At 58.8% G+C, this 56,006-nt stretch carries 59 protein-coding genes and 1 other RNA gene (1 of these 60 cut by a window edge); 22 read left to right on the top strand and 38 right to left on the bottom strand.

Going from position 1 to position 56,006, the window contains the following annotated elements:
• Positions 1–97 precede the first annotated feature (97 nt).
• The 7 genes from fsa (at position 98) to ABJZ52_RS06025 (ending at position 4,933) form a co-directional block, all read left to right on the top strand.
• The gene (gene fsa / locus ABJZ52_RS06055; protein ID WP_153770408.1) at positions 98–751 is read left to right on the top strand and encodes a fructose-6-phosphate aldolase; all 654 of its coding nucleotides are present in this window, start codon (positions 98–100) and stop codon (positions 749–751) included.
• A gap of 248 nt (positions 752–999) precedes the next feature.
• Entirely contained in the window at positions 1,000–2,325 is a 1,326-nt protein-coding gene (locus tag ABJZ52_RS06050) for a DUF1835 domain-containing protein (RefSeq protein WP_348189603.1), read from the top strand.
• 85 nt (positions 2,326–2,410) lie between these two features.
• A complete protein-coding gene (locus ABJZ52_RS06045) occupies positions 2,411–3,331 on the top strand; it encodes a tyrosine recombinase XerC (protein ID WP_348189763.1) in 921 nt (306 codons plus the stop codon).
• Between the two features lie 190 nt (positions 3,332–3,521).
• Positions 3,522–3,749, top strand: coding sequence for a 30S ribosomal protein S21 (gene rpsU / locus ABJZ52_RS06040; RefSeq protein WP_153770406.1), 228 nt, complete (start codon positions 3,522–3,524; stop codon positions 3,747–3,749).
• Between the two features lie 193 nt (positions 3,750–3,942).
• Positions 3,943–4,353: a serine/threonine protein kinase gene (locus ABJZ52_RS06035; protein WP_348189605.1), complete on the top strand. Its 411-nt coding sequence runs from the start codon at positions 3,943–3,945 to the stop codon at positions 4,351–4,353.
• Between the two features lie 19 nt (positions 4,354–4,372).
• Positions 4,373–4,591 (top strand): hypothetical protein, encoded by a 219-nt coding sequence (locus ABJZ52_RS06030; RefSeq protein WP_348189607.1) that lies wholly within the window; start codon positions 4,373–4,375, stop codon positions 4,589–4,591.
• Between the two features lie 117 nt (positions 4,592–4,708).
• Positions 4,709–4,933 (top strand): hypothetical protein, encoded by a 225-nt coding sequence (locus tag ABJZ52_RS06025; RefSeq protein WP_348189609.1) that lies wholly within the window; start codon positions 4,709–4,711, stop codon positions 4,931–4,933.
• 32 nt (positions 4,934–4,965) lie between these two features.
• Here ABJZ52_RS06025 and ABJZ52_RS06020 read toward each other — a convergent pair whose 3' ends face one another.
• A complete protein-coding gene (locus tag ABJZ52_RS06020) occupies positions 4,966–5,643 on the bottom strand; it encodes a cation transporter (RefSeq protein ID WP_348189610.1) in 678 nt (225 codons plus the stop codon).
• Between the two features lie 80 nt (positions 5,644–5,723).
• Here ABJZ52_RS06020 and ABJZ52_RS06015 point away from each other — a divergent pair, with 80 nt between their 5' ends.
• Positions 5,724–6,143, top strand: coding sequence for a helix-turn-helix domain-containing protein (locus ABJZ52_RS06015; protein ID WP_348189612.1), 420 nt, complete (start codon positions 5,724–5,726; stop codon positions 6,141–6,143).
• A 126-nt stretch (positions 6,144–6,269) separates the two neighbouring features.
• Here ABJZ52_RS06015 and lpdA read toward each other — a convergent pair whose 3' ends face one another.
• The 9 genes from lpdA to zapE form a co-directional block, all read right to left on the bottom strand.
• On the bottom strand, positions 6,270–7,673 hold the full coding sequence (gene lpdA, locus ABJZ52_RS06010) for a dihydrolipoyl dehydrogenase (RefSeq protein WP_348189614.1): 1,404 nt from the start codon (positions 7,671–7,673) through the stop codon (positions 6,270–6,272).
• Positions 7,674–7,715: 42 nt separating this feature from the next.
• Positions 7,716–8,471, bottom strand: a complete 756-nt coding sequence (locus ABJZ52_RS06005; RefSeq protein WP_348189616.1) for an SDR family oxidoreductase — start codon at positions 8,469–8,471, stop codon at positions 7,716–7,718.
• Between the two features lie 17 nt (positions 8,472–8,488).
• Positions 8,489–9,106, bottom strand: a complete 618-nt coding sequence (locus ABJZ52_RS06000; protein WP_348189617.1) for a LysE family translocator — start codon at positions 9,104–9,106, stop codon at positions 8,489–8,491.
• Between the two features lie 29 nt (positions 9,107–9,135).
• On the bottom strand, positions 9,136–10,632 hold the full coding sequence (gene odhB / locus ABJZ52_RS05995) for a 2-oxoglutarate dehydrogenase complex dihydrolipoyllysine-residue succinyltransferase (RefSeq protein WP_348189618.1): 1,497 nt from the start codon (positions 10,630–10,632) through the stop codon (positions 9,136–9,138).
• A gap of 70 nt (positions 10,633–10,702) precedes the next feature.
• Positions 10,703–13,684: a 2-oxoglutarate dehydrogenase E1 component gene (locus tag ABJZ52_RS05990; protein WP_348189620.1), complete on the bottom strand. Its 2,982-nt coding sequence runs from the start codon at positions 13,682–13,684 to the stop codon at positions 10,703–10,705.
• A 202-nt stretch (positions 13,685–13,886) separates the two neighbouring features.
• Positions 13,887–14,795, bottom strand: coding sequence for a succinate--CoA ligase subunit alpha (sucD, locus tag ABJZ52_RS05985; RefSeq protein WP_348189622.1), 909 nt, complete (start codon positions 14,793–14,795; stop codon positions 13,887–13,889).
• A complete protein-coding gene (sucC, locus tag ABJZ52_RS05980; protein ID WP_192110965.1) occupies positions 14,796–15,995 on the bottom strand; it encodes an ADP-forming succinate--CoA ligase subunit beta in 1,200 nt (399 codons plus the stop codon).
• Positions 15,996–16,064: 69 nt separating this feature from the next.
• Complete coding sequence (gene mdh / locus ABJZ52_RS05975; protein ID WP_348189624.1) at positions 16,065–17,027, bottom strand: malate dehydrogenase; 963 nt, start codon at positions 17,025–17,027, stop codon at positions 16,065–16,067.
• Between the two features lie 173 nt (positions 17,028–17,200).
• Entirely contained in the window at positions 17,201–18,355 is a 1,155-nt protein-coding gene (gene zapE, locus ABJZ52_RS05970) for a cell division protein ZapE (protein ID WP_348189765.1), read from the bottom strand.
• 104 nt (positions 18,356–18,459) lie between these two features.
• Between zapE and ABJZ52_RS05965 the strand changes: the two genes are divergently transcribed.
• Entirely contained in the window at positions 18,460–19,137 is a 678-nt protein-coding gene (locus ABJZ52_RS05965) for a GrpB family protein (protein ID WP_348200085.1), read from the top strand.
• Between the two features lie 17 nt (positions 19,138–19,154).
• Here ABJZ52_RS05965 and ABJZ52_RS05960 read toward each other — a convergent pair whose 3' ends face one another.
• A complete protein-coding gene (locus ABJZ52_RS05960) occupies positions 19,155–19,940 on the bottom strand; it encodes a hypothetical protein (RefSeq protein WP_348189628.1) in 786 nt (261 codons plus the stop codon).
• Between the two features lie 73 nt (positions 19,941–20,013).
• Entirely contained in the window at positions 20,014–20,535 is a 522-nt protein-coding gene (locus ABJZ52_RS05955) for an AprI/Inh family metalloprotease inhibitor (protein WP_348189630.1), read from the bottom strand.
• Positions 20,536–20,719: 184 nt separating this feature from the next.
• Here ABJZ52_RS05955 and ABJZ52_RS05950 point away from each other — a divergent pair, with 184 nt between their 5' ends.
• On the top strand, positions 20,720–21,352 hold the full coding sequence (locus tag ABJZ52_RS05950; protein ID WP_348189632.1) for a GNAT family N-acetyltransferase: 633 nt from the start codon (positions 20,720–20,722) through the stop codon (positions 21,350–21,352).
• Positions 21,353–21,372: 20 nt separating this feature from the next.
• Here ABJZ52_RS05950 and ABJZ52_RS05945 read toward each other — a convergent pair whose 3' ends face one another.
• On the bottom strand, positions 21,373–21,813 hold the full coding sequence (locus ABJZ52_RS05945) for an ArsR family transcriptional regulator (protein WP_348189634.1): 441 nt from the start codon (positions 21,811–21,813) through the stop codon (positions 21,373–21,375).
• Positions 21,814–22,013: 200 nt separating this feature from the next.
• Between ABJZ52_RS05945 and ABJZ52_RS05940 the strand changes: the two genes are divergently transcribed.
• On the top strand, positions 22,014–22,394 hold the full coding sequence (locus ABJZ52_RS05940; RefSeq protein WP_348189636.1) for a rhodanese-like domain-containing protein: 381 nt from the start codon (positions 22,014–22,016) through the stop codon (positions 22,392–22,394).
• Positions 22,395–22,403: 9 nt separating this feature from the next.
• Here the strand turns inward: ABJZ52_RS05940 and ABJZ52_RS05935 are convergent, their stop codons facing one another.
• Positions 22,404–22,754, bottom strand: coding sequence for a carboxymuconolactone decarboxylase family protein (locus ABJZ52_RS05935; protein ID WP_348189767.1), 351 nt, complete (start codon positions 22,752–22,754; stop codon positions 22,404–22,406).
• Between the two features lie 159 nt (positions 22,755–22,913).
• Between ABJZ52_RS05935 and ABJZ52_RS05930 the strand changes: the two genes are divergently transcribed.
• From ABJZ52_RS05930 to recQ, 3 genes are all read left to right on the top strand, one after another.
• Positions 22,914–23,294 (top strand): MAPEG family protein, encoded by a 381-nt coding sequence (locus tag ABJZ52_RS05930; protein WP_348189638.1) that lies wholly within the window; start codon positions 22,914–22,916, stop codon positions 23,292–23,294.
• Positions 23,295–23,421: 127 nt separating this feature from the next.
• Positions 23,422–24,318, top strand: a complete 897-nt coding sequence (locus ABJZ52_RS05925; protein WP_348189640.1) for a 1-acyl-sn-glycerol-3-phosphate acyltransferase — start codon at positions 23,422–23,424, stop codon at positions 24,316–24,318.
• Between the two features lie 85 nt (positions 24,319–24,403).
• The gene (gene recQ / locus ABJZ52_RS05920; protein WP_348189642.1) at positions 24,404–26,281 is read left to right on the top strand and encodes a DNA helicase RecQ; all 1,878 of its coding nucleotides are present in this window, start codon (positions 24,404–24,406) and stop codon (positions 26,279–26,281) included.
• A gap of 28 nt (positions 26,282–26,309) precedes the next feature.
• Here the strand turns inward: recQ and ABJZ52_RS05915 are convergent, their stop codons facing one another.
• The 5 genes from ABJZ52_RS05915 to ABJZ52_RS05895 all read right to left on the bottom strand — a co-directional run bounded on the left by ABJZ52_RS05915 (position 26,310) and on the right by ABJZ52_RS05895 (position 30,531).
• Entirely contained in the window at positions 26,310–26,855 is a 546-nt protein-coding gene (locus ABJZ52_RS05915) for a hypothetical protein (protein ID WP_348189644.1), read from the bottom strand.
• Positions 26,856–27,054: 199 nt separating this feature from the next.
• Positions 27,055–27,696: a peptide-methionine (S)-S-oxide reductase MsrA gene (gene msrA / locus ABJZ52_RS05910; RefSeq protein WP_348189646.1), complete on the bottom strand. Its 642-nt coding sequence runs from the start codon at positions 27,694–27,696 to the stop codon at positions 27,055–27,057.
• A gap of 1,004 nt (positions 27,697–28,700) precedes the next feature.
• On the bottom strand, positions 28,701–29,078 hold the full coding sequence (locus tag ABJZ52_RS05905) for a VOC family protein (protein ID WP_348189648.1): 378 nt from the start codon (positions 29,076–29,078) through the stop codon (positions 28,701–28,703).
• A 17-nt stretch (positions 29,079–29,095) separates the two neighbouring features.
• The gene (locus tag ABJZ52_RS05900) at positions 29,096–29,479 is read right to left on the bottom strand and encodes a VOC family protein (RefSeq protein WP_348189769.1); all 384 of its coding nucleotides are present in this window, start codon (positions 29,477–29,479) and stop codon (positions 29,096–29,098) included.
• Positions 29,480–29,553: 74 nt separating this feature from the next.
• Positions 29,554–30,531, bottom strand: coding sequence for a DUF808 domain-containing protein (locus ABJZ52_RS05895; protein WP_348189650.1), 978 nt, complete (start codon positions 30,529–30,531; stop codon positions 29,554–29,556).
• Positions 30,532–30,699: 168 nt separating this feature from the next.
• On the opposite strand from ABJZ52_RS05895, the gene ABJZ52_RS05890 reads away from it, so the two are divergent.
• Positions 30,700–31,344, top strand: a complete 645-nt coding sequence (locus tag ABJZ52_RS05890; protein WP_348189652.1) for an NAD(P)H-dependent oxidoreductase — start codon at positions 30,700–30,702, stop codon at positions 31,342–31,344.
• 20 nt (positions 31,345–31,364) lie between these two features.
• On the opposite strand, the gene ABJZ52_RS05885 is transcribed toward ABJZ52_RS05890, so the two are convergent.
• The 8 genes from ABJZ52_RS05885 to ABJZ52_RS05850 all read right to left on the bottom strand — a co-directional run bounded on the left by ABJZ52_RS05885 (position 31,365) and on the right by ABJZ52_RS05850 (position 38,064).
• Positions 31,365–31,652, bottom strand: coding sequence for a GIY-YIG nuclease family protein (locus ABJZ52_RS05885; RefSeq protein WP_348189654.1), 288 nt, complete (start codon positions 31,650–31,652; stop codon positions 31,365–31,367).
• Between the two features lie 347 nt (positions 31,653–31,999).
• Positions 32,000–32,635: a hypothetical protein gene (locus ABJZ52_RS05880; protein ID WP_348189656.1), complete on the bottom strand. Its 636-nt coding sequence runs from the start codon at positions 32,633–32,635 to the stop codon at positions 32,000–32,002.
• A gap of 115 nt (positions 32,636–32,750) precedes the next feature.
• Positions 32,751–33,533: a succinate dehydrogenase iron-sulfur subunit gene (locus tag ABJZ52_RS05875; RefSeq protein ID WP_153770374.1), complete on the bottom strand. Its 783-nt coding sequence runs from the start codon at positions 33,531–33,533 to the stop codon at positions 32,751–32,753.
• Between the two features lie 60 nt (positions 33,534–33,593).
• The gene (locus ABJZ52_RS05870) at positions 33,594–34,439 is read right to left on the bottom strand and encodes an FkbM family methyltransferase (RefSeq protein ID WP_162858375.1); all 846 of its coding nucleotides are present in this window, start codon (positions 34,437–34,439) and stop codon (positions 33,594–33,596) included.
• A gap of 15 nt (positions 34,440–34,454) precedes the next feature.
• On the bottom strand, positions 34,455–36,281 hold the full coding sequence (sdhA, locus tag ABJZ52_RS05865) for a succinate dehydrogenase flavoprotein subunit (RefSeq protein WP_348189659.1): 1,827 nt from the start codon (positions 36,279–36,281) through the stop codon (positions 34,455–34,457).
• 5 nt (positions 36,282–36,286) lie between these two features.
• Positions 36,287–36,670 (bottom strand): succinate dehydrogenase, hydrophobic membrane anchor protein, encoded by a 384-nt coding sequence (gene sdhD / locus ABJZ52_RS05860; RefSeq protein ID WP_348189661.1) that lies wholly within the window; start codon positions 36,668–36,670, stop codon positions 36,287–36,289.
• Between the two features lie 11 nt (positions 36,671–36,681).
• Entirely contained in the window at positions 36,682–37,080 is a 399-nt protein-coding gene (gene sdhC, locus ABJZ52_RS05855; RefSeq protein WP_348189663.1) for a succinate dehydrogenase, cytochrome b556 subunit, read from the bottom strand.
• 315 nt (positions 37,081–37,395) lie between these two features.
• Entirely contained in the window at positions 37,396–38,064 is a 669-nt protein-coding gene (locus tag ABJZ52_RS05850; protein ID WP_348189665.1) for a sulfate transporter family protein, read from the bottom strand.
• A gap of 239 nt (positions 38,065–38,303) precedes the next feature.
• Here ABJZ52_RS05850 and ABJZ52_RS05845 point away from each other — a divergent pair, with 239 nt between their 5' ends.
• Complete coding sequence (locus ABJZ52_RS05845) at positions 38,304–39,041, top strand: hypothetical protein (protein ID WP_348189667.1); 738 nt, start codon at positions 38,304–38,306, stop codon at positions 39,039–39,041.
• A gap of 15 nt (positions 39,042–39,056) precedes the next feature.
• Here the strand turns inward: ABJZ52_RS05845 and recR are convergent, their stop codons facing one another.
• From recR to ffs, 4 genes are all read right to left on the bottom strand, one after another.
• Positions 39,057–39,665, bottom strand: a complete 609-nt coding sequence (gene recR / locus ABJZ52_RS05840) for a recombination mediator RecR (RefSeq protein WP_348189669.1) — start codon at positions 39,663–39,665, stop codon at positions 39,057–39,059.
• Positions 39,666–39,835: 170 nt separating this feature from the next.
• A complete protein-coding gene (locus tag ABJZ52_RS05835; protein WP_153770362.1) occupies positions 39,836–40,156 on the bottom strand; it encodes a YbaB/EbfC family nucleoid-associated protein in 321 nt (106 codons plus the stop codon).
• A gap of 94 nt (positions 40,157–40,250) precedes the next feature.
• Positions 40,251–42,161: a DNA polymerase III subunit gamma/tau gene (locus ABJZ52_RS05830; RefSeq protein WP_348189672.1), complete on the bottom strand. Its 1,911-nt coding sequence runs from the start codon at positions 42,159–42,161 to the stop codon at positions 40,251–40,253.
• Between the two features lie 173 nt (positions 42,162–42,334).
• An RNA gene (ffs, locus tag ABJZ52_RS05825) (signal recognition particle sRNA small type) lies at positions 42,335–42,432 on the bottom strand.
• Positions 42,433–42,582: 150 nt separating this feature from the next.
• On the opposite strand from ffs, the gene ABJZ52_RS05820 reads away from it, so the two are divergent.
• The 5 genes from ABJZ52_RS05820 to ABJZ52_RS05800 all read left to right on the top strand — a co-directional run bounded on the left by ABJZ52_RS05820 (position 42,583) and on the right by ABJZ52_RS05800 (position 46,876).
• Positions 42,583–43,449, top strand: coding sequence for an ornithine carbamoyltransferase (locus tag ABJZ52_RS05820; protein ID WP_348189674.1), 867 nt, complete (start codon positions 42,583–42,585; stop codon positions 43,447–43,449).
• Positions 43,450–43,524: 75 nt separating this feature from the next.
• Positions 43,525–43,956, top strand: a complete 432-nt coding sequence (locus ABJZ52_RS05815) for an HIT family protein (protein WP_348189676.1) — start codon at positions 43,525–43,527, stop codon at positions 43,954–43,956.
• 86 nt (positions 43,957–44,042) lie between these two features.
• A complete protein-coding gene (gene nudC, locus ABJZ52_RS05810) occupies positions 44,043–44,990 on the top strand; it encodes an NAD(+) diphosphatase (RefSeq protein ID WP_348189678.1) in 948 nt (315 codons plus the stop codon).
• 15 nt (positions 44,991–45,005) lie between these two features.
• The gene (locus ABJZ52_RS05805; RefSeq protein WP_348189680.1) at positions 45,006–45,596 is read left to right on the top strand and encodes a histidine phosphatase family protein; all 591 of its coding nucleotides are present in this window, start codon (positions 45,006–45,008) and stop codon (positions 45,594–45,596) included.
• Positions 45,597–45,673: 77 nt separating this feature from the next.
• Positions 45,674–46,876 (top strand): lytic murein transglycosylase, encoded by a 1,203-nt coding sequence (locus tag ABJZ52_RS05800; protein ID WP_348189682.1) that lies wholly within the window; start codon positions 45,674–45,676, stop codon positions 46,874–46,876.
• Here ABJZ52_RS05800 and ABJZ52_RS05795 read toward each other — a convergent pair whose 3' ends face one another.
• Complete coding sequence (locus tag ABJZ52_RS05795) at positions 46,877–46,999, bottom strand: hypothetical protein (protein WP_348189684.1); 123 nt, start codon at positions 46,997–46,999, stop codon at positions 46,877–46,879.
• On the bottom strand, positions 46,996–48,504 hold the full coding sequence (locus ABJZ52_RS05790) for a BCCT family transporter (protein WP_348189686.1): 1,509 nt from the start codon (positions 48,502–48,504) through the stop codon (positions 46,996–46,998). Before ABJZ52_RS05790 ends, ABJZ52_RS05795 begins: the two co-directional genes overlap by 4 nt.
• A gap of 209 nt (positions 48,505–48,713) precedes the next feature.
• Here ABJZ52_RS05790 and ABJZ52_RS05785 point away from each other — a divergent pair, with 209 nt between their 5' ends.
• Positions 48,714–49,448: an FkbM family methyltransferase gene (locus ABJZ52_RS05785; protein WP_348189688.1), complete on the top strand. Its 735-nt coding sequence runs from the start codon at positions 48,714–48,716 to the stop codon at positions 49,446–49,448.
• Positions 49,449–49,732: 284 nt separating this feature from the next.
• On the opposite strand, the gene ABJZ52_RS05780 is transcribed toward ABJZ52_RS05785, so the two are convergent.
• The 5 genes in view from ABJZ52_RS05780 to ABJZ52_RS05760 are tightly spaced (at most 30 nt apart) and all read right to left on the bottom strand, a layout consistent with a single transcriptional unit that may run on beyond the window.
• Positions 49,733–51,373: an ABC transporter ATP-binding protein gene (locus ABJZ52_RS05780; protein ID WP_348189689.1), complete on the bottom strand. Its 1,641-nt coding sequence runs from the start codon at positions 51,371–51,373 to the stop codon at positions 49,733–49,735.
• Between the two features lie 11 nt (positions 51,374–51,384).
• Positions 51,385–52,530: an ABC transporter permease gene (locus ABJZ52_RS05775; protein WP_348189690.1), complete on the bottom strand. Its 1,146-nt coding sequence runs from the start codon at positions 52,528–52,530 to the stop codon at positions 51,385–51,387.
• 3 nt (positions 52,531–52,533) lie between these two features.
• Positions 52,534–53,652, bottom strand: coding sequence for a microcin C ABC transporter permease YejB (locus ABJZ52_RS05770; RefSeq protein WP_348189692.1), 1,119 nt, complete (start codon positions 53,650–53,652; stop codon positions 52,534–52,536).
• Between the two features lie 30 nt (positions 53,653–53,682).
• Positions 53,683–55,557: an extracellular solute-binding protein gene (locus ABJZ52_RS05765; protein WP_348189694.1), complete on the bottom strand. Its 1,875-nt coding sequence runs from the start codon at positions 55,555–55,557 to the stop codon at positions 53,683–53,685.
• Positions 55,554–56,006, bottom strand: partial view of an extracellular solute-binding protein gene (locus ABJZ52_RS05760; protein WP_348189696.1) — the 3' end only. It continues 1,428 nt past the right edge of the window; 453 of the gene's 1,881 nt are visible here — the last part of the coding sequence; its start codon lies off the right edge, out of view; its stop codon occupies positions 55,554–55,556. The genes ABJZ52_RS05765 and ABJZ52_RS05760 overlap by 4 nt, the downstream gene beginning before the upstream one ends.

The raw sequence follows: 56,006 nt of genomic DNA, 5'->3' as shown, positions 1-56,006 counted from the left end.
GACCGGGATCAGAGATTCAATCGTCGCCCGATTCAACAATTGAAATACGGTCGGCGGCCCGTGCCTTTAACGGGCACACACCAGGGAGCACAAGCCCATGAAGTTTTTCGTCGATACTGCAGAGACCGCCGAGATCCAGGAACTGGCCGCCACCGGCCTGCTTGACGGCGTGACCACCAACCCGTCGCTGATCGCCAAATCCGGCCGCGACTTCAAGGAAGTCATCGCCGAGATCTGCAAGATCACAGATGGTGATGTCTCCGCAGAGGTGGCTGCTACCGACTATGATGGCATGATGAGCGAAGCGGCCGAACTGGTGAAGATCGCCGACAATGTCGTCATCAAACTGCCGCTTACCCTTGAAGGCCTCAAGGCCTGTAAAGCGCTGACGGAAAAGGGCCACAAGACAAATGTGACCCTTTGCTTCTCCGCAAACCAGGCGCTTCTGGCCGCCAAAGCCGGCGCAACCTACGTCTCTCCGTTCATCGGCCGTCTGGACGACATCAACGTTGATGGCATGGAACTGATCCGCGAAATCCGCGTGATCTTCGACAACTACGGTTTCGACACCGAGATTCTTGCCGCCTCCATCCGCACGGCGAATCACGTGAAGGAATGTGCCCTGATAGGGGCTGACGTTGCGACGGTTCCGCCGGCAACGCTCAAAGGCCTGGTCAAGCATCCGCTGACAGACAAGGGCCTGGAAGCCTTCCTGGCCGATTGGGCGAAGACCGGTCAAAAGATCGTCTAACAACCCTCTCCCAAACGATTTCAACGGCCCGGCATTTGTCGGGCCGTTTTTTGTTTGAAGCACCCGAACCAGAGCTTGTTTCGCAGCCCAGACAGATCTATCGTCTGCTTCGGGCCTACGGTGAGGCCGCCGGTCCGCGGAAAGGCCTTCCACGCCGTTCTCAACGAGCGCATAAGCGCTTTCATCATTCGATTCCCGCTCGTTCCGGAGAGGCGGACACTGGACGACAACCGAGCCCGGGGGTCACCATGACTGATGAAACGCCGCATTCGGCGGAATTTCCGCTGTTCAGCGAAACCGATCTTTCCCTCAACCTGGATCGTCAAAGACGCTTGGCCAAAGTGCTGCGCGATGACATTCGAAGCGGGGATGATGAGGCTTTGACGCGCCTCGCCACAAATCATCCCAAAGCCAAGTCACTAGAGACCAAAAAACTAAAACTCGCCGATGCGCAATTTGTCATCGCAAGGGAAGCAGGCCTTTCCAGCTGGCCCGCCCTCAAATCCCATGTCGTCAATATGGAAGCTGCAGGCCGTGCGATCGAGCATGAAGCGCCAGCTCCCGACAGCGATTTGCAAACGCTCCACATCAGATGTGGCAACGACATCGAGCAAGCACTGCAGCGCGCTGGTTTTTCGGGCGATTTCCTGATGTATCCTGATCCGGTTTGCCAAGGTCCGATTTCGGATGGGCCAGGTGCCCTGCCCGCGCGCGCTCGGTTTATTGCCGATGAGTACCCAGGCGAGGAGGAAGACAAGGCACTTTCGGACCTCCTGGCGACCGAAGCGCGTCTGACCGCTGCCGGAGACTACGCAAGGATTGTCCTGTGGTTCGAGCATGACCCCTATGACCAGCTATTGCTGGTCAAGATCTTGAATCAATTCCGCAAGACTGGTGCCGACAAACGCAAGGTAGAGCTTGTCAGCCTCGACAGGTTTCCAGGCATTTCAAAATTCATCGGCATCGGCCAACTGTCACCAGCAGCCATCCGACATTTGTACTCTGGACGACAACCCGTCCCAGAAGCTGCCTATGATCTTGCCGCATCGACATCCGCTGCGTTTCTCACCAAAGATCCTTGCACGCTGCACGCACTTTCCCAGCAATCGTTTGACAGCCTGCCGTTTCTGGCGAGTGCACTTTCACGCTATTTGGCGGAGTTGCCAGATCTTCATACCGGCCTTTCATTTACCGAAGGCGTCTGTTTGCAAATCCTGAACAACGGACCAATGGCATGGAGCAAGGTCTTCAGCACGTTCATGCGAAAAATAGATCCCCTGCCCTACCACGGCGATTTGATGTTCCTGGGCACATTGCTTCGATTGCGAGACGCGGAGAAGCCCGCACTGGAAAGCCAGATGCTCGATCTCACGCCAGAAGGCTGGGGAAAGACCGAGTTTGGCCTGACCGAAATCGGTCGCCAACTTCTAAACGGACAGCTTGACTGGAAGAGCTGCGGGGCACGACTTCGCTACCACGGCAGCATCACCTGCTTTGCCGATCCGGACTGGCGTTGGGACAGTGAGCGTCAAAGACCGGTCGCCAAAGACCAGGGAACAACTCCCTCACGTTAACTGAAAACTTCGAGATGCAGGCTAGGCTCTGCTTATGCCTTCATCCACCTTCCCCGCAAGTGACTGCGCTAACGCACTTCTGACGATGGCTCGTCCTGATCTTAAAGACCGGTTCAACCGCTGGCTTGATCACCTGTCGGACGAGCGCCGTCTCGCCGACAAAACGCTGATCGCATATGAGCGAGATGTGCGCCAATTCTTACAGTTTCTAGCCGGCCACCTAGGCGGGCCACCCGGCCTGGCCGATCTGCGAGATCTGAAGCCTTCCGATTTCAGGGGGTTCATGGCCCGGCGTCGGCGCGATGGTGCTCAAAGCCGGTCTCTAGCGCGCGGAATGGCCGGTATCCGGTCTTTTCTCAAGTTTCTGGAAAAGCGCGGCGAAGTAAACGCGGCTGCCTCAGATGCAATTCGTCCACCGCGCCAGGCCCGCTCTCTGCCCAAGCCGGTCGCGGTGCGCGATGCGGTTGACGTCATTAGTGGCGACCTGGCCATGGAAACCGAAGCCTGGGTCGAAGCGCGCAACGCGGCAGTGCTGACACTCCTATACGGCTGCGGCCTGCGCATCAGCGAAGCCCTGTCCCTGACCGGCCGTACAGCGCCGAAGAAAGGCGCCAAGAGCATGCGGATCATTGGCAAGGGCGGCAAGGAAAGGATCGTGCCGATCCTGCCAGTCGTGACCGAGTCGATCGAGGCCTATCTAAAGCTCTGTCCTCACGCCGTCACCGCAAACAGTCCGCTGTTTCGCGGCGTGCGTGGCGGGCCGCTCAATCCGCGCGCCGTCCAACTGGCGATGGAGAAGCTTCGCGGCGTGCTCGGCCTGCCCGACAGCGCCACGCCGCATGCTCTGCGCCATTCCTTCGCAACTCACTTGCTTGCAGGCGGCGGTGATCTTCGTACGATCCAGGAACTTCTGGGCCACGCCAGCCTATCCAGCACCCAGATCTATACAGAAATCGACGCAACGCGCCTGCTTGAAGCCTATGACAAGGCGCACCCTCGCGGATAGATGCAAAGCCGGGCAAAAAAACGCACGGAGGGCACCTTTTCTGCGCTTTGGGGGGTGCATTCTGCGAAAATGTTGATAGGGTCGCGCCTTCCTGGCACGCCCTTCGCGCGCCGTGCCCATATCTGCTGCCTCTGCCTATGGCCTCGTTGTCATTTTCATGGAGCGGCCAAGAACAGACAAAGGAGACAACTTGCAAGTCCTCGTACGAGACAACAATGTCGACCAAGCCCTTCGCGTTCTGAAGAAGAAGCTCCAGCGTGAAGGCGTCTTCCGTGAAATGAAGACACGCCGTGCATACGAAAAGCCGTCCGAAAAGCGCGCCCGCGAAAAGGGTGAAGCTGTACGCCGCGCCCGCAAGGCTGCGCGCAAGCTCGCTCAGCGCGAAGGTTTGGCTCCGGGCGCACGCGCCAAGCGCTAAAGTGCCACGACAGGCCCCGCGCCTGTTGCGAGACATTCGATCGGGTTCCACGCTAGAGGCGACTGCCTTCGTGGAACCGGTCGCACTCTCCCCCAGCAGTATCGCCTTCATGGCACCGCCTTGGTAGCATCACTGCGGCGTTAACGTTTCCCTAACGCTTTGAGAACAGGCTCTCCGCCGAGGAGATGCGATCGTGCGCTTGCTGGCTGTTCTTCTGCCTTTCATTGCCGCCTTTTTCCTGTTTGGCGCCTCCGCTGAAGCCCGGATCTATTGCCCTCTGCCGGAACACGGCATCTGGGTCAATCCTGATGCTGCGCCCAAGGAACTCTCCCGCCTCGAAATCGAGACCAAATGTCAGGACGACCAGGTGTTTGCGCGCATTCGGGCCTTCACCAAATGCACGCCCCGTGATTGCAAGTGGGGCTGGACCAAGGCTGAGCTTCGCGATGGTGGCGGGCTCCGGGTCCTGCTCATCGGCTTTCTCAGCAGCAAGATCATTGACGTAAGGAAGATCGGCGAAAACCTCGATGCTTTCGTGACCAACATCACCAATGACGGTTCACAGCCCGAACGCCTCAAATCTTATTCCCTGAAGCGGCCCTGACGCCGTCGCCGATCCTGACTTGCCGAATTTCTGGAAGGACGACGAGGCCAAAGGCCTACAGTTCCCACGGTTCTCAAATCCGCCAGACGGCGGCGTAACGGCTTGGTACACGATGCGTTTGACCCTGATCGCAAATGATGAAGTCGCGACTGAAGGCGAGGACCTGGACGCGGCTTTGCGGTCCTATGACCAGCGGGACCAGGAGCGCACAGCCACCTGGCTGAAGCATTTTCAGTAGGCCGCCTTCAAGCATGCAAGACCGGGAGGTCGTCTTCCCCTTGCACTTTTCAGCATTTCGCCTACCCTAACGTCAGCCGCGCTATGGTGTGCGGTGCTCACTCGATGGAGGTGACCCATGCGTGGCCTTAAAACAAGTGTTGCAGCTTTCGCCCTTGCCGCATTCGCCGTTTCTCCGGCGCTGGCCTGTGAGTGGTCGAAGTCCGCCAAAACCAAGACCAAAATGACCGTTGCCCAGACGACCGAGGTTCCTGAGGTTGCGATTGCGACCAACGATCTGCCTATGGAGGTCACAAGCAACATAACGGTCATTCCAAAGCTGAAGAGCGACGCCGCCAGATAGCGGCGCGCCTGCGTGACGTCGGCCTGTTCGCCTCAAGTCTGCCCGTTCCTGCAGAGCTTTTGTCGAGGGTCCGGTTCGAGCTTCACGCGATCAGCCTGGCCATCATGTCGATACTCACTTAGTCCCTGATGCAATATCTGCGTGGCTGAGCTGATGAACAATGTTGCCATGAGCGCCGCAACGATCAAGTCAGGCCATGCGGTCGATGTCACCCAGACAGCGACCGCAGCCAGCATCACGGCGACATTCCCGATGGCATCATTTCGCGAGCAGAGCCAGACGGAGCGGACATTGGCGTCGCCGTCCTTGTATTTCATCAACAGCAGCACACTGGCGATGTTGGCTGCCAACGCCAGAAAACCGATCGCGCCCATGACGCTTGCTTCGGGCACACCAAGGACCAGCAGCTGGTAAAGCGTTGATCCGGCGATCCATAGCCCCATAAGCAGTAGGCTGAAGCCCTTGGCGAGAGCTGCGGTCGCCCGGATCCTCAAGGACGCGCCGATGACGGCCAGCGAAATGCCATAGGTGACGGCGTCGCCGAAGAAATCGAGCGCATCGGCCTGAAGGGCCTTCGACCCGGCAGCATGGCCGGCGAACATCTCCACCACAAACATCGCCCCGTTCAGGGCGATCACAATCCAGAGGCGGCGTTTGTAGTCCGTCGACAGCCCGTCGAACGTCGCCTTATGGTCACAACAGGACCCCATCAGGTTCTCCTCAAGATCTCGAAATTGCGGTTTCGATACCTTATGTACTTCCTCTAGTGACTGGAGGTTCAAGAGGCAGCATGACTTTTTCTATCGGAGATTTATCCCGGCAAACCGGCGTGAAGGTCACCACGATTCGCTACTACGAGCAGGAAGGCCTGATTTCCGCCCCCATTCGCACCGATGGGAACCAGCGCCGTTTCGGTGAGAAAGATCTAAAGAGGCTGCGGTTCATCAAGCACGGCCGGGATCTTGGTTTGCCCATGAGCGCCATACGCGAACTTCTCGACCTGAGTGGCCATCCGGATCAGCCTTGCGACCAGGCCGACAGAATTGCGCGAGACCAGCTCCTTTCCGTGCGTGACCGGATTTCCCAGCTGCGCCGGCTGGAGGCGGAACTTGAACGCATCGCCAACAGTTGCAGCGGCGACCACACGATCGCCGACTGCGACGTTCTGAAGGCCTTCGGCGATCACGGTCAGTGCGAAGGCGAGCATTGAAGAGACGCCCTGCCGTCGTTCAGACCTCTTCCAGAATGAACGTCCAATGGTAATCGTCCCCCCAGCACTTCCAACAAAAAAGCCGAGCATTGCCCGGCTTTTTCAATTCAGAATGGAAAGACCCGATCAGGAGTGGATCGGTTTGCCTGCGGTCGCCATGGCGGCTTCCTTGACGGCTTCCGACATGGTCGGGTGCGCGTGGCAGGTGCGGCCAAGATCTTCGGATGAACCGCCGAATTCCATCAGCACAGCAGCCTCGTGGATCATCTCGCCAGCACCAAAGCCGACGATGTGAACGCCCAGAACCCGATCGGTTTCCGCATCAGCCAGAACCTTGGCAAACCCTTCGGTCTGATTCATGGCGCGGGCGCGGCCGTTGGCCATGAAGGGGAACTTGCCGGTGTTGTACTTGACGCCAGCAGCCTTCAGCTCTTCTTCCGTTTTGCCAACGGAAGCAACTTCCGGCTGGGTGTAAACAACGCCCGGAATGATGTCGTAGTTCACATGCGGCTTCTGGCCGACGAGCGTTTCGGCAAGGGCGACGCCCTCATCTTCCGCCTTGTGAGCGAGCATCGGACCGGCGATAACGTCGCCAATGGCATAGATGCCTGGCACATTGGTGGCAAAGTGACCATTGGTGTGAACGCGGCCACGCTCATCGAGCGCAACACCGGCTTCTTCCAGACCAAGGCCTTCCGTGTAGGGCTTGCGGCCGATGGCAACCAGAACGATGTCGGCTGCAATGGTTTCAGCATCCCCGCCCGCAGCTGGCTCGACAGTGACTTCCAGACCCTTACCCTTCTTGGTCACGCCGGTAACCTTGGACGAAAGCTTGAACTCCATGCCCTGCTTTTTCAGCATGCGCTGGAAGTTCTTGGAGACGTCACCGTCCATGGGACCGAGGATCTTCGGCATGAACTCGACCACGGTCACGTCCGCGCCAAGACGGCCCCAGACAGAGCCAAGCTCCAGGCCAATGACACCACCGCCAACGACAACCAGCTTGCCCGGAACCTTTTCCAGTTCCAGTGCGCCTGTGGAGGACACGATCTGCTTCTCGTCAATCTCGACGCCAGGCAGAGGCATGACATCCGAACCGGTGGCAATGACGATGTTCTTTGTTTCCAGAACAGACTTGGACCCGTCTTCGGCGGTGACTTCAACCTTGCCAGAGGACAGGATCTTGCCGGTGCCGTGATGGGCATCGATCTTGTTCTTCTTCAGAAGGAAACCGACACCGTTCACATTTGCGTCGATGACATCCTGCTTGTGCGTCATCATGGTCGGCAAGTCGAGCTTCGGCTTCGACACCTTGACGCCGAGCTTTTCAAAGCCATGGCCGGCTTCGGCGAACATTTCCGATGCATGAAGCAAGGCCTTGGACGGAATGCAGCCGACATTGAGGCAGGTGCCGCCATGGGTGGCGCGCTTCTCGACAACGGCAACCTTCTGGCCGAGTTGAGCTGCCTTGATAGCGCATACATAGCCACCAGGGCCGGTTCCGATGACGACAAGATCATATTGGGACATTTCGGTCGCCTTTTGCCTTTGTTCAGTCGACCCCAAACGGGATCAGGGGAGGATCGCGCGGCCACCGGAAACATCCAGGATCGCGCCAGTCGTGTAGCTGGCATCTTCGGAAAGAAGCCAGATGATTGCATTTGCCACTTCATCGGCGGTGCCGGCACGCTTCATGGGAAGCGTCGGTGCCAGGTCGCCCACCCGTTCGGGCAGACCGCCAGAGGCGTGAATTTCGGTATCGATGATGCCGGGCCGCACACCATTGACGCGGATGCCTTCGTCGGCAACTTCCTTCGCAAGGCCGACAGTCATGGTGTCGATCGCCCCCTTCGCGGCGGCGTAGTCGACATATTGGCCCGGCGAACCGAGTTTGGAGGCGGCAGAGCCGAGATTGACAATACCGCCGCCCTTGCCGCCATGGCGGGTCGACATGCGGCGGACCGCCTCGCGAGCGCAGAGGAACGAGCCGATCACGTTGATCGAGAACATCCGTGTCAGCCGTTCCAGGGACATCTCGTCAAGCCGCTGCGACTGATCCACAACACCCGCATTGTTCACCAGCCCGACAAGCGTGCCGAGACTGTCAGCAACGTCAAACATCTGCAGCACATCGGCTTCGTTCTGCACGTCGCCCTGAACGGCCCGGGCCGTACCGCCTGTGGATGTTATCTCTGCAACGAGAGCGTCCGCGGCGCCCCGGTTGGCGGCGTAATTCACGACAACGGCGCGACCGTCTTTAGCCAGACGACGGCAAACTGCGGCGCCAATGCCCCGGCTTCCACCGGTAACGAGAACAACTTCGGTCATCGCGGTCGTGTCTCCTTCTACCGATCAGCCAGCGCCAGTTTCAGTCCGAAGCCGGCGAATGTGGCCGCGATTGTCCGACGCATCCAGGTCAGAACGGTTTCACTGCGCAGGACGTATTCTCCGACGAGTGAGGCAAACGCGCCGTAGACGACGAAAACGACAAAAGTCATGACCATGAAAATCCCGCCCATAGACAGCATATCAACCGTCGGCGAAACCGCGCCGGCCGGAATGAATTGCGGCAAAAAGGCAAGGAAGAAGACGGTCAACTTCGGGTTCAGGATGTTGATCAGGAAGCCGGTCCAGGCGATCGCCAGAGATCCCTTTCCCTGACCTGCCACCTCGTTGCTCAGAGACAGGGCGCCCCTGTCGCGGAGCGTCATCCAGGCAAGATAGAGAAGATAGGCGACGCCGGCGTATTTCAGCAGCTGAAACACCAGCGCGCTTGTGTGCATGAGCGCGGATAGGCCAAGCACGGATGCAAGGATCGCCGGAAGGATCCCCATCGTGCAGCCGAACGCCGCCGCGACGCTTGGCAGTCGGCCTTTTCCAAGGCCGACTGCAACTGTGTAGACGACGCCGGTGCCCGGGACCAGAACGACCACAAGGGCCGTTATCAGGAATTCAAGACTCATGCTCGGGCTCCCGACGTCACTCCGTTTGCTTACAGATCCAGCACGAGACGCTGAGGATCTTCCAGGCTTTCCTTGACGCGGACGAGGAATGTCACAGCTTCCTTGCCGTCGACGATCCGGTGGTCATAGGAGAGCGCCAGATACATCATCGGGCGGATAACGACCTGACCGTTCACGGCCATCGGACGTTCCTGGATCTTGTGCATGCCCAGAATACCAGACTGCGGTGCGTTCAGGATCGGCGAGGACATGAGCGAGCCGTAGACACCACCGTTGGAGATGGTGAAGGTGCCGCCGGTCATGTCGGCCATGCCGAGCTTGCCGTCGCGCGCCTTGCGGCCCAGGTTGCCGATCTCCTGCTCGATCTCGGCAATGGACATCTGGTCAGCGTCGCGAACAACAGGAACAACCAGACCCTTGTCTGTACCAACCGCGACACCAATGTGGGCGAAGTTCTTGAAGACCACATCCGTGCCGTCAATCTCGGCGTTCACGGCCGGGACTTCCTTCAGGGCGTGACAGACAGCCTTGGTGAAGAACCCCATGAAGCCGAGCTTCACGCCATGCTTCTTCTCGAACAGGTCCTTGTACTGCTTGCGCAGGTCCATGACCGGGCCCATGTCCACTTCGTTGTAAGTGGTCAGCATGGCCGCCGTGTTCTGGGCGTCCTTCAGGCGGCGCGCGATGGTCTGGCGCAGCTTGGTCATGCGGACGCGTTCTTCACGCACTTCATCATCAGCGGAAACCGGACCGCGCGGAGCGGCGGAAGCTGCAGCAGGAGCTGCGGTCACGCCAGCCGCTGCGGCCGCGATCACATCGCCTTTCAGCACCTGGCCACGCTTGCCGGATCCTGCAACCTGGTCGGCGGAGATGTTCTTCTCGGCCATCATCTTGGCTGCAGACGGTGCCGGCGGCATGGAAGAGCCACCTGCGGCCGGAGCCGTTGCCGGAGCAGACGCTTCGGCTGCCGGTGCCGCAGCACCGGAGCTGTCGATCTGACACAGGAGCTTGCCCGGCTCGACGGTATCGCCGGTATTGGCTGCGATCTTGACGACCGTGCCGCCAACGGGCGCAGGAACTTCCTGAGCAGCCTTGTCGGTTTCCAGTTCAACGAGCGTGTCGTCGGCCTTGACCACGTCGCCAACCTTGACGCTCCACTCGCCGACTTCGGCTTCGGTGACGCTTTCGCCCGCGCTCGGGGTGACAACGTCAACAATCGTTGCCGCAGAAGCAGCGGCCGGTGCGGCCTCTTCCTTCTTGGCAGCCGGAGCCGGAGCTGCAGCGCCTGCGCCGTCAGCGATCTGACCAAGGAGAGCGCCGACCTCGACGGTGTCGCCCTCGTTGACCACGATGCTCTCCAGGGTTCCGGAGGCCGGAGCCGGCACTTCGACGGTTACCTTGTCTGTTTCCAGTTCCACCAGCGGCTCGTCAGCCTTGATGGCATCACCCGGCTTCTTGAACCACTGAGCGATCGTTGCTTCTGATACGGATTCACCCAGCGTGGGCACGCGAATTTCGGTTGCCATGGTCGCCTTCTCTTAAGTTTGCCTGGCCATTTCCGGTCATGATGGGGGCCGTAAGCGGCCCCCTACACAATTACTTTCCAAATGCCTCGTCGAGGAACGCCTGAAGCTGCGCAAGATGCGCGGACATCAGACCTGTCGCCGTCGAAGCCATTGCGCTGCGGCCTGCATAGACAGGGCGCTTCACCTTGGCACCGATCTGTTCCAGAACCCATTCGATGTAGGGTTCGACGAAGAACCAGGAACCCATGTTCTTGGGCTCTTCCTGACACCAGACCATATCGGCGTTCTTGAAGCGGTTAAGCTCGTGTGCCAAGGCCTTCTTCGGGAACGGATAAAGCTGTTCGACGCGCAGCAGGTAGACGTCATCGATGCCGCGCTTCTCACGTTCTTCGAGCAGGTCGAAGTAGACCTTGCCCGAACACATGACCACACGACGGATCTTGTCGTCAGCCACCAGCTTCGTTTCGGAAGAACCCATTTCGGCATCATCCCACAGCAGACGGTGGAATGTACTGTCCTGGTTCATCTCGCTCAGCTTGGAGACGGCCCGCTTGTTACGCAGAAGCGACTTCGGCGTCATCAAGATCAGCGGCTTGCGAATGTCGCGACGGATCTGACGGCGCAGAATGTGGAAGTAGTTTGCCGGCGTCGTACAGTTCGCCACCTGCATGTTGTCTTCCGCACAGAGCTGGAGGAAACGCTCCAGACGCGCCGATGAGTGTTCCGGCCCTTGTCCCTCATAGCCATGCGGCAGGAGACAGACGAGACCGGACATACGCAGCCACTTGCGTTCGCCGGAAGAGATGAACTGGTCGAACAGGACCTGCGCACCGTTGGCGAAATCACCGAACTGGGCTTCCCAAAGGGTCAACGCATTCGGCTCGGCCAGCGAATAACCATATTCGAAGCCAAGCACCGCTTCTTCAGAGAGCATCGAGTTGATGACCTCGTAGCGCGCCTGATCCTTGGAAATGTTGTTCAGCGGGATAAAGCGGCTTTCGTCTTCCTGGTCGTACAGAACCGAATGACGCTGGGAGAACGTCCCGCGCTCACAGTCCTGGCCGGACAGGCGAACTGCATGGCCTTCGTTCAGGAGACCTGCGAAGGCGAGGGCTTCCGCAGTTGCCCAATCGACACCTTCGCCGCTATCGAACATCTTCTTACGATTGTTCAGGAAGCGGGCGATCGTGCGATGCACATTGAAGCCATCGGGAACTGTGGTCAGTGCCTTGCCGACTTTCTCCAGATCGTCGTCCGACAGACCCGTGGAACCACGACGCGGATCTTCCTCGTCATCGGCACGCTTCATGCCCGACCACTTGCCGTCGAGCCAATCGGCCTTGTTCGGCTTGAATGCATTGCCGGCTTCGAATTCGCCATCGAGATGCGCCCGCCAATCGGACTTCATCTTTTCGACTTCGTCGGCGCTCAGGACGCCTTCCTTGACCAGGCGCTCGGAATAGATCTGCAGCGTTGTCGCGTGCTTGCGGATCTTCCGGTACATGATCGGCTGGGTGAACGCCGGCTCGTCGCCTTCGTTGTGGCCGAAGCGGCGGTAGCAGATCATGTCGATCACGACCGGACGACCAAAGGTCTGGCGGTACTCAATCGCGATCTTGGCCGCAAAGGTCACAGCTTCGGGATCATCCGCATTGACGTGGAAGATCGGCGCTTCGATCACCTTGGCCATATCGGACGGATACGGAGACGAGCGCGAGAAGCGCGGGTTCGTCGTAAAGCCGATCTGGTTGTTGATGATGACATGAAGCGAACCACCCGTGCGGTGACCGCGAAGTGCGGACAGACCGAAACATTCGGCAACCACACCCTGGCCGGCGAAGGCAGCATCACCATGCAGGAGAAGCGGCAGAACCTTGGAGCGGTCAACCTCGGTGGTGTCGACCCAATGGCCATCAACAGCCGACAGCTGATCCTGCTTTGCCCGAGCCTTGCCGAGAACGACAGGGTTGACGATTTCGAGGTGAGACGGGTTCGCTGTCAGGGACAGGTGAACATCGTTGCCGTCGAACGAGCGGTCGGAAGAAGCGCCGAGGTGATATTTTACATCGCCTGAGCCTTCGACATCATCAGGGGCAGCGGAACCGCCCTTGAACTCGTGGAACACAGCACGGTGCGGCTTGCCCATCACCTGTGTCAGAACGTTCAGGCGGCCACGGTGCGCCATGCCGAAGACAATGTCCTTCAGGCCGAGCTGACCGCCGCGCTTGATGATCTGTTCCAGCGCCGGGATCAGCGCTTCGCCGCCATCAAGGCCGAAGCGCTTGGTGCCGGTGTATTTCACGTCCAGGAACTTTTCGAAGCCTTCGGCCTCGACCAGCTTGTTCAGGATCGCTTTCTTGCCTTCCTTGGTGAAGGCAACATGCTTGTCCGGACCTTCAATGCGCTCCTGAAGCCAGGCCTTGGCGGCCGGATCGGAGATATGCATGAATTCGACACCAAGTGTCGAACAGTAGGTCCGCTTCAGGATGTCCATCATCTCGCGCAGCGTGGCGTATTCAAGGCCGAGCACGTTGTCGATGAAAATCCTGCGATCCCAATCGGCGTCTACGAAGCCGTAGGACGAGGGGTGCAGTTCCTCGTGGTCGCCTGGAGGCGAAAGCTTCAGAGGGTCGAGTTCCGCATGAAGGTGGCCGCGCATTCGATAGGCGCGGATCATCATCAGGGCACGGACAGAATCCCGCGTCGCCTGATGGACCTCGGCGTCGGACATCGGTGCGCCCTTGGCCTCGGATTTCTTTTTGAGCTTGTCACCGAGCTTCTGCTCAATGGGAGCCCAGTTGCCATCGAATGCGTTGACCAGATCGCCGTTGGCCGCAATCGGCCAATCCTTGCGTTTCCACGGCGCACCGCGCGCTTCCTTGAGGACGTCTTCCTTTGCGTCCTGGAAGCTCGCGAAAAACTCCTGCCACTCGGCATCAACCGAGCTCGGGTCTTCCTTGTACTGAGCGTAGAGGTCTTCGATATAGGCTGCGTTGGCGCCGTAAAGCAACGACGTCAGTGCGAATACGTTGTTCGCTTCCTGCCGTGCCATGTCCATCCAGCGGAGGGATGCCCCGCCCTTGTTCTTTCAGGTGGACCCGGAAGAGCCCGTCCTGGGTTCCTTTTCAGGCCGATGCAAACACCGACCCCCTCATGAATTGCGGTCAAGGCACCAGGGGCGTCTCGACCGCATCGCGTCACTATGCCTACCAAAACGTAAACAATTTACGCTCTGGCGCCAGCATAATTATGCATTAGCCCTTCAAGACTTCGAGAAGGGTTTCGCCAAGCTTCGCCGGGGACGGAGAAACCTTGATACCGGCCTCTTCCATTGCCGCGATCTTGTCTTCCGCGCCGCCCTTGCCGCCGGAGATCACGGCACCTGCGTGACCCATGGTGCGGCCAGGAGGAGCCGTGCGGCCTGCAATAAAGCCGGCCATCGGCTTGGAGCGGCCCTTCTTGGCTTCGTCCTTCAGGAACTGAGCTGCTTCTTCTTCAGCAGAGCCTCCGATTTCACCGATCATGATGATCGACTTGGTCTCATCGTCAGCCAGGAACATTTCCAGGACGTCGATGAACTCGGTGCCCTTGACCGGGTCGCCGCCGATGCCGACCGCTGTGGTCTGGCCAAGGCCTGCGTTCGAAGTCTGGAAAACCGCTTCGTAGGTCAGTGTGCCGGAGCGCGAAACAACGCCAACGGAGCCCTTCTTGAAGATGGAGCCCGGCATGATGCCGATCTTGCACTCTTCAGGGGTCAGGATACCTGGGCAGTTCGGGCCGAGCAGGCGAGAGTTGGACTTTTCCAACCGGCGCTTGACCTTGACCATGTCGGCAACCGGGATGCCCTCGGTGATGCAGACGATGAACGGAACTTCCGCATCAATCGCTTCGATGATGGCTGCACCTGCACCTGCCGGCGGAACGTAGATCACCGACGCGTCTGCACCGGTGGCTTCCTTGGCTTCACCAACAGTCGCGAAGATCGGCAGCTTGGCATCAGCATCAAGGCCAGACGTCCAGCTTTCGCCACCCTTCTTCGGATGCACGCCACCAACCATCTGGGTGCCGTAGTACTGCAGCGCCTGTTCCGTGTGGAACGTGCCGGTCTTGCCGGTCAGGCCCTGTACGATGATTTTCGTGTCTTTATTGACGAGGATCGACATTTACGCGCCCCCCTTGACGGCTTTCACGATTTTCTGGGCGGCGTCGTCGAGATCGTCAGCGGCAATGACGTTCATTCCACTGTCGGAAATGATCTTCTTGCCGAGCTCGACGTTGGTGCCTTCGAGGCGCACAACGAGCGGAACCTGAAGTCCAACTTCAGTCACGGCGGCCAGAACGCCTTCCGCGATGATGTCGCAGCGCATGATGCCGCCGAAGATGTTGACCAGGATGCCCTTCACGTTCGGATCGGACGTGATGATCTTGAACGCAGCCGTCACCTTCTCCTTGGTCGCACCGCCACCAACATCGAGGAAGTTGGCAGGTTCAGCGCCGTAGAGCTTGATGATGTCCATGGTTGCCATGGCAAGACCGGCGCCGTTGACCATGCAGCCGATGTCGCCGTCGAGGGCAACGTAGGCCAGGTCGTATTTGGACGCTTCGATTTCCTTGGCGTCTTCTTCGGTCTCATCGCGCAGGGCCATGATGTCGTCGTGGCGGAAGAGCGCGTTGCCGTCGAAGGAGACCTTGGCGTCAAGAACGCGCAGGCGGCCGTCTTTCATGACGATCAGCGGGTTGACTTCCAGAAGCGCCATGTCCTTTTCCACGAAGGCCGTGTAGAGGATCGGGAAGAGCTTCATGCCGTCTTCGCGGGCAACACCGGTCAGCTCCAGTGCGTCGCAGAGCGCAGCAGCGTCGGCTTCGGTGACGCCTGTGTCCGGATCGACCGCAACGTTGTGGATCTTTTCCGGGGTGTCGTGCGCAACCGCCTCAATGTCCATGCCGCCTTCGGTGGAAACCACGAAAGCCGGGCGACCGACGGTGCGGTCAACCAGGATGGAGAGGTAAAGTTCACGCTCGATGTCGGCTCCGTCTTCGATGTAGAGACGGTTGACGACCTTGCCCGCATCACCGGTCTGAGCCGTGACAAGAGTGTTGCCGAGCATGTCTTTCGCGTGAGACGTCACTTCGTCCAGCGAGAATGCGAGGCGAACACCGCCCTTTGCATCTGCAGGCAGTTCCTTGAACTTGCCCTTGCCGCGTCCACCAGCGTGGATCTGCGACTTCACGACCCAGAGCGGTCCTGGCAGCTTCTTGGCAGCAGCTTCAGCTTCGTCGGCGGAGAAGATGGCGACACCTTCTGCAACCGGCGCGCCGTATTCCTTCAGAACCGCTTTGGCCTGATATTCATGGATGTTCATCAGTTTCCCCCGTTGTCGGAGGACCGCCACCGAGGATCAGTGGCGGCCATCTTTACATTCGGCAGACGCTTAAGCGAGCGCCGGCTGGATCTTCTTACAAGCATCGACCAGACCATCGACGGATGCGACGGACTTGTCGAACATGGCTTTTTCTTCGGAAGCCATGTCGATCTCGATGATGCGCTCTACGCCCTCGGCGCCGATGACAACCGGCACGCCGACGTAGGTGTCCTTGAGGCCGTACTGGCCGTCGAGGGCAGCTGCACAAGGCAGAACGCGCTTCTTGTCCTTCAGGTAGCTTTCCGCCATGGCGATTGCGGAAGACGCAGGCGCATAGAAGGCCGAACCGGTCTTCAGCAGGCCAACGATCTCTGCGCCGCCGTCACGTGTGCGCTGGACGATCTCTTCCAGACGCTCAGCCGTGCACCAGCCCATCTTGACCAGATCGGTCAAAGGAATGCCGGCAACGGTGGAGTAGCGTGTCAGCGGCACCATGGTGTCGCCGTGGCCGCCCAGAACGAAGGCGGTGACGTCTTCAACGGAAACGTTGAATTCCTCGGCGAGGAAATAACGGAACCGTGCGCTGTCGAGAACGCCGGCCATGCCGACGACCTTGTTCTTCGGCAGGCCGGAGAATTTCTGCAGAGCCCAGACCATCGCGTCGAGCGGGTTGGTGATGCAGATGACAAAAGCGTTGGGAGCGTATTTGGCGATGCCCGCACCGACCTGCTCCATGACCTTCAGGTTGATCTCGAGAAGATCGTCGCGGCTCATGCCCGGCTTGCGCGGGACGCCTGCGGTGACGATGACAACGTCCGAGCCTTCGATGGCCGCGTAATCATTCGCACCGGCGAGCTTGGCATCAAATCCGTCGACCGGGGAAGATTCAGCCAGGTCGAGGGCCTTGCCCTGCGGTGTGCCTTCCGAGATGTCGAAGAGAACGATGTCTCCCAGTTCTTTCAAGCCAGCAAGATGAGCGAGCGTACCGCCGATCTGACCAGAGCCGATCAAAGCAATCTTGTTCCGCGCCATGTCCGAAAGTTTCCCTTTACGTAAGATGGAACCTTATGCCATCCGCTGATGACTGCGGATGGCACTACTCCCTTTGTTCGTTCCGTGCAAGCTAACCAAAAGAATATTGCAAACGGAACGGAAATATTTGACAGCCTTCCCGCCTCTATAGATGACGTATTGGGAAGGTATACTTATGCGCGCAAGCGCGTTTGGTCTCCCGCAAGATAAGCTTCAGACCGCATTTCGATCAAACGAGATACGGTCCTGTCAAATTCGAATGCCTCTGTGCCGTCGTCCGATACATAGAGCCCCGTGGGCTCGGCCTCTGCGGACACGACGAGTTTGACGCCATTGTCATAGAGCGTATCGATGAGATTGATGAAGCGCTTGGCCTCGTTGCGCCGCTGCTTGCTCATCACCGGCACACCTTCCAGGAACACGGTTCCAAAGGCATGGGCAATGCGCAGGTAGTCAGCCGCCCCAAGAGGCTGCATGCACAATTCATCGAAAGAGAAGCGCGCGGCGCCTGCTGCAGCAACGCGGACCGGAATCTTGCGACCCTTGTGCTCCAGCTCGGTTGCATGAGGCGTCACCCCATGAGTCAGCTTGCGCCAGAGAGCGTCCATTCCACTTTCGGCTTCAGCGCCCAGCGGCGTCAGATAGATGGGTGCACCGGAAAGCTTCTCCAGCCGATAGTCCGTCGGACTGTCGAGCATGACCACATCGACATGCTCCTGAAGCAGCGCCACAAAGGGCAAAAACAGCTGTCGGTTGAGGCCGTCGCGGTAAAGGTCTTTCGGGTCAACGTTCGATGTTGCGACCACGACAACTCCGCGGGCGAAAAGCTGGGTGAAAAGACGACCAAGGATCATCGCATCGGCAATGTCGGTCACCGAGAATTCATCGAAGCACAGCAGCCGTGTCTCGTCAGCGATTTGCTCAGCCACCGGCGGGATCGGGTCATCACCCTTGACCTCACCGCGCTTCAGCGCCTGGCGATAGGCATGAATGCGCTCGTGCACGTCGGCCATGAATTCGTGAAAATGCGCGCGGCGCTTGCGCTTGACCACGGCCACTTCCATGAAGAGGTCCATGAGCATCGTCTTGCCGCGACCAACGCCGCCCCAGACATAAAGCCCCTTGGTGCTGCGTTCGTTCTTTTTATTGCGACCGAAGAGCCAACCGAGGGAGCTTTTCTTTGAGGCCAGACGGAGATTGGAAAGTTCGGTGTTCAGGAGATCAAGCTGGCGCACAATATCCAACTGGATCGGATCCTCGCTGATCTCTCCGGAGGATACCAATGCCTCATATCGGTTCTGAAGAGCCCGACTGACCGGCAGTTCCACTTTCACCTTGGCGCTCCGTTCCTGACATTTCGTCCGCGCGCCCAAGACTTCAGGCTGCGCCAAACTGTCGCCCTGCCCGCTCGCATAAGGTCAAACCGAGCAAGATGCAAGCTCATCTCATGGGCACAGCTTCTGCGAACCCCAGTCAAATCCATTTAAATCGCCGTTATAACACTTGTATCCGAAGAATTTTCCATGCCCGTCATCTGAATTGGAGAAGCAACATTGCCTATCGAATTGGCGCGTATACGCCGCTCCGGGACCAGAAAGCCAATCTGCTGATCGCACACGTGAGGGTTATTCTGGAGGATTTGATTACCGACATCGAGCATGTCGGTAGCACCGCTGTCAAAAACCTGCCAGCCAAGGCGAAATTTCATCTGGATGTCATTCTGGAGAATGCGAATCACCTTGATGAGGCTGTTTCCCTGTTGGAAGCAGCCGGGTACACGCCTCTCGGATTTCTATATGAGTGCGATGTCTTTCATCTCACCCGCGCCAGCAGAAACGTGCCTGAAGAGAATGGCGCGTGCATGCTCCAACCAGCTCACCGGGTCTGCCTCTGTTTTCCGAATGCCGTCGAGCCCCGCAGGCGTGCAGCCTTTCGCGACGCACTCACGGCTGATGGCAACCTTCGGCACGAGTATGAAGCCTTGAAGCGCAGACTGATCTCGAAAGACAATCAGGATTGGGATGCCTATTCGGCGGGGAAGGCACAGTTCAGTGAGACGGTGCTTCGCAGTCTGAACCGCAGCGACCTCTGCCTGGGCGACAGCGTGTGAACACATCAGTCCCCAGGTCAAAGCCCGACAAAACTGGTCGGAATGCCTGCCTGACGCTCCTGAAGAACAAGCAATTGTGCAACAAGACCCCGCTCTTCATCGACCTCAAGGTCCGCCTTGCGGCCTCGCCCGTCCGTAAGGAGCCAGGCATTGCCACCCCGGATCAGATCGAATTCGATCGGGTCCGACACATTGAGACCGAGACGGTCCCAGAGCGGGCACTGCGCTTGTTCCCCCACGCCCTCGGACGCCGCTTGCAGCTCAAGACGCAACGCGCGGTAAAATGGCTGAATGTTCGTCGTTTCAACAATGATCGAACGTGGCTGATCGCCATCGAGGTAGACAATCCGCGCGACACCGGCACCTTCAGGAATTGCAGCCGCGGAGCATGGGACCTTGTGAACAGCGCCCAGTGCTGTCCACTCGGCGCGAAGGGTCACCGTCACAGGTTGTCTCAGGGCAGGCATTTCCCTGGCAAGCCTTCTTTCGCGAGCGTTGGCCCCGTCGACCTGCTTGGCGGCGCTGGTTCGGGACGATACCGCGAGCGAGGTGCCGGCGATTCTGCGGCGCCGGAACACAACCACATCGCGGGGAAGGTCTGTTCTCTCGACACGCCAACCGGCATCAAGCCAGGAGTTCTGGTGAACCAGGCTTCCGCCGGAATTTGCCCACCAGGTCCTGTGCTCACGAGCGCTTTTGGGCAGACCTGAACCGAGAATTGATTCAAGGTCGCCGAGCTTTGCAGCCCAGACCACATCTTCCAGTCGGGCCAGGTGTTCTCTCAAGGGATCATATTTGGACATGCGTACCGCCTCCTCGGATATCCGAGTTTTGCAGCTAAGGCGCGTAACGTCCAGACAATTTTACCTAGGGTTGCTAACGATAGAGCGAAATCGGTACGCCCGTTGACGTCTGACCGTTAAACTGTTCCGCAGAAGTGGCGTAAAGCTGGGCGACGACACCGCCGCTACCATCCTTCAGTACAACCTGCTTGTCATTGAGGTTCCAGGCGGAGATGCCTGAAAGCGCCGGTGAGGAACAGCCTCTCGTGTTGGCGCGGTAACCGCCGGACCATGTCGTCAGCGCCATGAAGGCCATGCAATTGTCGCCCGCAGAGGCGATCTTCCAGCCACCCGCCATATCGCTGCGGCCAATTTCGAGCGCGCCGGCCGGTGCAACCACGGGTGCAGCGGCAACATCGGTCCCGGGCACACCTGTCTCGACGGTTCCCGGCGCCGGCGCCAGAGGATCAAGAGGTTGCAAATCCCCCCGCCCGACCGGCGTGGTCGGCGTTGCCGGCAAGGGCGCCGCATAATTTCGGCTGCCGGAAAAGCGCTGACACCCCGTTACAACCACCGCACAGGTCATCGCCAGTGCAATTGCCACATTCCGTTTCATATCGAATCAATCCCCGTTCCGCCGCGAACACTGTCCACCGTCTTACCGCACCACCCCGCCAGATGGCAAAACTCGACTCAAGTAGTAGACCAAAGCTTATTGAAACAAGACCAATGCGACTGATATATGTTCATAAGCGTTTGGAGGAGCGCAGGGAGGGCAGTGTTGTCATCAGGAGCGCTCCATGCAGCTGTCTGCCTACATTCGATCCCTGCTGAGTCGGCGATCCTTACTGAGTCGTCTGTTTCCGGCCGAGCAGAACCATCGCGTCCCCGAACTCTTCGCAAGTGGCGAGATCCGTTTGCTGGACGCCTCCGAGAAACACTTGTTTCGCGACCACCTGCTTCGGCTTGATGGTGATACTCGGCGCAGCCGCTTCGCGATGCACGCGACCGATGCCTTCCTGCGCTCGTACGTCGAGACCTCTTTCACACTCGACACAGTGATCTATGCCTATCTCGAGAATGGGGTCGTACGGGGAACTGCCGAACTGCGCTCTCTTGGCAGTGCCGACACCGCCGAAGCCGCCTTTTGCGTCGAGCAGGACTGGCGTCGCATGGGCATCGGCACCCGGTTGATGGATCTCCTGCTTCAGAAGGCCAAGGCGCGCGAAACACGGCACATCTACATCAATTGCCTTGCGACGAACCGCAAGATGCAGGCGCTTGCGCGCAAATTCTCCGCAGACATGAGCTTTGAGGCCGGCGATGTCATCGGGCATATTTCGCCGCCCGAAGCAGCACCGACGGACCGGTTGCGCCAATGGGTTCTGAGGCAGGTGCCAAAAGCACAGGCCACGCTCTCCCGCTGGAGCTAGACAAACTCCTCGGGCAACCGTTACCAAGCCGGAATCGCCGCCATTGCAGGTGCAACCGCGTCATCTATCGCCTGCCGGATGCGCCGGAAGTATTCGACTGATGCGGCGAATGATGCCGGGAACGGCGGCTTGCCCGCAACGGTCCAGGCGTGCTCGCGAACATTCTCTTGCCAATCATCGGGAAGCTTGGGCTTTTCCATGTCAGCCAGATAGATCATCCGGTCCGGTTTGGGAGCGTGTGCCATCAGGAAAATATCGAGGCACTTGGGCTCAAGTCCGTCTGCCGACATTGCCCGCGAAGACAAGAGCTTGGCCACGGAGGGATGCAGCTCGGACCGGGGTTTCAACCCGGCGGAGAAAGCTCTCACCAGGCCAGCTCCCCGGGCGTTGAGATATGCCTCGGCAAGCGGCCCCAAGAGGGCATTGTCCGGGCAGACGAACAGAACCGTTGTCTTGCGCACGTCGGATCTCCGTTTCGGCAAACGTGATTCGGTGTGGTTCGCCTTTCATCTACCGCTGCGTTCATGAGCCTTTGTGACAAATTCCGAAATGGCTGAAATTTATGTGGGAAGCCGACAATCAGATCCGCAGTATTGCGGATTGCCGGCAGGTCGCGGAGCGCGGCAATCTCGCTGCAATCACCCAAATGGAGACGCAAAGCATGTCGGAAACAGAAGCAGTCGGCGACGGCAAACTGACAACCCTGAGCGTTGGCGAAGTGAAATCTCTCTATGACAAGAATGACGTCGTTCTGATCGATGTCCGCACACCGGCCGAATATGCCTTAGAGCACATTGGCGGGGCGTTGCTCGCCCCCATGTCGGGCTTTGATCCCGCACGCCTGCCGACACAGACCGAGGAACGGCCGATCGTTCTGTATTGCGGATCCGGCATGCGCTCACGGAAAATGGCCGAGAAATACCTCGCCGCCGGCTTTGCCAAGATCGCTCATATGGCCGGCGGCTTCGGTGCGTGGAAACAGGCCGGCAACGGCTTCCTGGGAACAGACCCCGCGACCGGCGCCAGTGTTCCGCGGCCCTAAAGTTTCCCCTCAGTCTTCGGCGCTGAAAGCGTCGAAGGCGGCGAGCGCTTCCGCACCGTAGATCATCGATGGGCCACCGCCCATGTAGACGGCAACACCGATGGTCTCCATGACCTCTTCGCGGCTTGCCCCGTATTTGGCAGCGGCCTTGGAATGGTAGGCCAGACAACCGTCGCAGCGCGCCGTGATCCCGATCGCCAGAGCGATGAGTTCCTTTGTCTTGGAGTCCAGAGCACCTTCCTGGATCGCAGCCCGGGCAACATCATGAAATCCCTTGGTGACTCCAGGGATACCGCCCCTGAGTTTACCCATACGCTGGTCTGTCTGGGAAATGAAAGCTTGCCAGTCGCTGACGGCCATCGGATCTTCTCCTGTCTGCATCGGTGCAATCAATTGCTTTTCCGGGTTAGAACCGATGGGAACAAAGAACGTTGATTTCACTCAAATCGTCCACATTTTAACAGGGTCGTCGTGTCGTTCCCGGCGTGCCGACTTGAAGAGCTGAGCCAGGAAACAATTATGCCTCTCGCCATCTGGTGCATTCTGATTGCCGCCATTCTCCCGATCGCCACCGTGTTTCCAGCCAAGCTCAGCAAGGATTTCGACAACGCGAATCCACGCAACCCGGATTACTGGCGCGAGGGGTTCCGGGCACGTGCGAACGCGGCCCAGGCCAATGGTTTCGAGGCTCTGCCGTTCTTTGCGATCGCCGTCATCATCGGCCTTTGGCAGGGTGGCTCGGCAGATTGGATCGATCGGCTGGCGGTGCTCTTCATCGGCCTCAGAATGATCTTCATCTTCTGTTACTACATGGATCGTGCCGGTCCGCGGTCCCTCGCCTGGGCGGCCTCTTTCCTGGCAACAATCGCGATTTTCACGAGCCCCGTCTGGAGCGTGTGAGAGAAAGTTCCACCATGACGTTTTGATGAAAGTTTGCGATCGTAAGACGGCTTCCATTGCCTGATCCTTACAGCTTCGTTAACAATCCGGTGTTCATCGAACGCACCAAGCAGATTAGGAATACCCCGTGGCCTACCCGCACCAGACGACCCTGGCGCTCTCGAAAGAGGGAGAGACTTCCGTTGGTCGTGGGCACCGGCATATCGTCGACACCTTGATTGACGAACGCGGCCGTCAAGTCATGGCAGCCCCTTGGTGGCCGCTTTTACGGCCCATCGCCTTTCGCATTCTGCGGTATCGCCAGGCTCTGGAAATGGCCAATGCCATTGCACCTCTGCCGGCCCAGGATGTCTTCGATCATCTGAGCGAATTGCTCCAACTCAACGTCGAGGTGGTCGGTCTGGAAAATGTTCCCGCCGACGGCCCGATCGTGCTGGTCTCCAATCATCCGACCGGCATCGCAGATGGCGTGGTGCTCTATGATGCCATTGGACCCCGGCGCAAGGATCTGTCCATCTTCGCCAACCGCGATGCCATTCGCATCAATCCACGCCTCGCTGAAATGATCGTTCCGGTGGAATGGCGGCCCGACTTCAAAACCCGTGAAAAAACGCGTGAAACTCTGAAACTCGCGGCAGATGCCTTCGCACAGAACCGCGCCATCGTGCTCTTTCCATCCGGGCGGCTGGCCTACTGGAACGAGGGACGGCTGACCGAGCGGCCATGGATGACATCCGCGCTTGCCCTTGCGCGGCGCAACAAGGTGCCCGTCATTCCCGTTCACATGGGTGGGCGGAACTCGGGCCTGTTCTATTTCCTGGCGCGTGTCTCCACCGAACTTCGGGACATGACGGTGTTCAACGAGCTTCTGAACAAGAAGAAGGCTTCCTTCAAGGTGCATTTCGGTCAACCCATCGATCCGAAGATGCTGGAAGGTGACCTGAACAGCCTGACGGAACGGATGAGAACCCACTGCGCGGAAACGCTTGGCCAGAACCCCAGGGCGGTGTTCGAGGAAGGCTGATTACGGGCCAAAATCATCCACAGGCCGAGATTGCCGAACCCTTGCGAATAAGGGAGACTGCGGCAAATCAGGGAATCAGCCGCACATGCTTGCATCGCAGCCGTTAACGGCCAGCGCACAGGACCAGACTCACTCCATAGCTCACCATGGCGCCGAACCGCGTGACGTTTTGCGCGATGTCTTCGGCTATCCTGACTTTCGCGGCCGTCAGGCGGAGGTGGTCGACACGCTGGTTCAAGGCAAGGACGCGGTGGTTCTGTTTCCCACCGGCGCCGGCAAGTCGCTCTGTTTCCAGATCCCGGCCCTTTGCCGGTCCGGCATCGGCATCGTGATCTCTCCCTTGATCGCCCTGATGAAGGATCAGGTCGGTGCGCTCACTGGTGCTGGCGTAGCTGCCGCGGCGCTGAATTCCTCGCTGTCACCGGACGAACAGGACGCGGTTCGCGACAAGGCGCGGTCCGGCGACCTGAAATTGCTTTACGTGACGCCCGAGCGGCTGGCGAGCGAGAGCTTTCGCCGATTTCTCGACACGCTGAAGATCGCTCTTTTTGCCATCGACGAGGCCCATTGCGTCAGCCAGTGGGGCCACGACTTCAGACCGGAATACCTGTCTCTTGCGGCGCTTGGTCATCGCTATCCGGGTGTGCCGCGTGTGGCGTTGACCGCGACCGCTGATCCCCACACCCGTGAGGACATCATTGCGCGGCTGCAGCTGGACACTGCGGAAGTCTTTTCCACCAGCTTTGACCGGCCCAACATCCGCTACGAAATCGTCGAGCGCACCAACCAGCGCCAACAGCTTCTGGATTTCCTCAAGCGGCACAAGGACGAGAGCGGCATCGTCTACTGCCTGTCCCGCGCGAAGGTTGAGGACATTGCCGAATGGCTGAATTCAAAGGGTGTGCGCGCCCTGCCCTACCACGCCGGACTGCCGGCCGAGACGCGTGCCGCCAATCAGGATGCGTTCATGCTTGAAGAGGGCTTGTGCCTCGTCGCCACCGTTGCCTTCGGCATGGGCATCGACAAGCCGGACGTGCGGTTTGTCGCCCACCTGGACCTGCCGTCCTCCGTCGAAGCCTATTACCAGGAGACGGGCCGAGCCGGACGTGATGGCGCGCCGTCGGAAGCCTGGATGGCCTACGGCATGGCCGACATGGTTCAACGCAGACGCATGATTGCCGAAGGCGACGCCCCGGATGAGATCAAGCGCGCGGAAAACGGCAAGCTGAACGCTCTTCTCGGCATCTGCGAAACCTCCGGCTGCCGTCGTCAGGCGCTGCTGGCCCATTTCGGCGAGACCTATCCCGAACCTTGCGGCAACTGCGACACCTGTCTGTCCCCGGTTGAAACCTGGGACGGTACGGAAGCAGCGCAAAAATTCATGTCGGCAGTCTATCGGACCGAGCAACGCTTTGGCACAGGGCATGTCATCGACGTGCTCCTGGGCAAGGAAACCGACAAGACCACACGGTTCGGTCACGGCACCCTGTCCGTCTACGGCATTGGCCAGGAACACAATGCCAAGGTTTGGCAATCGGTTGCCCGTCAGCTGGTTGCAGCTGGTCTCATTGATGTGGACCACGCCAATTTCGGTGCTCTCGTGCTGACCGAAGAGGCCCGCGCCGTGTTCCGGGGCGAACGGAAAGTCCCGCTGCGCAAGGACCGTGCTGCTTCAAGTTTGAAGAAAACACGCGGCGCGCGGTCGGCCAGCCTTGCCGATGATCTGGATCCGGATGACCGGCTTCTGTTCGAACGCCTCAGACGCCTCAGAACCCAACTGGCACGCGACGCGGAAGTGCCACCCTATGTGGTCTTTCCAGATGCTACGCTCGCCGGCATCGCCAAGGCGCGGCCAGGCACCTACACGTCTCTTCTGGAAGTCTCCGGTGTCGGCCAGAGCAAGCTGGAAAAATACGGCCGCGAGTTCATAGAAGTCGTGGAAGCCTTTGAGGCGGGCGTGTAACCGCTCTTTTCAACTCCAAAGCAATTGCTCAATTGGGCGTGCAGCAAAGGTCGAAGGTCTCGACCAGACCCTGCAGACGTTCCTCGGACGGATCATTGAACCATTCGCTGATGCTTTGATGCAGGAAGCGGTGCATTTTCTTCTGTTCGCGCAAACGGCGGTAGGAGGCGCCGAGCCGATAGATATCGGCAATCTCGTCGGTCGTGAAAAGCTCCAGAGCCGCGGCCGCCAGAACCATGCCCAGATCAGCAAGCGTTCGACGCCCGAGCTCATGTGCGATGAGGAATGCGAAAAGGCCAACGACGAAACGCTGTTCAAAGCTGAGATGGCTTCGTCTTCGACCCGAACAGACGATGATCAGTTCGACCGTTTCGACCGTCGCCGCAACAGCGAACTCGGTCACAGAGCTGGCCTCCGGCAGCTCGCGGTCGTGGGCTGCGAGAACCGCGCTGATGTTTCGCCTCAAGCGGTCTTCCGCCTCGGCAAGCTTCAACTCGGAAACAAAATCCGGTTCCTGAGGCAGGCCTGAACTCTTGCCCGAATTAAACAATCCATTTGAAAACAAACTGCCCATGCGACCATCTCGCTAAAACCGGAGATCCACGGAATAATCGCTCTATAGTAACTTTCTTTTTCTCCCCTGGCAAATAGGCTGATCGAACAAGTTTATCGTGTGACGATTCATATCATTACATCACCAGATTGGGAGATGACTTTACGGCATCGGCGACAAATATGCGCCGACACCATTCCGCAATTCCCGTCGCTTGACGTCAAGATCCGTGTGCGCCCTTCGGCACACCTTTGTAGGCTTCCTTACCCCAGACCTTTTTAACGGTCACATCCCGGCCGCAAGCACCTCGGTATCCCTTGTAGGCGGTGGCGCGGGTGACATACCCGAAGCGAGTGAGGGTTCGCTGGCCGCTCTTGTAGTAGCCCTGATGATAATCCTCGGCAGGCCAGAACAGAGCGGCACCTTCCACCGGCGTTACGATCTTGCGCCCCAGAGCCGCTTCACCGTCCGCGACAGCGGCGTGCGCTGCCTTGGCCTGTGCCGCGTTCAAAGGATGAAGTGCGGACGAGTAGGCGTGGCCGCGATCGCAGAATTGACCGCCGGCATCGGTGACATCGATGGTGCGCAAAAAGATATCGACAAGATCGCGGTAGCTGAGTTTCGTTTCATCGAAATCAACCTTCACCACTTCCCGGTGGCCGCCTTTCTCATAGGTCTTGTAGGTCGGGCTTTCGGTGCTTCCGCCGCCGTAGCCGGACACAACATCGCGGACGCCGGGCACGGCCTCCAGGTCGGACTCGACACACCAGAAACATCCACCAGCAAAAACGGCGGTCTCTGCCTTTGCAGGCGCAGCGAGGGCGCCGCTGGCGATGAGGGCGAGGGCAAGTAATTTGATCATGATGTTCGCTCCACTGTTTATCTGACAGCTAGACCATGGGTGCGAAAAGGCAATTCAACCTGAAACACGAAACCGACACTCCGTGGTGAGGACATCAATGGATCCCCGCACAAGGCGTGGATGACGGCCCGGATTGAAGCGAGACCTTGCGGCTGCCCCCCCTCGTGTTCGTCATTGTCGGGCTTGTCCCGGCAATCCAGAAAGACCGGCCAAGAATACAGGAAGAGTGGATCCTCGGGACACGCCCGAGGATGACGGCGGTGGGTGTGGCGGGCCTTCGCCGTTTGCTCCTGCCTTCACGCACAACCTCCCCCCGAATGACGTAGCCGCCAAAGGCATCGCCCTTCCCCACACTCAGTCATGCCATGGCTTGACCATGGCATCCATGCCGTGACCTTGCCTCACAGGACCACCTCAACTTGGAGAGCTGGAACGGCATGGATTGCAGGATCAGGTCCTGCAATGACGGCCGAGCGTTAAACAGAGCTTATCCCTCATCCGGGTGGGGATAGGCCCCTCTCAAGGCATTGAAAACACACCCATCGCCTATGGATAATCGAAACTTATCCTCGTCCTCGAAACCTGTCGTATCATCCATGCTGTTCCTGCCATCACGGGGCCGAGTGCGGACCGTCCGTTCGCGGTGGTGGGGACCGGGTTTCGAGGGGCTTTTTGCCGTGTAACGGACGGCAGAGGGCGCCGGTGACTGGCAGCTTGAACCTGCGGCGAGGAGTGATGCCGCAGGTCTCGGGCGCGTCTCGTATCTGGCAAACCGGAGGACGCTCTACTTCCGGCGCGCAGAAAAGAGAAAGGCGCACGTCCAGTCATTTGGGACACGGAACCTGGGCAGGCGCAACAGCCTTGCACATCTCACTTTCCCAACCGCTCCCGGCAAGTCCGGAGCGCCTGCCATCCCGTTAAACGGGAACCTGAGAACCAGCCAAAACGCCGGGGAGAGATCCTGCGGTGGGACTGGTGCTGGCCCACGGTCTGCGAGCCCGTGCTTAATCGTTCCAGACGTTGGCGTTTTCGTCAAAGTCCGGTCGCTGTGGAGAGACGACACAGAAACGGTGACCGCTGGGGGCCTGCATGACGACCCAACCCTTGCAGGCACCGACCTCTTCCGCGCCAAGCACTTTCAGGCGGGCGACTTCGGCGGGAATATTGTCGGTCTCGATGTCCAAATGCACGCGAGGCGCGTGGTCGACAGACTGAAGCAGCACACGCAGCTCGGACGGCGGACCTTTCAGGTCGCGGTACTTCGGATCCCTGGAGCCTACCTCCCGCTCGCGCCCCAGGACGCCAGCCCAGAAGATCTCGTGCGCAGTCAGATCATCATCCTCACAGTCGATCACCATGACGCCCAGACGGCTCTTGTGCATGACAGGCTCCTTATGTGCTATTCGGGCAGGTGACAGACGGCTTCGATGTTGTGACCATCCGGATCGATCACAAAGGCGCCGTAGTAATTCTCGTGGTAGTGCGGACGAAGACCCGGCGCACCGTTGTCCTTGCCACCGGCAGCCATCGCCGCCTCGTAGAATGCGTCGACAACGGCGCGGGTCGAAGCCGCAAAAGCGACATGCAGGGTGCCGCCGATTGCCTGCGCGCCGCCAATCCAGAATTCCGGCTTATCCACGCCATAACCGCAATAGGAAACACTGCCGGTCTGCTCAGGACCGACTTCCATCAGCATGGTGATGCCGAGGGGAGCCAGGGCCTTGTCGTAAAACGCCCTGGCGGCGGCGTAGTCGGCCACGTCAAAGCCAATGTGATCGATGATGGCCAAGGATTGCTCCTGCAGTAGAGATAGACACCGGAACAATGCAAGAACATTTAAACGCTTTTGACAAGCTCTTAATGGTCTTTGGCCGACCTCCATGTGCCACTCACCAGCGTCCAGAGCGGCTCAATGACCTTGATCACGACCGGAACCAGGATCATGCCGAGGGCAAGTCCGAGAATGCCGTCCATGGTCGCTGTGGCGAACCAGGCCAGGAAGCCTTCGGCCGTGCCGATGGAATGCGCAAATCCATGGGCCAGATCGTGAATGGTGTCGTAGAGGCTTTTCACTCCCAGGTCTTTCAGCCCGTGAATGACGATGGATCCGCCGACCCAGAGCATCGCGGCCGTGCCGACAACCATGAGGAGTTTCATCAGCCAGGGCATGGCCTTGACGATACCGTGACCAAGGCCGCGAACAATCGAAAGCGCCCCCTTCTGCGCCATCATCAGGCCCATGTCGTCCGCCTTGACGATCAGCGCCACCGAGCCATAGACCATGACCGTGATACCGATGGCGACAACGGCGAGGGTCGCCGCTTCCATCCAGATGCTGCCATCCGGGATCTCGGACAGGGCGATGGTCATGATCTCCGCCGAGAGGATGAAATCGGTCTTGATCGCGCCGGCGACTTTCTGCTCTTCGAGATGGGTAGGATCCTGCACGAGATCCTTCGGCTGGTCCGCATCGACATGATGCGGGCTGAAGATGTGGATGATCTTCTCCGCGCCCTCGAAACACAGATAGCCGCCACCGATCATCAACAGAGGTGTGATGATCCCCGGCAAAAACGCGTTTAACAGCAGACCGATCGGCAACAGGAAAATCAGCTTGTTCTTGAGCGATCCCTTGGCGATGCGCCAGACGATCGGAAGCTCCCGGGCCGGATGAAAGCCGGCAACGTATTTGGGTGTGACGGCTGCATCATCGATCACCGCACCGGCAGCCTTCGATCCGGCCTTGGCGGCCTGGCCAATCACATCATCGACGGAGGCCGCCGCCACCTTGGCAATGCCGGCGACATCATCGAGAAGGGCAAGTAGTCCGCTCATGCGCGCTCCAGAATCATCTTCATGCTTTGGGGGAACTTAGCCTGATTTTGCGACAAGCCAAATGCGGAAAGACCCAGTGCCCGGTCCAGCCGGAATTTTCCCTCTGGCCAACCGCAGCGCCGCCTTCCATTGTGCCGATCAACACACGCCAAAGCCGGAGACACCGTCATGAAAATCCTTGTGTTGCTGGGATCCGTACGCGACAGCACGCCGCCACGTCCGGCCAGACTGGGAGAGCGGGTCGCCCGCGCCTGTGTGGAACAGCTGGCGAGGCAGGGTCACGCGGTGGAGCTGATCGATCCGCTGGAGCTTGAGCTCGATGCCGTCTTCAAGCCGCAGTTTGCCTATGCGGCGGGCAAGGCGCCGGAGGCTCTGGACAGGCTCGCGCATAAGATCGAAGCGGCAGACGGCTATGTCATGGTGAGCCCGGAATATAATCACTCCATGAGCCCGGCGCTCGCCAATCTGCTAAACCATTTCGGCGCCTCGCTGTTTGCCTTCAAGCCAAGCGCCATTGCCACCTATTCCGCCGGTCAATGGGGCGGCGCACGGGCGGCGGTCAACATGCGCACCTTCCTGAGCGAACTTGGCTGCCTGCCGGTGTCCGCCATGATCCATGTGCCGAAAGCCCAGGAGGTCTTCACCGAAGACGGCGGTTATGCCGAGGATGTCGACGCCGGCCGGTGGCAGACCTATTTCGCGCGCACCTTCGACCAGCTTGTCTGGTGGGGCGAGGCTGCCGCGCGGCAGCGCCAGCAAGCGGCCGGAACCGGAGCCTTTGCCAAGGAGCCGTCCCAGCGCAACGCGCCGTAGAGAGGCATGCCGGTCGCGCGTTAGCGGTTCAACTCTTCATAGAGATCCCGCCACTCAGGATTAGAAGCCTCGATTGTCCTGATTTTCCAGTCACGGGGCCAACGTTTCAGCCGTTTCTCCCGGCGGATGGCTTCTTCGGGCGTGAGGTAGGTCTCGTAATAAACCAGCCGAAAAACATGATACCGCCGAGTGAAGGAGCTGCCTTGCCCGTCCCGGTGTTCATGAATGCGCCCGGCGAGGTCATTGGTCACGCCCGTGGAAAATGTTCCATGCCTGCGGCTCGCCAACAGGTAGACATAAAACGCCATCCCCTAGTGTGAGCGGCATTGGATCCCCGCACAAGGCGGGGATGACCGCTTTTCTTTGAAGCAGTTTTATCACTCAAATCTGATGTGACGAGCTTAAGTCTGGCGCGGTGAGAGGCAATTCCTTGCCCCATTCTCAGTCGTCATCCCCGCCTCCGTGCGGGGATCCAATCCACATCGCGTCAGATGACGGTCTAAGGATCAAGGTTCCAATGTGCAGGAATGCGGCAAGTGGGATCCTAGTTCACGTTGCTATAAAAACGTTCCGAACTAGGGGCCTGCGCTTCGTGATGATCAACTGCTGTTCCCCCGCCAAATAGCAAAAAAGAGCACTCCCGAACGTAGTACTGTCATTCTGATAGAGGCCCCAAGATCCCACTTGATGTCGATGATGGTTTTGAGAAATCTCCTAACCTTCGCACTTCATTTGGATTGAAACCAGCTCTCTTGATAGAATTGGAGATCCGCTCTTCTACCCAATCAGCACTTTCTTTTAGTAAGTCTAGTGAGTTACGGCCTTTATAATGGCCTTTTCTCATGATGAGAACCGACTGCATATCTTCAGGTTTTGAACTTAATAATGAAATTTTTGGAGGATGATAATTGCCATCGTCACTTAGCCATTGTTCGTATGCTGCCCATTGATATTCATGAATAATATTATTTCGCTCCTTCTGTAAAAACTCCCAAAATATCGGGTGAACGTCTTTATCACGCTTGATTTGGCTCCACTCAAATTTGAGAGAGTTTCGGATGTCCTCATTGATACAGCTATTAGAATCAACTTTGAAAAGGTCGATGGAGCTCCGTAGCAATGTGCATGTTCCTATCCAAATTACTTTCCAATCAGAAACTAAAATATTTTCAGTCGCAAGGTACTTCTCAAGATGATCTATCCCATTTCGACCATCTGAGTAAGCACGGTATGAATTTAAAAAATACTTCACGGGTACATATCGATTTCGATACTCTGCCAAGACTGTCATGTTTTTCTCTAGCTAACTTGCTCGACTATGATCGAAGATTAAATCTAAACACTTCAAGAGGACAAAAAAAGCCGCCCAGAGGGCGGCCTTTCGAAATGCGGGTTGCGGCTGAAGATCAGACGCGGCGTTCGACCATCATCTTCTTGATCTCGGCGATGGCCTTGGCCGGATTGAGGCCTTTTGGACATGCCTGAGAGCAGTTCATGATGGTGTGGCAGCGGTAGAGGCGGAAGGGGTCTTCCAAGTTGTCCAGACGCTCGCCGGTGGCTTCGTCGCGGCTGTCGATGAGCCAGCGGTAGGCCTGCAACAGAACGGCCGGGCCGAGGTAGCGGTCGCCGTTCCACCAGTAGCTCGGGCAAGACGTGGAGCAACAGGCGCATAGGATGCACTCGTAGAGACCATCCAGCTTGGCACGGTCTTCGTGGGACTGACGCCACTCCTTTTCCGGGGCCGGCGAAACCGTCTGCAGCCAGGGCTCGATGGAGCGATGCTGGGCGTAGAAGTTGGTGAGATCAGGCACCAGATCCTTGACCACCGGCATATGCGGCAGCGGGTAGATCTTCACCACATCGCCGGCGACTTCATCCGTGCCCTTGGTACAGGCCAGGGTGTTGGTGCCGTCGATGTTCATGGCGCACGAGCCACAAATGCCTTCGCGGCAGGACCGGCGGAAGGTCAGGGTCGGATCGATCTTGTTCTTGATGTAGATCAGGCCGTCCAGAACCATCGGACCGCAATCGTCGGCATCGACGAAATAGGTGTCGACCCGCGGGTTGCGGCCATCATCCGGATTCCAGCGGTAGATGCGGTACTCACGCAGGTTTGTCGCGCCGGCAGGCTTGTCCCAAACCTTGCCTTCCGTCACCTGGGAGTTCCGGGGAAGCGTCAGCTGAACCATTTTTCATCGCTCCGCGTTTGGGCCCTGGATTCGCGTCCGGGCCGCTTAAATCACCGATCTTTAGCTTGCGAGCTCAAAGACCGTATTGTCATGTGTCGATCCGGCTGCGCGGTATCCGAGGGCTTCCAGTTCGGAAGTACAATCCTCGGCCCAATGCGGCCGGCAGTTTGTTTCAAGCATGATGACACGGGGCCAAAGCGCCCGGTCCGAATTGCGCAGGAAAGGCAGGACCACACGGTCCTCGAAGCCTTCCACGTCCACTTTCAGAACATCGATCCGGGCCAGGCCCTTGTCGGCAACCACATCTGCCAGCGGACGCACGGCAACATCTTTCGGAGACCAGTCGCCAGCCCATTCGCCGGTGGTCAAATCCTCGACCAATGTGGCAAAGCCGCAGTTGGTCGGCTCGGACCACAGTGACAGGGTGCCGGCCTTGTCACCGATGGCAACTTCCGCCAGCTGCACCTTGCCAAGGTCGTTGGCCGTCAGGTTGAAGCGCAGCTTGGCCGCCGTTTCCGGATTGGCTTCCACGGCTAGAACCTCGGCGCCGCAATGGGCAGCAAAAAGTGCATAGCTGCCAATGTTGGCGCCGACGTCGACGAAGACAGAACCCGGGGCCAGATAAGGCTGGAGCAACTTGTGCTCGGCCCGCTCCGGGAGGCGCCCCTTGGCCAGAATCTTGCGGTCGTCGTAGTTCTGACCCGGATAGATCCGGAACTTCAGACCATCGGCTTCCGTGTCATAGGGACCCTTAAACAGATGTGCGACCAGAGCACGGATGCGCTTGCGCAGGGAGGCCGACAGATCGTGATGATCCGCCAGCTTCCACGCATATCGAACCAGCCCTTCGACCTTGTAGGTGCCGAAGGGGCTGACCGTGTCCGTGAGGGTCGCCTGTGCGCTCAAGGGTTCCGCCGCTCCTTAGTAGACACGCGCTTTCGGCGCGATCTTCTTGGGGTCGATGCCGCCGTCCTCGAGCTTGGTCAAGGGTTCGGTGACGACTGCGCGGTAGTCGAGCTTGACGTTGCCGGCTTCATCTACCCACGAGAGGGTGTGCTTGCGCCATTCATCGTCATTCCGACCGCCGAGCGGACCGTCCTTGTAGTCCTCGCGTGCATGGGCGCCACGGGATTCCTTGCGGGCCTCCGCGCCGTAAACCGTGGTGATGGCGTTGGCCATCAGGTTTTCCAGCTCGAGGGTTTCGACAAGGTCCGAGTTCCAGATCATGGAGCGATCGGAGACCTTGAGGTCCTTCATCTCGCCCCAGATCGCACTCATGCGCTTGCAACCCTGCTCCAGGCTTTCCTGGGTCCGGAAGACGGCTGCGTCCTCCTGCATGGTCCGCTGCATCTTGTCGCGAAGGTCGGCCGTCGCGATCGAGCCGCTGGCATTGCGCAGACCATCGAAGCGATCCATGATTTTCTCACAGGAGGCTTCACTCGGGGTCGGCACGGCTTCCTTGGGATCAACCACTTCAGCAGCCCGGATCGCAGCCGCGCGGCCGAAGACCACAAGGTCGATGAGGGAGTTGGAGCCAAGACGGTTCGCGCCATGAACGGAGGCACAGCCGGCTTCACCCACGGCCATCAGGCCAGGCTGGATGCGGTCCGGATTGTCAGCGTTCGCGTTCAGCACCTCGCCCCAGTAGTTGGTCGGGACGCCGCCCATGTTGTAGTGAACCGTCGGCAGGACCGGGATCGGTTCCTTGGTCACATCAACGCCTGCAAAGATCCGCGCGCTTTCCGAAATGCCCGGAAGACGCTCGGCCAGCATGGCCGGATCCAGGTGATCCAGATGCAGGAAGATGTGATCCTTGTCCTTGCCGACACCACGTCCTTCGCGGATCTCCATGGTCATGCAGCGAGAGACAACGTCACGTGAGGCAAGGTCCTTGGCGGAAGGCGCATAGCGTTCCATGAAACGCTCACCTTCGGAGTTGACCAGATAGCCGCCTTCGCCGCGAGCACCTTCCGTAATCAGACAGCCGGAGCCATAGATGCCGGTCGGGTGGAACTGAACGAATTCCATATCCTGCATCGGCAGGCCCGCACGGGCGACCATGCCGCCGCCGTCACCGGTACAGGTGTGGGCGGAGGTTGCCGAGAAGTAGGCCCGGCCGTAGCCGCCGGTGGCCAGAACGACCATCTTGGCGGAGAAGCGGTGGATGGTGCCGTCGTCGAGGTTCCATGCGATCACGCCCTGGCAGACGCCGTCTTCCGACATGATCAGGTCGAGCGCAAAATACTCGATGTAGAACTCGGCGTTGTGGCGCAGGGACTGGCCGTACAGCGTATGCAGGATGGCGTGACCTGTCCGGTCTGCCGCCGCGCAAGTGCGCTGCACGGGAGGGCCGTCGCCGTAGTTCTGCATGTGGCCGCCGAAGGGGCGCTGATAGATGCGGCCATCCTCGGTGCGCGAGAAGGGCACGCCGTAGTGCTCCAGCTCGTAGACCGCCTTGGGCGCTTCACGGGCCAGATACTCCATGGCGTCGGTGTCACCGAGCCAGTCGGAGCCCTTCACCGTGTCGTACATGTGCCATTCCCAGCTGTCCGGCGTCATGTTCTTGAGCGAGGCAGCGATGCCACCCTGTGCCGCAACAGTGTGGGAACGGGTCGGGAAAACCTTGGTGATACAGGCCGTTCTCAGGCCCTGCTCGGCCATGCCGAGGGTGGCGCGAAGACCTGCGCCGCCAGCGCCGACCACCACCACGTCATGGGTGTGTTCGACGAATTCATATGTCTTGGCCATTCGGGTCAGCCTCCAAAGCCGATCTTGAGCACGGCGAAGATTGCGCCGAAGCCGATGAGGGCACAAAAGAAGATGTTGCCGATCAGGAGAAGCACCTTGATGCCCTCTCCGTGGACGTAATCCTCGATGATCACCTGCATGCCCAGTTTCATGTGGTAGACGCCGGAGAGGATCACCAGCAGCATCAGGATCGCGACAAGCGGATTTCCGAGCGCCTTGACCGTTCCCTCATAGCCAGCCCCTTGCAGGGAAATGACGAGGATCACAAAGAAGGAGATCAGGAAAACGTTGGCAACAGCGGTCAGACGCTGCTTCCAGAAGTGGTCCGTGCCCTCCTTGGCAGAGCCAAGGCCGCGGACCTTGTTGAGGGGCGTGCGCATATCAGTCATGTCAGTCTCCCTCAGCGAACGATGTAGCCGATGATCCAGAGGACCACGGTCAGAACGACGGAACCGATGATCGTGGCTCGCGCCATCCACTCTCTCGCCTCGGCACCGAAACCGGCGCCCATGTCCCAGACGAAGTGGCGCAAACCGCCAAGCATGTGATGCACCAGGGCCCAGGTGAAGCCGAACAGGATCAGCTGCCCGATAATCGAGCCGAAGACCTCACTGACGAATTCGAAATAGGCCGGGCCGGCAGCGGCGGCAACGAGCCACCAGACCATCAGGATCGTCCCGAAATAAAGGGCCGCACCGGTGATGCGGTGCAGGATCGACATGACCATCGTCAGGATCGGCTTATAGATCTGAAGATGGGGCGACAGAGGGCGATTGCCCTTCAGGTCGGCATTCGACATGGAATATCTCTCCCGTACGACGCCATCTTACGTTCACGTAAGCGTAAGCAATTCAAGGCGTTGTCTAGAAGGGTTCTAGCGCCAACACCTCATCTCGTCAAAGCATCCTAAGGGTGAATGTTAAACGAGTTCTGCGCTTTCTCGCGAAATTTGACGGTGTGGGAGACTGTTTTCGCTGATTTTTCAGACTTCAACCGTTTCAGTTGTGCCAAAGGTTTTTGTGAGGCTGGCAATTTTTCGAGTGGAAATGTCCGCGTTTCATCGCCAAAGCCGGTCAAACACCGTCACATTTCGCGATGCAGGGCAGTATGTGCGTCAGATGGGCGCATTCGCCTGCACCCGTTTGAACAGATGCATCATGAAAATTGTTGCAAAAATCGGTGTCACCAGGTTGAGGATCGGCACTGCAAGAACTCCTGCAATCACAAGCCCGCCCATGAAGACCGTTCCACTGCGCGCCTTGCGCAGTCGCTTCGCCTCGGCAACCGGCATGAATCGGGTTGCGGCGAATTCAAAGAATTCACGGCCAAGCAGGTAACCATTGACCACAAAGAATGCGACCAGATTGATCCCCGGAATCAACAGCAGGAACAGGGCAAAGAGGTTGCCCAGAAGAACAATGCCGGTGAACTTCAGCGCCAGAACAATGGACGGGATCACCGCCATGGCCCTGCCCGGCGCGTCCTGCGGATAGTCTCGCGCCTCTACGATATCGGCGATCTCATCCTGAAAGAGGCCGGCGAAGAGCGCCGAGACCGGCGCGATCAGAAACCCGAGGCCGATGACGGCACCAATGCCCGTCAGGATCGACAAGGCCGTTTCCAGCCAGGGATAAGGCAGCTCGACGAAGCCCGCGACCAGCCCCTGAAGCGCGATCCAGATCACCACGAGAACGGCCAGCGTGAACCCGAGCATCTTCAGAAAGATCTTGCGAAACTGCGGCTCGAAGACCTGGGACATGGCACGGGAGGCAGCAGCGAACATGGGCACTTTCAACGGTTTGTGATCAGTGCCTTCGAGATAGGGGGGATGACGGGACGGTGCAAGGGATAGCGAGGGTATTGCGAAGAGCTGGCGACGATTTTGCCACAGGCGGGTTCGAGGTCATCTGTCTTTGCATCGATCGATACCAGGCACCGGGAAAACCTGCTATAGGCATTTCCACGAACATGACTTTGAGGGGTTCTGTGGCGATTTCCGATTTCAAATCTCAGGCGAGATCTTTGAAGCGCTTGGCCGGCGCGGGTATGGTGGGAGCGGCGGCAATGTTCCTGACCGCCTGCCAGAGCGTTCCGAACACGCCGCAGTCGAGCTATCTGAACGAGATCAGCCTGGCGCAGGTGGACGTCGATTTCTCCAATGCGGAACGACCTCTGCTCGTCTCTGATCTGGATGGGGAAATCAGCGAGAGCGTTTCCGGTGGCTCCACGCTTGGCGCCCTTGGCACGCGTTTCGGCCTGACCAATCAGCAAGGGCGACAAGCGGCTCTGGAAACCGCCATTGCCGCCAACGTCAAACCGCACGTGGAAGACGCGCTCAAGCCGCTGATGACCGGCACACGCCCGGTTCGCGCCGTCGTGACTGTCAAATCCGTGTTCATCCGCAGCCGCTTCGGTCTGCAGCAGCTCACCGGCACCCAGGTTTTCGTCGACGGCAAAAAACGGCCGGATAACCCGCAGTTCGTAGCCGGATTGACACTCTATGATATGGACACAGGCCTGCCGTTCCGAGAGGTTGAACCGATCAGCCGCATCGACGACGGGGCGATCACACTGGCGGGCGGCCCGGAAAAGGGACCGACATACGGAAAATCCAATCGCCTCAATCAGCTCATCTTCGAATATGCCCAGGCAGCGGCCAATGCACTGCAGCGCAAGGCTGGAAGTTCGGAATTCACCATACCGGCCAGCGAGGGTGACACGAAAACGATTTGGGAAAGCAGTTCGACAACGACCTACTGATCGTTCGGAAACCGGCTAAAACCGCGTGCGGGCCTTGAGGGCCTGGGCGAGCGTGCCCTCGTCGAGGTAATCAAGTTCGCCGCCGACCGGCACGCCATGGGCCAGCCGCGTGATGCTGACATCAAGGCCGGCAAGCTGGTCGGTGATGTAGTGGGCGGTGGTCTGCCCCTCGACCGTGGCGTTGATCGCGAGGATGACTTCGCTGATCGTTTCCGCCCGGCAGCGCTCAACCAGACCCGCGATGTTGAGATCATCCGGACCGATGCCGTCGAGCGGCGAAAGCGTTCCTCCCAGCACATGGTAGCGCGCATTGATCGCTGCGGCTCGCTCCAGCGCCCAGAGATCGGCGACATCTTCCACCACGACCAGCGTGGCCTGATCCCGGCGCGGATCGGCGCAAATGGCGCAAGGATCTGAGGTGTCGACCGTTCCGCAAGTTGAACAGACGCCAATCTTGTCTACAGCAACGCCCATGGCTTCTGCCAGGGGAACCAGAAGCTGGTCTTTCTTTTTGATCAGATGCAGGGCTGCCCGGCGGGCCGATCGCGGACCGAGGCCCGGCAATTTCGCCAGGAGCTTGATCAGCTGTTCAATCTCGGGGCCTGCAACCTTGTTCTGCGACATGTCTCGTTTTGCTCGTTAAAGAAGCCGACGTGTACTAGATCCCCGTCCTGCCGCTGTGCGGCAAACCGGGAAGACAAATTGCAGTCCTTGGCAAGAAAGCTATCGCCCCGGCTCGCCGATCCCGGATCAAGCCCGGGAGGGCGACGGTGAGGATCTGCGCAAGCTTTGGATCAGAACGGCAGCTTCATGCCGGCCGGAAGGCCCATCCCACCCATGAGTTCCTGGGTCTTTTCCTGCATCATGGCTTCAGCCTTGATGCGGGCCTCATTGTGAGCTGCAATGATCAAGTCTTCGAGGATCTCGACATCGTCTTCCTTGAACATGGATGGATCGATCTTCAGGCTGCGGATTTCGCCCTTGCCGGCGATCTTGATGCTGACCATGCCGCCACCGGAAGTGCCTTCGGTCTCGATTTCGGAAAAAGCTTCCTGCAGCGAGCCCATCTGCTCCTGCATCTGCTTTGCCTGCTTCATCATCTTGAGGAAGTCCATTGTCCTCGTGCTCCGTGTCTATTGTGCCAAAACCGCGCGTCGCGGCGTCTGTTGCTTGATATGGGCCTTAGTCGGGCTGCCGGTAAGAGGCAAACTAAATCTCGTCGGTGTCATCGTCGCCCAGCGCTTCGGCCAGCAGGGGATCGGCCAATTCCGGATCCTCTTCCTCACTCTCCTGAACGCGCACATCGACGACCTTCGCACCGGGGAAGCTGCTCAGAAGCGCCGAAACCGTCGGATGCGAACGGGCGTCGGACAGCAGCTGCTCCTGGTTGGCGACCTCTTCTTCATGGATCGTCGGACGCCCCTGGGTGCGGCTGACGCTCACAATCCAGCGCGTCCCGGTCCATTCGGTCAGCTTTCGGCCGAATTCGCCGGCGATGTCCGCCGATGCATCTTCAGTCGGCTGGATCTCGATCCGGCCCGGCTCGAACTTAACCAGACGCATCTGGCGCATGATCGCGACCTTCATGGGGATGTCGCGCTTTTCAGAGGCGAGCGCCACACAGTCACGCAGATTGGCGAGCACGACCTTGGCGACGGCCGGTTCAGGCTCCGCCTGCGGTTCCGGACGAATGATCCGCTGCGGGGCAGCTTGCGCGGCCACCTGACCAGCGCCGCCTGCAATCGCCTCCAGCCGCGGACGGCCGAGCGACGTGGTCATGATAGCACCCGGCCCGCCGTTGCCGCCCGAGGCAGGCCCGGACTGAGTGTGTCCGGACTGCGCCTGCGCTGAAGGTCCCGAGCCCGAAGGTCCGCCCTGACCGGCAGGTGCGCCGCCTCCAGCAGGTACAAGTCCGCCGCTGCGCAAAAGCGCGAGGGCATCGCCCGGATCGGGCAGATCTGCCGCATAGGCCAGACGCACCAGAACCATATCGGCCGCAGCCAGCGGCTTGGGCGCACTCTGAACCTCCTGCACACCCTTCAGAAGGATCTGCCAGGCCCGCGACAACAGCCGCATGGAGAGCTTTTCGGCGAACTCATGGCCACGCACCCGTTCTGTCTCGGTGACGGAAACATCATCCCCCGCCTTGGGGACGATCTTCAAACGCGTGACCAGATGGGTAAAATCGGCAAGATCGGTCAAAACCACAGCCGGATCCGCGCCAACCGCATATTGGGCCGCAAGCTCTTCCATGGCCGCAGCGATGTTGCCACTCATGACGTGTTCAAAAAGGTCGATGACCCTGGCGCGGTCCGCAAGACCCAGCATCGAGCGCACATCCGGCGCCTCGATCGCGCCCGCGCCATGGGCCATGGCCTGATCCAAGAGAGACAGGGAATCACGCGCTGAACCTTCGCCCGCGCGGGCAATCAGCGTCAGGGCCTCATCGGTGATCTGGATGTTTTCCGCGTCAGAGATCCTGCGCAGCAGGCCAACCAGCTTGGGCTGATCGATCCGGCGCAGATCAAAGCGCTGACAACGGGACAGAACCGTAACTGGCACCTTGCGGATTTCGGTGGTCGCAAAGATGAATTTCACATGCTCCGGCGGCTCTTCCAGGGTCTTCAAGAGACCGTTGAAAGCCGCGTTCGACAGCATGTGGACCTCATCGATGATGTAGACCTTGTAGCGCGCCGTGGCGGGACGGTAGCGGGCCGCGTCGGTGATCTCTCGAATGTCGTTGATGCCGGTGTGGGAAGCGGCATCCATCTCGATTACATCGACGTGGCGGCCTTCCATGATTGCCTTGCAGTGGCTGCCTTCCTGCTCGAGGCGCACCGTCGGTTTGTCGGCAACGCCAGGCACTTCATAATTCAGGCCTCGGGCGAGAATACGCGCGGTGGTCGTCTTGCCGACACCGCGAACGCCGGTCAGCATCCACGCCTGAGCAATCCGGCCGGTGTCAAACGCGTTCTCCAGGGTCTGAACCATGGGTTCCTGACCGACCAGATCCTCAAAGGTCTGGGGCCGGTACTTGCGGGCCAGAACGCGGTAGGCACTGTCTTTGGAAGCTGGGGCGCCTGCCCCCTCTCCCGCTGTCGGAAAGGCAATATCATCCATGGGCGCACCATACCGTCTTTTGCGCAGAGCTGTCGCGGCTTGGCGACAACTTTTTTGTGCAAGGCTCCACCAGCTTCCACAGACGGCTGCGTCAGGCGCCGATCGGTCCATGCACGCGCTGCGTCAAAGCCACATGCAGGCTGACATTTCATGCGAAGAATGAGGGGAAGTAGGTGGAAGGCTGGCACGATGACCCGTGCCGGATCTCGTTAGGGCTGCTTCCTTCCGGACCTGACCCGGTTGGCGAGTGGCTCGTCCACCACCAACCTTCCGAGGCCCTTATATCAGGAGAAGGGTGGCTCTTGGCAAGAGGCAAGACAAAGTTTGTTTGCCAGACGACCGAATTGGGTGTCTTATCTCGGCCCTTCCTCTGGCCTGATGGCCTTCACCGTCAGATTTTCCTTTGACCGAAAAGCCTTTCATGACACGCGATCTGCTTGCCCTCGACGACCTGTCACCGGAATTGCTCCTCTCTCTAGCCCGACGCGCCGAAGTTCTCGCTCAGGCCTGGGCTGAACGGCGGATGCCGCAATCACTTTCAGGTCGGCGCATCGGTCTGATCGTCGACGATGCCGGTTGGCGCAACACATCTGCTCTGGATCTTGGCATCCAGGTCATGGGTGGTCATTGCGTCAAGCTGCCGATTTCCTTCGCCGGTGGCGAAACGCTGGAAGACCTGGCGGGATATTTAAACAACTGGGTCGAACTTGTGGCTGTCCGCACGCCTCTCCTACGGCGCCTACGGGCTTTCGCGGAGGCCGCACCGTTTCCGATCATGAACCTCAAAACCAAGATCAACCATCCTTGCGAAACTCTCGGCGACCTGAGCTACCTGCATGCCCAGCGTGGTTCTCTGGACGGCCTAACCGTTGTCGCCGTTGCGCCCATCGGCAACATCCTGCAGTCCTGGGTCGAAGCCGCAAGGGTGCTGCCGATCCGTCTCATTCAGCTCTATGATACAAATTATCTCATGAACGAGGATGAAGCGACGGTGGGCTCGATCGAGACCACCGACAGCATGTCCGCCATCCGCGAAGCCGATGTGGTCATCACGGACTGCTGGCCCAAGAACACCAACGACGCGCTCTTGCGCCGCTATCAGGTCACGGCAGCGCATCTCGACACGATCCGACCGGGCGGACACTTCATCCCTTGCCCACCAGTCAGCCGTGGCCGTGAAGTCTCGATAGACGCCATGCTTCACCCGACGTTTGCAGCGACTGCGGCAAAGGCCTATCTGATGCATGCTCAAAATGCCTATCTGGAGTGGGCCTTGAACAACAAATGACCTTGTGTTCGGCGGTCGCGATTTCAGCGGCATTTTCCTGCCAAGGCACTATACTCCATTTGCAATTGGGATCTCATGAGTACGGACCGAGCCAACATGATTGCCTTCGACCTGAACCCGCGCCTTGAAGGCGACAGCCATCCTGTCAGTGACCTTGAGCTTTGCGCGGTCCGACTGATGAAGGATGCCAATTACCCTTGGCTGCTCCTCATTCCTCGCCGCAAGGACCTCATCGAGATCATCGACCTGGCGCCCGCCGAACAGACCAAATTGATGGAGGAGACCGGCAAGGTCAGTGCAGCCCTCAAGGCCGCGACGAATTGCGAAAAGCTGAATGTGGCTGCCATCGGCAATGTCGTTTCCCAACTTCATGTCCATGTGGTTGCACGGTTTCGCGAGGATCCTGCCTGGCCAGCACCTGTCTGGGGCGCCGTTCCGCCGGTGCCTTATGAGGGCACCAAGGCCAATGACCTGATTTCTGCCCTGCAAGAGGCACTCGCCGAGTAGGACACAAGAGCAATTCAGCCACTTAATCCCAGCAAGCCCGCAATCCGGCACGTCTGCCGGCTTCAGCAAGTCAAGGACCCGACCGCATGACGGCCACCGATCGCACCCTGCGCCCACCCATGAGTTTTGTCGACAACACGATTGATCGTCAGTCGACCAAACGGACAGATGCGGCCTGGATCGAAAGCCGTCTTCAGGCACCGGATGCCGGAATTGTTCTGTCCACGGCGACGCAGCTGATACTGGATACCTCCGGACCCGTAAACATGCGCCACACTTTGGAAAAAGCGCTGGAGCTTGGTGCCTTGCGGGAGGAGATGGTCTTTCTCGGGCAAAATCCTGACGGCAGTAACCCGCTTTTTGCCACTTGCATCGAAATGAGCGACGAGGAGATCGAGCTGCTCGAAAACCTCACGCCGATTGATCTCAGGACCCTTGCGATCCAGGGAGACCTTTCTGCTGAAGACACAAGCGTTCTGGCCCAGGCCCGTGCGATGATCCATTGGCACCGGACACACAAGTTCTGCTCGCGTTGCGGACACCCCTCGAACCTTGCCGATGCCGGCTATCGGCGCGAATGCCCTTCCTGTGGCGGACAGCATTTCCCACGCACGGACGCTTGCGTGATCATGTTGATCATCGACGAGAATGACCGCGCTCTTCTTGGCCGCCCTCCCAGACTGCCGGAAGGCATCTTCACAACGCTGGCAGGCTTCATGGAGCCGGGTGAAACAGTTGAACAGGCGGTTCGTCGCGAGACCATGGAGGAAGCGGGCATTTCCGTGGGAGACGTCTGGCTCCGGTCAAACCAGCCCTGGCCATTTCCTTCCAATCTGATGCTCGGTTGCTACGGCAGGGCCACGTCCAGCGAGATTTACCTGGAGGATGATGAACTCGAAGCCTGCCGCTGGTGCGACCGGGCCGAGGTGCAACAGATGATCGACGGCACACATCCCAATGGCGACAAGATTCCACCTTCCATTTCCATCGCCTACCAGCTGATCACCGACTGGATGGACGGACGCACTTCCTGATCCCGACAGGACACCATGACCTTTTGCATTTACCTGACGCATCCACAGGTTCAGATCGACCCTGACGTCCCCGTGCCTGACTGGGGTCTTTCAGAGCTTGGCCGCCAGCGCGCCGAAGCGGCAGCGCAACTGCCCTGGGCCACATCGATCAGGTACGTAATCTCAAGCGCCGAGCGCAAGGCCATTGAAACCGGAAAGGTCTTTGCCCGGCCCTTCGGCTTACCGGTCACCCCGGTCGAGGTGCTTCACGAGAATGACCGGTCTGCGACCGGATTCCTGCCACCCGACGAGTTCGAGCAGGTGGCGGACCAGTTTTTCGCTCATCCGGATCAGAGCGTACGGGGTTGGGAAACAGCACGTGGCGCACAAAAACGGATTGTCTCCGGGATCTTGGCCTGTCTGACGGATATCGAGGAAAGCGAGCCAGTGCTCTTTACAGGGCATGGGGGTGTCGGCACCTTGCTGAAATGCCACTTGATGAATGTGCCGATTTCGCGGAGCCATGACCAATCCGGCGGTGGCGGGTGCTGGTACCGGTTCGAGAAATCGGACCTCTTGCAGCAAACGGCAACGAACCTTTCCTGGGAACGGTTATCTACGGAATAAATCGGGCGGAGGTTCAGCGGTTCACCTTGTCCATGTTACGATCATGGCACCATGATGCCGCATCCCGGAGCCTTTTCGTGAGCCGATTTTTTCCGACGATTGCCACCCTCGCCTGCCTCCTTGTCTCTCCAGTGCAAGCCGGAAAGCATGACGCGGAGTTCAGGCGCTTTCTCGAGGCCGACGTCAAACCGGCGGCCCAGGCTGCCGGGGTCAAGGAAGCAACACTCTCACGGGAGCTTCAAGGGCTGACACCCGACACCTCCTTGCCCGGCCTTGTGGGTCCCGGCGGTAAGGGAACCCCGCCCAAGGTCAATTTCCAGGCAGAATTCCGGGCTCCCGCAAATTACTTCAAGAACAGCCAGTTCAACGCACTGGTGCCGGGCGGCAGACGGCTCATGAAAAAGCACGCAAGATCCCTTGCCGCCATCGAGAAACGCTACGGCGTGCCCAAGCGGATCATTCTGGCGATCTGGGCGAGAGAATCGGGCTATGGCGGCGCGAAGATCCCCCATGACGCGATCCGCGTTCTGGCGACCCGCGCCTTCATGGGCCAGCGACGGGACTTCTTCAAGGACGAACTGATCGCAGCCCTGAAGATCCTGCAAAACGGCGATGTCTCACGCAAGGCGATGAAAAGCTCCTGGGGCGGCGCCATGGGCCAACCGCAGTTCATGCCCTCGAGCTATCTGAAATACGCTGTCGATTTCGATGGCGACAATCATCCGAACATCTGGGGATCCGACATCGACACGATGGCCTCCATCGCCAACTATCTGGCCAAACATGGATGGGTCAAAGGCCGCGACTGGGGCTATGAAGTGGTCATTCCGGACAGCATCTCCTGCGCCCTCGAAGGGCCGGACAATCGAACGTCCATCTCCAAATGGGTCACCGCCGGTGTGAAACGCGTCAGCGGCCGTCCATTCCCGGACCATGAGCTTGCACGCCCCGGCAATATCCTGATGCCCGCCGGGCGCTATGGACCCGCTTTCATTGCGACCGAGAACTTCTACGTCATCAAGGAATACAACGAGAGCGACACCTATGCGCTCTTTGTCGGGCATCTTGCTGACCGCTATGGCAGCAACAAGGGCTTTGCGGCTGCCTGGAAGCCGACGAAGAAGACGACCCGGGGTGCCGTCAGAACGCTGCAGCAGGCCCTGGAAGCCAAAGGGCATGACGTCGGCGGGGCGGATGGCCTCATCGGCTTCAAGACGCGCCGATCGATCGGAAAGGATCAGGAGGCCGGCGGCTATTTCCCGACCTGCTGGGTTGGCTAGTCAGTCTTCACCACTTCCCGGATCACGATCCGGCAAATCCCGCATCATGAGCCAGGCGAGGAAGCCGATGAAGGCGAAGGTTCCAAGGTTGAGAACCGTGTCGAGCAGATCACCGACGATCATGAGGTTTTCTCCTTTGCTGACGTGTTTTCCTCCGCCAGCGCCCGCAAGAGGCAGACCATCAACACCACGGTGATGAAGACAAACGGCAGGGCTCCCAGCGCGATCAGTTTTTTCACCGCGTCCATGGAACCGGACAGGATCATCGCGTAACCCAGAACGCCCAGGAGAATGCCCCAAATCAACCGGATGCGGGGCTTGGGATCAGGATCTCCGCCCGTCGAGAAAGTGCCAAGAACGAAGGCGGCGCTGACGACACTCGTGACGATGAACAGGAACGCCGCGATGATGGTGATGATCGTGGTCATCGCCGGGAACGGCATCCGCTCCAGCAGAGCGAAGGTCGCGCGCTCGGCGTTCGCGGCGGCCTGACGCGCCAGTTCACCGGTGCCTTGCAGGGTTTCAAAAAGTCCGATGCCGCCGAAGGCACCAAACCAGATCACCGAAAAGATCGTTGGTCCGATGAGAACCCCGAGCACGAATTCCCGGATCGTGCGCCCCCTGGAAATACGCGCGACGAAAACGCCGACGAATGGCCCCCAGGCAATCCACCAGACCATGTAGGTCAACGTCCAACTGTTGAACTGCTGCGCAACATGATTGTCAAAGAAGGTGAAGGTCTCGAAGCCGCGTGGAATGAAATTCGTCAGATACTGTCCAAACGTGCCCAGGATTGAATTGAGCAGGTATTCTGTCGGGCCGAAGATCACGACAAACACCACCAGACCAATGGCAAGCAGCATGGCCAGATTGGACAGCCGGGACATGCCGCTGCCAAGGTCGATCATCAGTGGGGGAATATAGCTTGCGACCATGACGGCAAAGACGATGCCGACCAGCCAGGGCCCTGCGCCCGAGCCCCCGACAAGCACATCCACGCCATCGGCCACCTGGAAGACACCCATGGCAATGGAGCCGCCAACGCCGATCGCTATGGCGACAATCGCCATGAAGTCTGCAAGCCAGCCCAGAAGACTGGCCCAGCGCTCGCGCGGAAAGAGATAGGTGACAGGAGCACTGACGAGCATCGGTGTTCCGCGCCGAAAGCTGAAATAGGCAATGACCAGGGCGGTCGCCCCATAGATGCCCCACGCGTGAATGCCCCAGTGAAAGACGGTTGTCACAAGCGCCTGTTCCGCCGCGACCGGGTCGATCGTGAATTCCCTGGCGAAATCAAAATGGGTCAGCGGCTCCGCGACGGCCCAGAACAGCAACCCGACGCCCATGCCGGCAGCAAAAAGCATTGCAATCCAGGACGCGGTGGAGAACTCTGGCCGATCGTCATCTGCGCCCAACCGAATGTCGCCGTAACGGGAAAAAGCCAGGCCGACACAAAAGAAAAGCATGCCGGTGACCGTCAGCATCAGGAACCAGCCACGGCTGCGGAAATATTCATCGACAATGACGGAGGCGACAGAGACAAGACCCGGTGCATCGACAACGCCCCAGACCGCAATGGCCGCAATCACGACCAGAGAAACAACCAGCAATGCACGTGCGGCAATCATGTGATGTCTTTCGTTTTAGGCGAGTTCACCTTGTTGACCGCAGCGACCTTAACCGCATCTGCCGCCACGTGGAATACGTGTGCTCGGTTGATTGATGTTATATAGGCAACCAGAAAAGGCTCAAACTGGCAACATTTGGAAAAGAAGTTGCCCCTTTGCGACGACTGTGATCGATTGCCTCTGTCTCTCAAAGTTTCACGGATTACATCTTGTTCAGAAAATATTTTGAAGCTCGCTATCGCCGTTTTTGGAAATCTGTCGCCAAAAGAACAAAAACAACTTTCTTGTATGATCATCCAAGGCACGGGCGGCGGCTGTTGGATAGTACAGAACCGACATCTCGAGAGCTATACGCAGGCTATAACTACGACGATGATGCCTATGAATTCGTCGAAGCGATTTCTAAACAAGATAGAATTACAACATTTATAGACATCGGTGCGAACTGGGGCGGCTACTCGCTTCTTGGCGCGAGATGTGGCGTCCCACGAATTGAGGCATTTGAGCCAAATCGCAAGGTTTTCGGTCTGCTTGCTTCGAACATCACGCTCAACGACAAACAAACCCAGATTCGCGCTTGGAATGTCGCCGCCAGCGATGAAAATAGTGAAAGCGAACTATTTTTAGACCCTCGTGCAACAGACGTATCGACTTTGACACCTGATGCTATGCCCGAGCGCTGGAACTACAGCCATCGGCAAAGCTGTGCTGTGCGGCGGCTAGATGATTTTCTGCCGATGGAAAATGAGACCTTGATCATCAAAATCGACGTCGAAGGTGCCGAGCTGAAGGTTTTCCGCGGTATGCAGCATATTCTGAAAACCAACAAAGCTCATATACTTGTGGAATTGCTAAAGGGCGATAATGCCGCCGAGACATTTTTGAATTCACTCGGGTTTGAGAAAAAAAGGCAATTCGGAACAAATACTTATTTCGCAAACTAAATCTGATGATGCAGCCGAGTTCCCTCGCCGGGGATGACGGATACGAGCCTCATAATCCAATGCCGTTCGAGTAAAGAAAGCCGGTTCAATTTGGATTGCCGAATAATATCGGCACGGCTCTTCCCAAAGCATCTATGCGGCTAAATTTCTGCTGTAATTCGCCGACCACTCGCAATTCGGTTGCAAGTCGTCTGCGTTCTTCCCACTCAAAACCGAAAAGACTTAGAAACTGTTTTCCGGACCAGGCTGTGCTGCATCATCCTTGAACACGGCTCGCAGCGGCTCTACTCACTCACCACGCCTTCCGGGGCGGTCTCCAGGTTGAAGGCGGCGGCCATGAGAGCCTTGGTGTAGGCAGTGCGGGGCCGATCGAAAATCTCTTCCGATACGCCGGACTCCACCACCTTGCCGTTGCGCATGACGACGACTTCATTGGCCAGGGCGCGAACAACTTTCAGGTCGTGCGAGATAAACAGATAGGCGAGATCATGTTTGCGCTGCAAGTCGCGCAAGAGGTCGACGACCTGGGCCTGAACGCTCATGTCCAGAGCTGACGTCGGCTCGTCGAGCATGACGAATTTAGGTTCAAGCACCATGGCACGGGCGATTGAGATGCGCTGACGCTGCCCCCCGGAAAACTCATGCGGGTAGCGGAAGCGGGTTGAGGCATCGAGCCCAACCTCCTCCAGAGCCCTAGCGACCTTACGATCGCGCTCCGCGGCAGTCAGATCAGGGAAATGGACCAGCAACCCTTCACCGACGATGTCCGACACGGACATTCGCGGGCTCAACGCGCCAAAGGGGTCCTGAAACACGATCTGCATGTCGCGGCGGAGCGGCCGCATTTCTTTCCAGGAATTTTCCTGAATATCTGACCCGTTGAAGGAGATCCGTCCGGTGGAGGAAATCATGCGCAGGATCGCAAGTCCGAGCGTTGTCTTGCCTGACCCGCTCTCGCCCACAATCCCCAGGGTCTGACCCTTGCGGACCTTGATATCGATACCATCCACAGCCTTCACATGGTCGACCGTCTTGCGCAGAAAGCCTCGCTTGATCGGAAACCAGACCTTCAGGTCATCGGCCTGAACCACAACGGGCCTGCTGTCATTCTGGACCGGTGGCGTGCCCTTCGGCTCGGCGGCCAGGAGATGGCGCGTGTAGGAATGCTGCGGGTTATCGAAAATCTCGGCGACCGGTCCCTGCTCGACAATCTCACCGCCTGTCATGACGCAAACCCGATCGGCGAATTTGCGAACGATGCCAAGATCGTGGGTGATGAAAAGCATGGCCATGCCGCGGGCGGCCTGAAGCTCCTTCAGAAGTTTCAGAATCTGAGCCTGAACCGTGACGTCAAGCGCTGTGGTCGGCTCGTCCGCAATCAAGAGATCCGGCTCATTGGCGAGGGTCATGGCGATCATGACGCGCTGTCGCTGCCCACCGGAAAGCTGATGCGGATAGGAGTTCAGACGGGTCTCAGGATCGCGGATACCAACCTGCGTCAAAAGCTCCAGAACGCGTTGACGTGCCTTGGTATCGCTCATGCCCTGGTGGATCTTGAGGACTTCCGCGACCTGCTTTTCAACACTGTGCAGCGGGTTAAGCGACGTCATCGGCTCCTGGAAGATCATGGAGATCTCGTTGCCGCGCACCTTGCGCATGGTCTTTTCATCCGCATGCAGCAGGTCTGTTCCATTGAACAACACCTTACCTGAGGGATGAGAGGCCGACGGATAGGGCAGCAGTTTCAAGACCGAGAGTGCCGAAACAGACTTGCCCGATCCACTTTCGCCCACCAGGGCAACCGTCTCGCCCTTGTTGACGGAGAAGGAGATCTGCTTGACCGCCAGGTTCTGCTTGTCCCATTGACCGAAGGCGACAGAGAGATCTTCAACGGACAGAAGAGGAGTGTTTGCTTGGCTATTCATGATCGCTCTCCTCAGGCGAAGCTCTTGCGCGGATCAAAGGCGTCGCGAACGGCTTCGCCAATGAAGATCAACAAGCTCAGCATGAGCGAGATGACAATGAAGCCCGTAATGCCGAGCCAGGGCGCCTGAAGGTTGTTCTTGCCCTGCGCCAGGAGTTCCCCCAGTGAGGCCGACCCCGGAGGCAGGCCAAAGCCAAGAAAATCGAGCGCAGTCAACGTAGAGATCGATCCGTTCAGAATGAAGGGCATGAAAGTGAGCGTGGCGACCATGGCGTTGGGCAGGAGGTGCCGCCACATGATCGTGCGGTTGGACACGCCCAGCGCGCGAGCCGCCGCGATGTATTCAAAGTTCCGGCCCCGCAGAAACTCTGCCCGTACCACGCCAACGAGCGCCACCCACGAAAACGCCAGCAGGATCGTGAAGAGCGTCCAGAACCCGGGTATGAGTACCGAGGACACGATCAGGATCAGATAGAGCGTCGGGATCGCGGTCCATATCTCGATGAAGCGCTGGAAGATCAGGTCGACCCAGCCGCCGTAATAACCCTGCACCGCGCCTGCTGCGATGCCGATCACCGACGAGGCCAGTGTCAACGCGAGACCGAAAAGAACTGAAATGCGGAAGCCATAGACAAGGCGCGCCAACACGTCGCGTCCCTGATCGTCCGTGCCCAGCCAGTTCCAGTTGCCGACAACACAGTTTGAATCCTCAGCGCCCTCAGCATAGCGTACACAGCGCGTTTCCTTGTCCAGCATCCAGGACGGAGGCGCTGGAGCAGGCACCGGAATTTCGTTGTTCACAGTCCGATACGAATAGCGAACAAGCGGCCACATCATCCAGCCGTTGGCATTGATCTCCTCCTGGATGAAGGGATCACGATAGTCGGTCACAGCCAGAAAACCGCCGAACTTCTCCTCCGGATAGTTGACGAAGGTCGGGACCAGGAGTTCGCCCTTGTAGGACACGAGGATCGGCCGGTCATTCGTCAGGAACTCCGCCCCCATCGCCAGAACGAAGAGGATGAGAAAAATCCACAGGGACCACAAACCCCGGCGATTCGCCTTGAAGTTGGCCAGACGACGCTGGTTGATCGGCGACAATCGTCGCTTGCGCCCGTCTTGCGCACCGGTCATCGCACCTTGAACCATGGTTTCCATTGCTCAGACCTCCCGCGTTTCGAAATCGATGCGCGGATCGATCCAGGTGTAGGTCAGATCGGATAGCAGGTTCACAAGCAGGCCCATGAGCGAGAAAATATAGAGCGTGGCGAAGACCACCGCGTAGTCCCTGTTGATCACCGATTCAAAGCCAAGCAACCCAAGACCGTCGAGCGAGAAGATCGTCTCGATCAGCAGGGATCCGGCAAAGAAGGAGGAGATGAAGGCTCCCGGAAAGCCAGCAACGACGATCAGCATGGCATTGCGGAAAACGTGCCCGTAAAGCACCTGCCGCTCGTTCAGGCCCTTGGACCGGGCCGTGACCACATATTGCTTGCGGATCTCGTCGAGGAAGGAGTTTTTGGTCAGCAAAGTGGTCGTGGCAAAGGCCGAGAGCACCATCGCAGTCAGCGGCAGGGCCAGGTGCCAGAAGTAGTCCAGAATGCGCGCCGGCCAGGACATGGCTTCCCAGTTCTCCGAGGTGAGCCCGCGCAAGGGGAAGAGATCCAGAAACGAGCCGCCGGCAAACAGAACGATCAGCAGGACCGCGAAAAGGAAGCCCGGTATGGCATAGGCGACGACGATCACACCTGAGGTCCAGACGTCAAATCGAGACCCATCGGACACAGCCTTGCGGATCCCGAGAGGGATCGACACCGCGTAGGATAGAAGCGTCATCCAGAGCCCGAGTGAAATGGAGACCGGCATTTTTTCCGCAATCAGATCGACGATCTTGATGTCGCGGAAATAACTCTCGCCGAAATCGAAACGGGCGTAGTCCCAGAGCATCGTGAGAAAACGCTCAAGCGGTGGCTTGTCGAAACCGAATTGCGCTTCGAGCTCCTTGATGAAGTCCGGGTCGAGCCCTTGCGCGCCGCGGTACTTGGAGCTGACGCTCTCACCGGCAACACTACCGCCAGCTGCGTCGCCACCGCCGCCTCCCATGTCCGATCCGCCGCCGCTGATGCGGGCCGTCGCGGAGACATCCGTGCCCGAAAGCTGTGCGATCACACGCTCCACAGGCCCGCCGGGTGCGAACTGGATAATGAAGAAGTTGATTGCCATGATGCCGACGAGGGTCGGGATCATCAGCAGGAGCCGTCGAAGGATATAGGCGCCCATGTTCTTGTTCTATCGCCTCGTCTTGTGCACTTAGCCGGCCTTGCCGATCTTCTTTGCCTTTTCCAGATCCAGCCACCAAGTGGTCTCGACCGGGAAGTCGTAAAATGGTGGCCTTTCCGGATAGCCGAACATATCCCAGAGGGCCACGGTATGAACCGGCTTGGTCCATTGAGGCACCCAGTAGTGTCCCGGTCTGAGGACACGATCGAGGGCGCGGGCCGCGACCGTCATGTCCTCACGGCTCCTGGCCGACAATGCTGTTTCCATCAGGGCGTCAACCACCGGATCGGCAATGCCCGCCAGATTGTAGCTGCCCTTGGTTCCAGCGGCTTCAGAGCCCCAGAACTGGCGGATGCTGTCACTCAATGTCGCCGTCAGGGAAAACCGGCGGCTGGCCACTTCAAAGTCGAAGTCATTCAGCCGTGCCTGATACTGGGCAAGGTCAACGAGGCGGAAGTTTGCCTTGATCCCGAGCCGCTCGAGATTCTTGATATATGGCAGGACGATACGCTCATATCCTGGGGAATTGTTGAGAAATTCAATCGTGAGCGGTTTTCCGGTTGGCCCCACCAGCACAGAGCCGTCACGGGTATAGCCCGCCTCGGTCAACAGGCGAGAGGCTTCGCGAAGCATGGTCCTATCAAAGCCGGATCCATCTGAAACCGGCTGTACATAGAGATCGCCAAAGATCTCGTCTGACGCCTGCCCCCGGAAGGGTTCAAGCAGGGCAAGCTCTTCCGGGGACGGCATGCCCTGAGCCATCATGTCCGAATTCTGGAAGAAGGATTGGGTGCGGGTATAGATCCCGTAGAACAGCGACTTGTTCGACCATTCGAAGTCAAACGCATAGCCAATGGCCCGGCGCACGCGCGGGTCCGAGAATTTGTCCAGCCTGGTGTTGAAGAACCAGCCTTGGGCACCTGCAGGCCTGTTGTCCGGAAACTCCTTGCGGATCACCCGGCCGTCCTCGACCGCAGGGAAATTGTATTCCGTCGCCCAGATCTTCGAGCTGAACTCTTCCTGAAAGGTCACATTTCCCTTCTTGAAGGCTTCGAAAGCGACTTGATACTCGCGGAAGAATTCGAGGCGCAGCACATTGAAGTTCGAATGCCCGACCGACACCGGCAAGTCCTTGCCCCAATAGTCCTCGACCTTGTGATACTCGAGGTAGCGTCCGACGGCATGTTTGCCGACCTTGTACGGGCCTGAAGACAGCGGCGGCGTCAGGGTCGTCTGCTTGAAGTCGTAGGCGGTGTAGTACCGCTTGGAAAAGATCGGCAGTTCCGCAACCACCAGCGGCAGCTGCCGTGTCTGCTTGCCTGTGAAGCGAACGGCGACCCTGTGGGTGTCCAGAACTTCGGCATCGAGAAGTTCGCCCAGGACCTGGCTGATCTGAGGATGACCATCGGCCTTGAGCAGGATCAGCGAGAAGGCAACATCTTCCGCCGTGAGCTTCGACCCGTCATGAAAACGGGCCTCGGGACGCAGATTGAAGATGTAGGTGTTGCCGTCCTCCTCGATCTCGACGCTTTCGGCAATGAGTCCGTAGAGTGCGGCCGGTTCATCCAGAGCGCGCGCCATCAAGCTGTCAAAGCAGAGCTCCATGCGTGGAGGCGCATCGCCCTTCAGGATGAAGGAGTTGAGCGTGTTGAAGGTGCGCGGATTTTGATTGTAAGACCAGCTCGGCGCCCGGAAGACGAAGATGCCGCCCTTCGGAGCATCCGGATTGATGTAGTCGAAATGCTGGAAATCAGCCGGATATTTCAAGTCACCGAAGACAGATAGTCCGTGACGCTGGTCGCTGGCGAAAGCGCTCACTGGACCGAGTGGCAGGCTGGCAGCCAGGGCACTGCCGCCGGTCAGCTTCAGAAACCGCCGGCGATTTGTCTCCAGGGGCGCCCTCATTTCGCGACCCCTGTCTTGGCGGCCTTCGCCTCGTCGTACCACCAGATCGTCGGGAAGCCGTTGGAATACTCCGGGATGTTCTCCGGATGGCCAAAGCGATTCCAGCGGGCTGTGCGATCGATATCGAGATACCATTGCGGAATAACATAGTGGTTGTGCATCAGGACCCGGTCGAGGGCACGCGTCGCGGCGACGAGTTCCTCGCGATCCCCTGCGAAGATCACCTTCTCAATCAGCGCGTCGACGCCTGGATCCTTGATGCCGGCGTAATTGTAGGACTGCTGCTTGTCCGCACTTTCCGAGCCCCAATAGTCGCGCTGTTCATTGCCCGGTGACAGGGATTGGGCCCAGAGCAGGGTCGCCATATCGAAGTCACGGCTGCGAACGCGATTTATGTACTGCGGTGTATCGAGGACGCGGATGGTCAGATCAATACCAATCAGCTTGAG

Source organism: Roseibium sp., assembly GCF_039982295.1.
Taxonomy (GTDB): Bacteria; Pseudomonadota; Alphaproteobacteria; order Rhizobiales; family Stappiaceae; genus Roseibium.
The sequence above is the reverse complement of the archived record's forward strand: the minus strand, read 5'-3'. Positions and strand labels throughout refer to the sequence as shown.

What these genes read in the sequence shown, in the direction of transcription:
- fsa (WP_153770408.1), top strand. Translation starts at nt 98, where the DNA reads ATGAAGTTTTTCGTCGATACTGCAGAGACCGCCGAGATCCAGGAACTG.
- ABJZ52_RS06050 (WP_348189603.1), top strand. Translation starts at nt 1,000, where the DNA reads ATGACTGATGAAACGCCGCATTCGGCGGAATTTCCGCTGTTCAGCGAA.
- ABJZ52_RS06045 (WP_348189763.1), top strand. Translation starts at nt 2,411, where the DNA reads ATGGCTCGTCCTGATCTTAAAGACCGGTTCAACCGCTGGCTTGATCAC.
- ABJZ52_RS06025 (WP_348189609.1), top strand. Translation starts at nt 4,709, where the DNA reads ATGCGTGGCCTTAAAACAAGTGTTGCAGCTTTCGCCCTTGCCGCATTC.
- ABJZ52_RS06020 (WP_348189610.1), bottom strand. Translation starts at nt 5,643, where the DNA reads ATGGGGTCCTGTTGTGACCATAAGGCGACGTTCGACGGGCTGTCGACG.
- ABJZ52_RS06015 (WP_348189612.1), top strand. Translation starts at nt 5,724, where the DNA reads ATGACTTTTTCTATCGGAGATTTATCCCGGCAAACCGGCGTGAAGGTC.
- lpdA (WP_348189614.1), bottom strand. Translation starts at nt 7,673, where the DNA reads ATGTCCCAATATGATCTTGTCGTCATCGGAACCGGCCCTGGTGGCTAT.
- ABJZ52_RS06005 (WP_348189616.1), bottom strand. Translation starts at nt 8,471, where the DNA reads ATGACCGAAGTTGTTCTCGTTACCGGTGGAAGCCGGGGCATTGGCGCC.
- ABJZ52_RS06000 (WP_348189617.1), bottom strand. Translation starts at nt 9,106, where the DNA reads ATGAGTCTTGAATTCCTGATAACGGCCCTTGTGGTCGTTCTGGTCCCG.
- odhB (WP_348189618.1), bottom strand. Translation starts at nt 10,632, where the DNA reads ATGGCAACCGAAATTCGCGTGCCCACGCTGGGTGAATCCGTATCAGAA.
- ABJZ52_RS05990 (WP_348189620.1), bottom strand. Translation starts at nt 13,684, where the DNA reads ATGGCACGGCAGGAAGCGAACAACGTATTCGCACTGACGTCGTTGCTT.
- sucD (WP_348189622.1), bottom strand. Translation starts at nt 14,795, where the DNA reads ATGTCGATCCTCGTCAATAAAGACACGAAAATCATCGTACAGGGCCTG.
- sucC (WP_192110965.1), bottom strand. Translation starts at nt 15,995, where the DNA reads ATGAACATCCATGAATATCAGGCCAAAGCGGTTCTGAAGGAATACGGC.
- mdh (WP_348189624.1), bottom strand. Translation starts at nt 17,027, where the DNA reads ATGGCGCGGAACAAGATTGCTTTGATCGGCTCTGGTCAGATCGGCGGT.
- ABJZ52_RS05965 (WP_348200085.1), top strand. Translation starts at nt 18,460, where the DNA reads ATGCAAGCTCATCTCATGGGCACAGCTTCTGCGAACCCCAGTCAAATC.
- ABJZ52_RS05960 (WP_348189628.1), bottom strand. Translation starts at nt 19,940, where the DNA reads ATGTCCAAATATGATCCCTTGAGAGAACACCTGGCCCGACTGGAAGAT.
- ABJZ52_RS05955 (WP_348189630.1), bottom strand. Translation starts at nt 20,535, where the DNA reads ATGAAACGGAATGTGGCAATTGCACTGGCGATGACCTGTGCGGTGGTT.
- ABJZ52_RS05950 (WP_348189632.1), top strand. Translation starts at nt 20,720, where the DNA reads ATGCAGCTGTCTGCCTACATTCGATCCCTGCTGAGTCGGCGATCCTTA.
- ABJZ52_RS05940 (WP_348189636.1), top strand. Translation starts at nt 22,014, where the DNA reads ATGTCGGAAACAGAAGCAGTCGGCGACGGCAAACTGACAACCCTGAGC.
- ABJZ52_RS05935 (WP_348189767.1), bottom strand. Translation starts at nt 22,754, where the DNA reads ATGGCCGTCAGCGACTGGCAAGCTTTCATTTCCCAGACAGACCAGCGT.
- ABJZ52_RS05930 (WP_348189638.1), top strand. Translation starts at nt 22,914, where the DNA reads ATGCCTCTCGCCATCTGGTGCATTCTGATTGCCGCCATTCTCCCGATC.
- recQ (WP_348189642.1), top strand. Translation starts at nt 24,404, where the DNA reads ATGCTTGCATCGCAGCCGTTAACGGCCAGCGCACAGGACCAGACTCAC.
- ABJZ52_RS05915 (WP_348189644.1), bottom strand. Translation starts at nt 26,855, where the DNA reads ATGGGCAGTTTGTTTTCAAATGGATTGTTTAATTCGGGCAAGAGTTCA.
- msrA (WP_348189646.1), bottom strand. Translation starts at nt 27,696, where the DNA reads ATGATCAAATTACTTGCCCTCGCCCTCATCGCCAGCGGCGCCCTCGCT.
- ABJZ52_RS05905 (WP_348189648.1), bottom strand. Translation starts at nt 29,078, where the DNA reads ATGCACAAGAGCCGTCTGGGCGTCATGGTGATCGACTGTGAGGATGAT.
- ABJZ52_RS05895 (WP_348189650.1), bottom strand. Translation starts at nt 30,531, where the DNA reads ATGAGCGGACTACTTGCCCTTCTCGATGATGTCGCCGGCATTGCCAAG.
- ABJZ52_RS05890 (WP_348189652.1), top strand. Translation starts at nt 30,700, where the DNA reads ATGAAAATCCTTGTGTTGCTGGGATCCGTACGCGACAGCACGCCGCCA.
- ABJZ52_RS05885 (WP_348189654.1), bottom strand. Translation starts at nt 31,652, where the DNA reads ATGGCGTTTTATGTCTACCTGTTGGCGAGCCGCAGGCATGGAACATTT.
- ABJZ52_RS05880 (WP_348189656.1), bottom strand. Translation starts at nt 32,635, where the DNA reads ATGACAGTCTTGGCAGAGTATCGAAATCGATATGTACCCGTGAAGTAT.
- ABJZ52_RS05875 (WP_153770374.1), bottom strand. Translation starts at nt 33,533, where the DNA reads ATGGTTCAGCTGACGCTTCCCCGGAACTCCCAGGTGACGGAAGGCAAG.
- sdhA (WP_348189659.1), bottom strand. Translation starts at nt 36,281, where the DNA reads ATGGCCAAGACATATGAATTCGTCGAACACACCCATGACGTGGTGGTG.
- sdhD (WP_348189661.1), bottom strand. Translation starts at nt 36,670, where the DNA reads ATGACTGATATGCGCACGCCCCTCAACAAGGTCCGCGGCCTTGGCTCT.
- sdhC (WP_348189663.1), bottom strand. Translation starts at nt 37,080, where the DNA reads ATGTCGAATGCCGACCTGAAGGGCAATCGCCCTCTGTCGCCCCATCTT.
- ABJZ52_RS05850 (WP_348189665.1), bottom strand. Translation starts at nt 38,064, where the DNA reads ATGTTCGCTGCTGCCTCCCGTGCCATGTCCCAGGTCTTCGAGCCGCAG.
- recR (WP_348189669.1), bottom strand. Translation starts at nt 39,665, where the DNA reads ATGTCGCAGAACAAGGTTGCAGGCCCCGAGATTGAACAGCTGATCAAG.
- ABJZ52_RS05835 (WP_153770362.1), bottom strand. Translation starts at nt 40,156, where the DNA reads ATGGACTTCCTCAAGATGATGAAGCAGGCAAAGCAGATGCAGGAGCAG.
- ABJZ52_RS05830 (WP_348189672.1), bottom strand. Translation starts at nt 42,161, where the DNA reads ATGGATGATATTGCCTTTCCGACAGCGGGAGAGGGGGCAGGCGCCCCA.
- ABJZ52_RS05820 (WP_348189674.1), top strand. Translation starts at nt 42,583, where the DNA reads ATGACACGCGATCTGCTTGCCCTCGACGACCTGTCACCGGAATTGCTC.
- ABJZ52_RS05815 (WP_348189676.1), top strand. Translation starts at nt 43,525, where the DNA reads ATGAGTACGGACCGAGCCAACATGATTGCCTTCGACCTGAACCCGCGC.
- nudC (WP_348189678.1), top strand. Translation starts at nt 44,043, where the DNA reads ATGACGGCCACCGATCGCACCCTGCGCCCACCCATGAGTTTTGTCGAC.
- ABJZ52_RS05805 (WP_348189680.1), top strand. Translation starts at nt 45,006, where the DNA reads ATGACCTTTTGCATTTACCTGACGCATCCACAGGTTCAGATCGACCCT.
- ABJZ52_RS05795 (WP_348189684.1), bottom strand. Translation starts at nt 46,999, where the DNA reads ATGATCGTCGGTGATCTGCTCGACACGGTTCTCAACCTTGGAACCTTC.
- ABJZ52_RS05790 (WP_348189686.1), bottom strand. Translation starts at nt 48,504, where the DNA reads ATGATTGCCGCACGTGCATTGCTGGTTGTTTCTCTGGTCGTGATTGCG.
- ABJZ52_RS05780 (WP_348189689.1), bottom strand. Translation starts at nt 51,373, where the DNA reads ATGAATAGCCAAGCAAACACTCCTCTTCTGTCCGTTGAAGATCTCTCT.
- ABJZ52_RS05775 (WP_348189690.1), bottom strand. Translation starts at nt 52,530, where the DNA reads ATGGAAACCATGGTTCAAGGTGCGATGACCGGTGCGCAAGACGGGCGC.
- ABJZ52_RS05770 (WP_348189692.1), bottom strand. Translation starts at nt 53,652, where the DNA reads ATGGGCGCCTATATCCTTCGACGGCTCCTGCTGATGATCCCGACCCTC.
- ABJZ52_RS05765 (WP_348189694.1), bottom strand. Translation starts at nt 55,557, where the DNA reads ATGAGGGCGCCCCTGGAGACAAATCGCCGGCGGTTTCTGAAGCTGACC.